This is a genomic window from Kitasatospora sp. NPDC036934 (assembly GCF_055608425.1).
In genome coordinates this window covers 1-57,671 of sequence record NZ_JBVJQR010000018.1, presented here as the reverse complement: position 1 = coordinate 57,671, position 57,671 = coordinate 1, and the positions used below count along the sequence as shown (strand labels likewise).

The 57,671-nt window shown below is 73.6% G+C and carries 44 protein-coding genes, 1 rRNA gene and 4 pseudogenes (1 of these 49 running past the window's edge); 24 read left to right on the top strand and 25 right to left on the bottom strand.

The features are described from left to right. The 4 genes from ACZ7BZ_RS26235 to ACZ7BZ_RS26220 form a co-directional block, all read right to left on the bottom strand. Positions 1-688: the 5' end (the start) of a beta-ketoacyl synthase N-terminal-like domain-containing protein gene (locus ACZ7BZ_RS26235; RefSeq protein WP_470360434.1), read on the bottom strand. Its footprint begins 5,558 nt before the window's first position; 688 of the gene's 6,246 nt are visible here — the first part of the coding sequence; the start codon lies at positions 686-688; its stop codon lies off the left edge, out of view. Between the two features lie 241 nt (positions 689-929). Further along, positions 930-1,895, bottom strand: a complete 966-nt coding sequence (locus tag ACZ7BZ_RS26230; RefSeq protein ID WP_470360433.1) for a zinc metalloprotease — start codon at positions 1,893-1,895, stop codon at positions 930-932. Positions 1,896-1,987: 92 nt separating this feature from the next. Next, on the bottom strand, positions 1,988-2,566 hold the full coding sequence (locus tag ACZ7BZ_RS26225) for an AAA family ATPase (protein ID WP_470360432.1): 579 nt from the start codon (positions 2,564-2,566) through the stop codon (positions 1,988-1,990). Between the two features lie 246 nt (positions 2,567-2,812). After that, positions 2,813-3,739 carry an LLM class F420-dependent oxidoreductase gene (locus ACZ7BZ_RS26220; protein WP_470360431.1) on the bottom strand — a complete coding sequence of 309 codons (927 nt, stop codon included), beginning with the start codon at positions 3,737-3,739 and terminating at the stop codon, positions 2,813-2,815. 142 nt (positions 3,740-3,881) lie between these two features. Here ACZ7BZ_RS26220 and ACZ7BZ_RS26215 point away from each other — a divergent pair, with 142 nt between their 5' ends. Continuing rightward, the gene (locus ACZ7BZ_RS26215; RefSeq protein ID WP_380453055.1) at positions 3,882-4,235 is read left to right on the top strand and encodes a DUF6401 family natural product biosynthesis protein; all 354 of its coding nucleotides are present in this window, start codon (positions 3,882-3,884) and stop codon (positions 4,233-4,235) included. A gap of 15 nt (positions 4,236-4,250) precedes the next feature. On the opposite strand, the gene ACZ7BZ_RS26210 is transcribed toward ACZ7BZ_RS26215, so the two are convergent. Beyond that, entirely contained in the window at positions 4,251-5,051 is an 801-nt protein-coding gene (locus tag ACZ7BZ_RS26210) for a mechanosensitive ion channel family protein (protein ID WP_470360430.1), read from the bottom strand. Positions 5,052-5,230: 179 nt separating this feature from the next. Between ACZ7BZ_RS26210 and ACZ7BZ_RS26205 the strand changes: the two genes are divergently transcribed. After that, positions 5,231-6,007 (top strand): alpha/beta fold hydrolase, encoded by a 777-nt coding sequence (locus ACZ7BZ_RS26205; protein ID WP_470360429.1) that lies wholly within the window; start codon positions 5,231-5,233, stop codon positions 6,005-6,007. Between the two features lie 58 nt (positions 6,008-6,065). Next, positions 6,066-6,179 (top strand): annotated as a pseudogene (locus ACZ7BZ_RS26200) (IS630 family transposase); the annotation flags it as partial. 1 nt (position 6,180) lies between these two features. Here the strand turns inward: ACZ7BZ_RS26200 and ACZ7BZ_RS26195 are convergent. From ACZ7BZ_RS26195 to ACZ7BZ_RS26185, 3 genes and pseudogenes are all read right to left on the bottom strand, one after another. Further along, positions 6,181-6,680 (bottom strand): annotated as a pseudogene (locus ACZ7BZ_RS26195) (helix-turn-helix domain-containing protein); the annotation flags it as partial. A gap of 209 nt (positions 6,681-6,889) precedes the next feature. Next, positions 6,890-7,885: a MarR family transcriptional regulator gene (locus ACZ7BZ_RS26190; RefSeq protein WP_470360428.1), complete on the bottom strand. Its 996-nt coding sequence runs from the start codon at positions 7,883-7,885 to the stop codon at positions 6,890-6,892. Positions 7,886-8,089: 204 nt separating this feature from the next. Continuing rightward, the gene (locus ACZ7BZ_RS26185) at positions 8,090-8,680 is read right to left on the bottom strand and encodes an isochorismatase family protein (protein ID WP_470360427.1); all 591 of its coding nucleotides are present in this window, start codon (positions 8,678-8,680) and stop codon (positions 8,090-8,092) included. 215 nt (positions 8,681-8,895) lie between these two features. On the opposite strand from ACZ7BZ_RS26185, the gene ACZ7BZ_RS26180 reads away from it, so the two are divergent. Continuing rightward, complete coding sequence (locus tag ACZ7BZ_RS26180; RefSeq protein ID WP_470360426.1) at positions 8,896-9,930, top strand: GlxA family transcriptional regulator; 1,035 nt, start codon at positions 8,896-8,898, stop codon at positions 9,928-9,930. Here ACZ7BZ_RS26180 and ACZ7BZ_RS26175 read toward each other — a convergent pair. Beyond that, on the bottom strand, positions 9,905-11,398 hold the full coding sequence (locus ACZ7BZ_RS26175) for a sensor histidine kinase (protein ID WP_470360425.1): 1,494 nt from the start codon (positions 11,396-11,398) through the stop codon (positions 9,905-9,907). The genes ACZ7BZ_RS26180 and ACZ7BZ_RS26175 overlap by 26 nt on opposite strands. Beyond that, positions 11,395-12,159, bottom strand: coding sequence for a response regulator transcription factor (locus ACZ7BZ_RS26170; protein WP_470360424.1), 765 nt, complete (start codon positions 12,157-12,159; stop codon positions 11,395-11,397). The genes ACZ7BZ_RS26175 and ACZ7BZ_RS26170 overlap by 4 nt, the downstream gene beginning before the upstream one ends. Before the next feature lie 232 nt (positions 12,160-12,391). Between ACZ7BZ_RS26170 and ACZ7BZ_RS26165 the strand changes: the two genes are divergently transcribed. The 6 genes and pseudogenes from ACZ7BZ_RS26165 to ACZ7BZ_RS26140 all read left to right on the top strand — a co-directional run bounded on the left by ACZ7BZ_RS26165 (position 12,392) and on the right by ACZ7BZ_RS26140 (position 17,355). Then, positions 12,392-13,759: a ferredoxin reductase family protein gene (locus tag ACZ7BZ_RS26165; RefSeq protein WP_470360423.1), complete on the top strand. Its 1,368-nt coding sequence runs from the start codon at positions 12,392-12,394 to the stop codon at positions 13,757-13,759. A gap of 85 nt (positions 13,760-13,844) precedes the next feature. Then, a complete protein-coding gene (locus tag ACZ7BZ_RS26160) occupies positions 13,845-14,351 on the top strand; it encodes an FMN-binding protein (RefSeq protein ID WP_470360422.1) in 507 nt (168 codons plus the stop codon). 30 nt (positions 14,352-14,381) lie between these two features. Next, positions 14,382-15,137 (top strand): FAD:protein FMN transferase, encoded by a 756-nt coding sequence (locus ACZ7BZ_RS26155; protein WP_470360503.1) that lies wholly within the window; start codon positions 14,382-14,384, stop codon positions 15,135-15,137. A 225-nt stretch (positions 15,138-15,362) separates the two neighbouring features. Continuing rightward, positions 15,363-15,782: pseudogene (locus ACZ7BZ_RS26150) on the top strand (isocitrate/isopropylmalate family dehydrogenase); the annotation flags it as partial. Continuing rightward, positions 15,779-16,441: a cysteine hydrolase family protein gene (locus ACZ7BZ_RS26145; RefSeq protein WP_470360421.1), complete on the top strand. Its 663-nt coding sequence runs from the start codon at positions 15,779-15,781 to the stop codon at positions 16,439-16,441. The pseudogene ACZ7BZ_RS26150 and the gene ACZ7BZ_RS26145, both read left to right, overlap by 4 nt. Continuing rightward, positions 16,438-17,355, top strand: a complete 918-nt coding sequence (locus ACZ7BZ_RS26140) for an SAM-dependent methyltransferase (protein WP_470360420.1) — start codon at positions 16,438-16,440, stop codon at positions 17,353-17,355. The genes ACZ7BZ_RS26145 and ACZ7BZ_RS26140 overlap by 4 nt, the downstream gene beginning before the upstream one ends. 113 nt (positions 17,356-17,468) lie before the next feature. Here the strand turns inward: ACZ7BZ_RS26140 and ACZ7BZ_RS26135 are convergent, their stop codons facing one another. Then, positions 17,469-18,251: an SDR family NAD(P)-dependent oxidoreductase gene (locus ACZ7BZ_RS26135; protein WP_470360419.1), complete on the bottom strand. Its 783-nt coding sequence runs from the start codon at positions 18,249-18,251 to the stop codon at positions 17,469-17,471. Positions 18,252-18,337: 86 nt separating this feature from the next. On the opposite strand from ACZ7BZ_RS26135, the gene ACZ7BZ_RS26130 reads away from it, so the two are divergent. Then, positions 18,338-19,195, top strand: a complete 858-nt coding sequence (locus ACZ7BZ_RS26130; RefSeq protein ID WP_470360418.1) for a helix-turn-helix transcriptional regulator — start codon at positions 18,338-18,340, stop codon at positions 19,193-19,195. 252 nt (positions 19,196-19,447) lie between these two features. On the opposite strand, the gene ACZ7BZ_RS26125 is transcribed toward ACZ7BZ_RS26130, so the two are convergent. From ACZ7BZ_RS26125 to ACZ7BZ_RS26085, 9 genes are all read right to left on the bottom strand, one after another. Next, positions 19,448-25,369, bottom strand: coding sequence for an SAV_2336 N-terminal domain-related protein (locus ACZ7BZ_RS26125; RefSeq protein WP_470360417.1), 5,922 nt, complete (start codon positions 25,367-25,369; stop codon positions 19,448-19,450). Positions 25,370-25,381: 12 nt separating this feature from the next. After that, on the bottom strand, positions 25,382-26,413 hold the full coding sequence (locus ACZ7BZ_RS26120) for an AAA family ATPase (RefSeq protein ID WP_470360416.1): 1,032 nt from the start codon (positions 26,411-26,413) through the stop codon (positions 25,382-25,384). Positions 26,414-26,471: 58 nt separating this feature from the next. Continuing rightward, positions 26,472-28,001 carry a VMAP-C domain-containing protein gene (locus tag ACZ7BZ_RS26115; protein ID WP_470360415.1) on the bottom strand — a complete coding sequence of 510 codons (1,530 nt, stop codon included), beginning with the start codon at positions 27,999-28,001 and terminating at the stop codon, positions 26,472-26,474. 4 nt (positions 28,002-28,005) lie between these two features. Further along, positions 28,006-29,007 (bottom strand): trypsin-like peptidase domain-containing protein, encoded by a 1,002-nt coding sequence (locus ACZ7BZ_RS26110; RefSeq protein WP_470360414.1) that lies wholly within the window; start codon positions 29,005-29,007, stop codon positions 28,006-28,008. Next, on the bottom strand, positions 29,004-29,501 hold the full coding sequence (locus tag ACZ7BZ_RS26105; RefSeq protein WP_470360413.1) for a CU044_2847 family protein: 498 nt from the start codon (positions 29,499-29,501) through the stop codon (positions 29,004-29,006). The genes ACZ7BZ_RS26110 and ACZ7BZ_RS26105 overlap by 4 nt, the downstream gene beginning before the upstream one ends. A 264-nt stretch (positions 29,502-29,765) precedes the next feature. Continuing rightward, positions 29,766-30,056: a DUF7701 domain-containing protein gene (locus tag ACZ7BZ_RS26100; protein WP_380453017.1), complete on the bottom strand. Its 291-nt coding sequence runs from the start codon at positions 30,054-30,056 to the stop codon at positions 29,766-29,768. Beyond that, on the bottom strand, positions 30,053-30,535 hold the full coding sequence (locus ACZ7BZ_RS26095) for a RipA family octameric membrane protein (RefSeq protein ID WP_470360412.1): 483 nt from the start codon (positions 30,533-30,535) through the stop codon (positions 30,053-30,055). Before ACZ7BZ_RS26095 ends, ACZ7BZ_RS26100 begins: the two co-directional genes overlap by 4 nt. Then, entirely contained in the window at positions 30,532-31,239 is a 708-nt protein-coding gene (locus ACZ7BZ_RS26090; RefSeq protein WP_470360411.1) for a DUF4328 domain-containing protein, read from the bottom strand. Before ACZ7BZ_RS26090 ends, ACZ7BZ_RS26095 begins: the two co-directional genes overlap by 4 nt. A gap of 78 nt (positions 31,240-31,317) precedes the next feature. Next, the gene (locus ACZ7BZ_RS26085) at positions 31,318-32,808 is read right to left on the bottom strand and encodes a transferase (RefSeq protein WP_470360410.1); all 1,491 of its coding nucleotides are present in this window, start codon (positions 32,806-32,808) and stop codon (positions 31,318-31,320) included. Between the two features lie 353 nt (positions 32,809-33,161). Here ACZ7BZ_RS26085 and ACZ7BZ_RS26080 point away from each other — a divergent pair, with 353 nt between their 5' ends. The 12 genes and pseudogenes from ACZ7BZ_RS26080 (at position 33,162) to ACZ7BZ_RS26025 (ending at position 50,027) form a co-directional block, all read left to right on the top strand. Further along, positions 33,162-34,439 (top strand): extracellular solute-binding protein, encoded by a 1,278-nt coding sequence (locus ACZ7BZ_RS26080; RefSeq protein WP_470360409.1) that lies wholly within the window; start codon positions 33,162-33,164, stop codon positions 34,437-34,439. A gap of 37 nt (positions 34,440-34,476) precedes the next feature. Continuing rightward, positions 34,477-35,367, top strand: a complete 891-nt coding sequence (locus ACZ7BZ_RS26075; protein WP_470360408.1) for a carbohydrate ABC transporter permease — start codon at positions 34,477-34,479, stop codon at positions 35,365-35,367. Beyond that, positions 35,364-36,209, top strand: coding sequence for a carbohydrate ABC transporter permease (locus tag ACZ7BZ_RS26070; RefSeq protein WP_470360407.1), 846 nt, complete (start codon positions 35,364-35,366; stop codon positions 36,207-36,209). Before ACZ7BZ_RS26075 ends, ACZ7BZ_RS26070 begins: the two co-directional genes overlap by 4 nt. Before the next feature lie 95 nt (positions 36,210-36,304). Then, the gene (locus ACZ7BZ_RS26065; protein ID WP_470360406.1) at positions 36,305-38,956 is read left to right on the top strand and encodes a glycoside hydrolase family 31 protein; all 2,652 of its coding nucleotides are present in this window, start codon (positions 36,305-36,307) and stop codon (positions 38,954-38,956) included. A 228-nt stretch (positions 38,957-39,184) separates the two neighbouring features. After that, positions 39,185-39,394 (top strand): annotated as a pseudogene (locus ACZ7BZ_RS26060) (alpha/beta fold hydrolase); the annotation flags it as partial. 167 nt (positions 39,395-39,561) lie between these two features. Then, positions 39,562-40,026, top strand: a complete 465-nt coding sequence (locus ACZ7BZ_RS26055; RefSeq protein ID WP_470360405.1) for a hypothetical protein — start codon at positions 39,562-39,564, stop codon at positions 40,024-40,026. Positions 40,027-40,056: 30 nt separating this feature from the next. After that, positions 40,057-44,703, top strand: coding sequence for an HAD-IC family P-type ATPase (locus ACZ7BZ_RS26050; protein WP_470360404.1), 4,647 nt, complete (start codon positions 40,057-40,059; stop codon positions 44,701-44,703). A 493-nt stretch (positions 44,704-45,196) separates the two neighbouring features. Next, complete coding sequence (locus ACZ7BZ_RS26045) at positions 45,197-45,550, top strand: hypothetical protein (RefSeq protein ID WP_470360403.1); 354 nt, start codon at positions 45,197-45,199, stop codon at positions 45,548-45,550. Positions 45,551-45,646: 96 nt separating this feature from the next. After that, positions 45,647-46,984 (top strand): DUF2252 domain-containing protein, encoded by a 1,338-nt coding sequence (locus ACZ7BZ_RS26040; RefSeq protein WP_470360502.1) that lies wholly within the window; start codon positions 45,647-45,649, stop codon positions 46,982-46,984. Positions 46,985-47,033: 49 nt separating this feature from the next. Then, complete coding sequence (locus ACZ7BZ_RS26035) at positions 47,034-48,602, top strand: MFS transporter (protein ID WP_470360402.1); 1,569 nt, start codon at positions 47,034-47,036, stop codon at positions 48,600-48,602. Between the two features lie 172 nt (positions 48,603-48,774). Continuing rightward, entirely contained in the window at positions 48,775-49,473 is a 699-nt protein-coding gene (locus tag ACZ7BZ_RS26030; RefSeq protein ID WP_380463875.1) for a response regulator, read from the top strand. A gap of 119 nt (positions 49,474-49,592) precedes the next feature. Then, positions 49,593-50,027 carry a pyridoxamine 5'-phosphate oxidase family protein gene (locus ACZ7BZ_RS26025; protein ID WP_470360401.1) on the top strand — a complete coding sequence of 145 codons (435 nt, stop codon included), beginning with the start codon at positions 49,593-49,595 and terminating at the stop codon, positions 50,025-50,027. Positions 50,028-50,046: 19 nt separating this feature from the next. Here the strand turns inward: ACZ7BZ_RS26025 and ACZ7BZ_RS26020 are convergent, their stop codons facing one another. The 3 genes from ACZ7BZ_RS26020 to ACZ7BZ_RS26010 form a co-directional block, all read right to left on the bottom strand. Next, positions 50,047-51,741 carry a sensor histidine kinase gene (locus ACZ7BZ_RS26020; protein ID WP_470360501.1) on the bottom strand — a complete coding sequence of 565 codons (1,695 nt, stop codon included), beginning with the start codon at positions 51,739-51,741 and terminating at the stop codon, positions 50,047-50,049. A 504-nt stretch (positions 51,742-52,245) separates the two neighbouring features. After that, the gene (locus ACZ7BZ_RS26015; RefSeq protein ID WP_470360400.1) at positions 52,246-52,842 is read right to left on the bottom strand and encodes a hypothetical protein; all 597 of its coding nucleotides are present in this window, start codon (positions 52,840-52,842) and stop codon (positions 52,246-52,248) included. Positions 52,843-53,018: 176 nt separating this feature from the next. Further along, the gene (locus ACZ7BZ_RS26010; protein ID WP_470360399.1) at positions 53,019-54,104 is read right to left on the bottom strand and encodes a C40 family peptidase; all 1,086 of its coding nucleotides are present in this window, start codon (positions 54,102-54,104) and stop codon (positions 53,019-53,021) included. 444 nt (positions 54,105-54,548) lie between these two features. Here ACZ7BZ_RS26010 and ACZ7BZ_RS26005 point away from each other — a divergent pair, with 444 nt between their 5' ends. Next, positions 54,549-55,193: a hypothetical protein gene (locus ACZ7BZ_RS26005; RefSeq protein WP_470360398.1), complete on the top strand. Its 645-nt coding sequence runs from the start codon at positions 54,549-54,551 to the stop codon at positions 55,191-55,193. A 70-nt stretch (positions 55,194-55,263) separates the two neighbouring features. On the opposite strand, the gene ACZ7BZ_RS26000 is transcribed toward ACZ7BZ_RS26005, so the two are convergent. Continuing rightward, positions 55,264-57,372 (bottom strand): phosphocholine-specific phospholipase C, encoded by a 2,109-nt coding sequence (locus ACZ7BZ_RS26000; RefSeq protein WP_470360397.1) that lies wholly within the window; start codon positions 57,370-57,372, stop codon positions 55,264-55,266. Positions 57,373-57,591: 219 nt separating this feature from the next. Beyond that, a 5S ribosomal RNA gene (gene rrf / locus ACZ7BZ_RS25995) occupies positions 57,592-57,671 on the bottom strand; the annotation flags it as partial.

Genomic DNA, 57,671 nt, shown 5'->3' with positions numbered 1-57,671 from the left:
GTGCCGTGAACGGTGTCCGGCGGAGGAGCTCGGCCGCCGCCTCCGGCGTGAAGCGGTCCATCACGTGGGCGCTCGCGCCCAGGGCCAGCACGCCCACCACGCACATCGAGTGCCCGAAGGCGTGGAACAGCGGCAGCGGCCACAGCAGGTGGTCCTCGGCGGACATGCCCAGCAGTCCCCGGTAGGCGTGGTCGGCCGACCGGAGCCAGGCAGCCTGCGTCGACAGCACGCCCTTCGGGTCCCCGCTGGTCCCCGAGGTGTAGTGCAGCCAGGCGGGCGCGTCCGGTTCGAGGTCGTCCCGGGCCGGCGTACGGGTGGGGGCGAGCAGGTCGTCCACCGTCACCACCCGGACACCGGACATCCGTCGGGCCCGCGCCAGGTGGGCGCGGTCGGTGATCACCAGGTCGGCTCCGCCGTCGGCCAGACGGAACCGGAGGTCGTCGTCACCGATCCGCGGGTCGAGCGGAACGCCGACCGCGGCGGCGCGGGCGACGCCGAGGGTCGCGGTGATCGCGGGCACCCCGCCGGCCAGGTACAGCGCCACCCGGCTGCCGCGCTCGACCCGGAGGTTGCCCGCCACCAGGGCCGTGTGGCGGGCGAGGTCGCCGTAGCTCAGCGCGCCGCGGGCGTCGGCGAAGGCGGTCTTGTCCGGATGCTCCGATGCGCGACGGAGGATCAGCTCGTGCATCTGGCACCCCTGCATTCCGCGGTGTGGTGAACGGGTTGTCGCAACGGTCACGCGTGGCGTGATCGTTCGTCAAATCCGCTCCGCCTCCGCGCGGCGGCACCACGGCCCTTCTCCTGGATTCCGCGGACCCGCGCCCCGCCGGGTCCGAGTCGGCAGCGGATGGCCCTCCGCCCCGGAGAGATGCCGGGAGATGCCGGAGCGGAGCCCTGACGCCGTTCTCGGGTGAGTCTCCTCTCTCACCTCAACTGCGGTAGGCTGACCAGGAGTTCGACATCCGCTCGGCCTGCCCCGGGGTGAACTGGGTCATGCAGGAGTCGTAGCTGTAGTCCATGAAGTTGTGGATCGGGTCGAGTGTGCCGCCGGGGCAGCTGTGCCGGCCCTCCGGGCAGCCGTAGGCGGCGCTGCGCTCGGGCGGGGTGTCGTCCACGTAGTCGCCCGGGGTCAGGCAGCCGCCCTGGAAGGTGTGGAAGAGGCCCAGCCAGTGGCCGGTCTCGTGGGTGGCGGTGTTGCCCTCGTTGTAGTGGGTGGCGGGGCCGCCGGGCAGCGAGTCGTCCAGGACCACCACGCCGTCGTCGGCCGGGTTGGAGCGGTAGGCGTTGGGGAAGGTCGACCAGCCGAGCAGGGACTGCCCGAGGTGGGCGGTGTAGAGGTTGAGGACGCCCTGGTCGCCCTTGCGCAGGGCACTCTTCATCGCCCGCTCGGCGCCGGAGCCGGGTGTCATGCCGGAGTACCAGCCGGCGTTGTCGGTCCAGTCGGTGCCGGCCAGTTCGAAGTGGAACCGGGTGGGGGTGTTGCCCGCACCCTGGCCGCCGTAGGTGGCGTTGAGGTGGTCGATCTGGGCGGCGACGACGCTCCCGTCCAACCGGCCGGCGTCCCCGGAGTGGATCACGTGGACGTACACCGGGACGGTGGTCGGTGCGGCGGCCAGCTGGACGTGCGCCGGGCCGAGCTCGGCGAGCCGGTGGTCCAGGTCCGCCTGCATCGCCCGGGCCTCGCCGGCGCTCACGGCGTTCGGGTCCCGGCCCGCCTGGCTGTCGGCCGGCTTGCGGGCGGCGGCGTCCGCGTCGGCGGTGCCGTCGCAGACGGCCGCCACCGCGCGGTGCGGGGCCGGGGCGGCGACTTGACCCAGACCGGCCGCCGCGATCAGCGCGGCGGCACAGGGGAACAGGCGGGGTGCACGCGAGCGCACCCGGGCAGTACGGCGCATCAGCGCTCCTGACGGGGGAGTTGACGGGGGGGGTGCGACCGCGCCCCGGGCCCGCCCACCGGCGACCGGCGCCCGGCGCGGACCCGCCGAGACTACGACGCGGGGAAGTCGATCTCCCGCAGGGCGCGCGCGGCGCCCCGGTCGAGTACCACTGCCGACGCACACCCCGTCGGCGGCCGCCCCGCCCCCAGCAGCAGTCCGCGCAGCCTGGCCGCCGCGCCCCGGTGCCGGGCGAAGGCGTAGCGCGAGACCCGCCGCCCGCGCCGCCGCTGCCCTGCCCGGGCCTCGGCCGGGTCCGCGTCCAGCAGCAGCAGGTGCACCCGGCGCCCCTGCCGGGCGGCGGCCCGGACCAGCCAGCTCCGGACGAAGGGCAGCGTGCCGCAGTCGTGCACCGCCAGCGGGCCGCCGTCCAGCACCGCCCGGCGCAGCCGCCGGTAGTGGGCGAGCCGGGCGAGCGGCCGGTACAGCGCGTACGGGAGGCGGCCGGGCAGCCGGGCCGCGTACTCCTCGCGGACCAGCTGGGAGTCGACCAGCGCGGCCCGGACGCAGCGGCGCATCAAGGTGCTCTTGCCGCTGCCGGGAAGTCCGGTGACCACCAGCACGTCACCGGCGGGGTAGTGCAGGGCGGCCGGGCCGGGGCCGCGCAGCTCGTGCACGCCGGTGCGGACCACCCTGGCGGGCCGGTCCCCGACCTGGCGGCCCGCCGTGGCGCGGTCCGTGGCGGCACGGTCCGCAGTGGCGCGGTTCTCCGCAACGCGGGGCGGCGGCACCGGTGGTGCCGCCGCCCGCGGTATTCGTGTTCCCGTCACCGGCCCTCCGCTCCCGCCGCCGTTCCCTCCCCGTAGCATGGCGGATTCCCAAAAACGAGTAAAGAGACGTGGTCAGGGCGGGTGTGGAGGGCCGGTGCCGGAGTTCCCTCAGCCCAGCTGCGGGGCGACCCGGGCGGCGACCAGCTCCAGGTGGTCGAGGTCGGCCAGGTCGAGCACCTGGAGGTAGACCCGCTCGCTGCCGACCGCCGCGTACCGGCCGAGCTTCTCCACCACCTCGTCCGGGGTGCCGGCCAGGCCGTTCTCCTTCAGCTCGGCCACCTCCCGGCCGATCGCGGCGGCCCGGCGGGCCACCTCGGCGTCGTCCCGGCCGACGCACAGCACCAGGGCGTTGGAGTACACCAGCTCGTCGGCCGAGCGGCCGGCCTGCTCGACCGCGGCCCGGACCCGGCCGAACTGGGCCGCGGTGTCCTCCACGGAGGCGAACGGCAGGTTGAACTCGTCGGCGAAACGGGCCGCCAGCGCCGGGGTGCGCTTCGGCCCGTTGCCGCCGACCAGCACCGGGATCCGCTCCTGGACGGGCTTGGGCAGCGCGGGCGAGTCGGCGAGGGTGTAGTACTCGCCGGCGAAGTCGAAGGTGTCGCCGAGCTTGGTCCGCCACAGGCCGGTGATGATCTCCAGCTGCTCCTCCAGCCGCCCGAACTTCTCCTTCGGGAACGGGATGCCGTAGGCGGTGTGCTCGGCCTCGTACCAGCCGGCCCCGAGACCGAACTCGACCCGGCCGCCGCTCATCGCGTCGACCTGGGCGACCTGGATGGCGGTGACGCCCGGCAGCCGGAAGGTGCCGGCCGTCATCAGGGTGCCGAGGCGGATGGTGCTGGTGTCGCGGGCGAGGCCGGCCAGGGTGATCCAGGCGTCGGTGGGGCCGGGCAGGCCGTCGACGTCGCCCATCTTCAGGTAGTGGTCGGAACGGAAGAAGGCGCTGAAGGCACCGAGCTGCTCGGCGGTGCGGGCGACCGTGAGGAGGGTGTCGTAGCTCGCGCCCTGCTGGGGCTCGGTGAAGATGCGGAGATCCATGCGGGCCATTCTGGTACGGACCGCCGGTTCGGGAACGCACGGAACCGGCCATGCCACGGAAAGTCCCGAAGGTGGCCAAGGTCTCAGCACGGAACCGTCACGGCCCGGCTCGCCCCCTCGGCGGCTCGCCTACCGTGGACGGATGTTCGCGACCCCCGACGAGTCCTTCCGGCGCTCCCCCGACGAACCGGCCGGCTGCCCGCTGCCCGGCATCGTGGCCGCCTTCACGCCCCGGCTGGCCGAGTTCGCCTTCGAGCCCGGCTTCGTCGCCGCCGTCGACCAGCACGCGGCGATGCTGCGCGAGCTGCTGTACGCCCAGGGGCCGGAGCTGGCGCCCCGGCCCCTGGACCGTGAGGAACTGTCGGACTACGCGCTGGGCTTCCTCGACGCGCTCACCGAGATCGGCTGGCGCGAGCCGGTGGGCTACGACTACGCCGTCACCCGGCTGACCGCGATCTGCTGGCTGGTGCGCGACCAGGGCCTGCTGGAGGCCTGAGCAGCCGTAGCAGCCCTACCGCGGCTGGTCGCCCTCGATCCCCGGCGGGTTGCCCGGGCCGGCCTGGGTGGTCGGCCTGACCGGCTGGTTCGTCAGCGCGTCCGAACGGCCCGCCTGGTACGCGGTGCCGCGCAGCCGGGCGGTCTCCTGCTCGGCGTTGTCCAGCCACCGCTCCCAGCGCTGGCGCATCGGCATGATCAGACCGCCGCCGACACCGACCACCAGCACACCGGTGATGGTGGCGAGCGCGGCGATCAGCACCGGGCCGGTGATCGCGGTCGCGATCCCGGCCTGGCCGAGCGCCGCGATCACCCCCAGCGCCACGATGAACGCCCAGGCCACGGTGGAGACGGTACGGCCGTACGAGGCGCCGGAGAGCGCGTTGCCGACGATGTCGCGCACCCCGTTGGCGATGGCCATCGCCACCACCACGATCGCCACCGCGACGATGCCCCGGGGCAGCCAGGCGACGATGCTGTGGATCATCACGCTGATCGGGTTCGGGCCGAAGACGCCGAACGCCAGCTGCAGCGCCATCAGCAGGATCGCGTAGTAGACGATCTTGCAGATGATTCCGGTCATGTCGTACTTCGAGCCGCTCAGGTAGCGGGCCATCCCGGCCCGCTCGGCGACCTTCTCCGAGCCGACCCGGCGCAGCACGCGGTCCAGGACGCGGGCGATCGCCTTGGCCACGATCCAGCCGATGGCCAGGATCACCAGGAAGGCGATGAACTGCGGGATGAAGCTGGCGATCTTGCCCCAGGCCTGGGTGAAACCCGACCCGAAGTCCACGGAGAGTGCGAGCTGCTGAGCCACGAAGTCCTCCACTCGGTGACACGGCGCCACGAGCGGCGCGGCGACCCCCACCCTTCGTGGATAGCAGCACCCCGCCCCGCCCGCGCGCGCCCGGATGTCCGGGATGGTCCCGTCGGGTGAACACCCCCGCCCTCCGCACGCGTACAGTGGCGGTCCAGACCGAGAGGTGAGGGGTCGCGGTGACGGAGCCGGACGGTGCGCAGGTGATCGGGGACAGCACGGACACGGCCGCGCACCGGGCGCTGCGGTGGCGGGTGCGGCCCGCCGCTCCCCGGGCCGCCGTCCTCGTCCTCCACGGCGGCGAGGAGCACAACCTCGCCCGCCCCCGGCGCCTCAACCTCCCGCTGCTGCGCATGCACGGCTTCCTACGCGCGCTCAGCAGGGAGACCGCGGCCGAGGCGATCGCCATCGGCACCGTCCGCTACCGCCACCGCGGCTGGAACGGCGCCCGCGCCGACGCGGCCCGGGACGCGCTCGCCGCCCTCGACGAACTCACCGGGACGCTCGGCCCGGTGCCGACCGTCCTAATCGGCCACTCCATGGGTGGCCGCGCCGCCCTCCGCGCCGCCGGCCACCCCGCCGTCACCGGCCTGGTCGCCCTCGCCCCCTGGTGCCCCGCCGAAGACCCCTGCGACCACCTCGCCGGCCGCGACGTCCTGCTCCTGCACGGCGACCGCGACACCGTCACCGCACCCGCCGACACCCGCGCCTTCGCCGCCCGCAGCCGCGCCGCCGGCGCCCGGGTCTGCGGCTACACCGTCACCGGCAGCGGCCACGCCATGCTCCAGCGCATCCCGGACTGGCACCGCGCCACCACCCGCCTCACCACCGCCCTCCTCGGCCTCCACCCCCTCCCCGCCGAGACCGCCTCCGCCCTCGCCCTCCCACCCACCTCCCCCGAAGCCCTCGCCCTCCCCCTCCCCCACCAACCCCGCACCGGCCCCGCCCGCGCCTGAGCTCGCCCAAGGGTCGGCCGCGCGGTGCCAGTAGTACTTCTAGTGCCGCCGCATCAGCCGCTACCTGCGCTCGCTTCACCCCATCGACGTGCGCATCGCGATCGTGGTCGACGACTACTCGCCGCACCTGACCACGAAGCGGTGCCAGCGGGTCGGGACCCGGGCGACGGCGGGCGGGTGTAGGCCGCCCGTCGGCGGGGGCGAGGCTCCCGGTCTGGATCCTTGGCTTCCCGCCGCGTTCGACCCACTGCCAGCCGGGGTGGGGCTGGAGGTTGAGCGGCCGAGACGCCCTCCTCGCGGAGCATGATGCGCAGGCCCTCGTGGCTGATGTCCAGGTCGAGAGCGGCAGGCCGTGCTCGGCCGGCTCGGACTTGGCGATCTTCTTGATCTCACGGCGCTCCGGCAGCGTGGAGGTCCTGGGCCGGCCGCGCTCGTACTTCGGGCAGAGCGCCTCGAAGCCGTCGGCGTCGAAGTTGTGGATCACGTCCCGGACCCGGTCGCTGCTGGTGAACGTGACCTCTGCGATCTTCGCCACCGGAATGCCCTGCGCGGGCAGCAGCACAATCTGGGCCCGCCGCCAGGTCACCACCGGCCCGGTGCCCCTGCGGACGATCCGCAGCAACCGCCTGCCCTCGTCGTCATCGATCTCCCGGACCCGCACACGTTCAGCCACGCGATCATTCCGGTCGTCCGGTGCCGCCCGGCAAGGCGCTTACGCACGTGCCCTGGCGCCGCTCGGCCCGTCCATCCGGCGCCAGGCCGGGAAGATCAGCGGGCATAGCGTGATCAGGAGGCAGGCCCCTCCGAGAAGCACGAGGGCTGTTGTCAGCCCGGCCCGGTCCACCAGGTAGCCGCAGGCAATGCTGCCGAGCGGCGTCGCCATTAGACCCCGTCGGGGTCGGGGGCCGGGGTGGGGAGGTGGCCGGTGAGGAGGGCGTGGCCGAGGGGGGTGGGGCGGTGGGTGACGGTGCGGCCGGTGCGGTCCTTGGTGGTGAGGCCGGAGTCGGCGAGGACGGTGGCGTGTTCGCTGGCGGAAGCGGTGGAGATGCCGAGGTGGGCGGCCAGGTCCTTGGTGGAGCACGGGCCGTGGGCGGCGATGGCCTCCAGGGCGGCGGCACGGGTCTGGCCGAGCAGCGCGGTGAGGGTGCGGCTGGGGGTGGGTTCGGACTCGGGCTGCAAGGGACCGCCGATCCTCGCCGGGTAGAGGAGGACCGGCTGCTGCCGCGGGTCCTCGAAGCGGGCGATGACCGGCCGGCGGGGGCCGAACACGCAGGGCTGGAGCAGGAGTCCGCGGCCGTCCAGCCGTAGGTCGTGCCGACAGCCGCCGGCCAGCGGGAAGCTGAGCACCGGGCGGCGCCAGGACAGTGCCGGGTGCAGCGAGCCGAGCACCTCATCCGGCCCGGTGGTCCGGCGGCGCCGGCCGTGCTCGGTGGTGACGATGGTCTCGATCTGCCGCCGGTAGGGGTCGATCGCGCGGGTCTGGTAGTCGGCGGTGACGTTGCCGAGCAGTCTCCTGGCCCGCCGGTCGCCCGCCGCCACGCCGCGTGCGAAGGCGCTCAACTGCCGCTCCCCGCCCACCGATCGCAGGTGACCGCGGAGCGGCTCCTCGGGTGCCTCGGCGGTGGCGCTCTCGGTCGCGCCGGGGTCGCGGCGGACGGTGAGGAACTCGGGGATCGCCGTGGAGGTGTAGAGGTCGAAGAGCAGCGAGGTGCGCGGGTTCCAGGAGGCCCGCAGGCGGTTGCGCCAGGCCTGGAACCGCGGGTCGCACCGGCCGCTGATCAGGGCGTGCACGCTGAGGGACAGTTCCATCGACATGTCCGGGCGCTCGGCCACCCGGGTGCGTTCGAGGTCGTCCGTACCGAAGAAGATTCGCAGCACGGACAGGATCGTCACCCCGTCGGCGGCCGGACCGCAACACCGTTCGGCGAGAACCGAATCCATTGCCCCGCGCCCGCGGCCCGGGCAGGCTCGGTGGGGCCGGCCGGTCCCCCGGGTGACGGACCGGGGCACCTCGCCGGGGAGCGGGCCCGGGGCCCCGCGCCCCGGGCCCGGGGCCTGACAGTGGCGGATGGTGGCAGGCCGTCAGCCCAGCTCGGCCGCGGACTCCACGACGACCCCGTAGAGGTCCCCGATGGTGGCGAGCGCGCCCCGGTGGATCTGCTCGGCGGTGAGCTCCGCGGTGCCGGTGCCCAGCGGGCGGGTGGCGCAGGCCTCGGCGACGACGGTGGGGCGGTTGCCGCGCAGGAAGGCTCCGGCGGTGGTGAAGGCGACGCACATGTGGGTCATGAACCCAGCGATCACCACCTCCTGGTGGCCGGTCGCGTCCAGAAGTTCGCCCAGCCCGGTGCCGACGAAGGCGTCCGGGACCTGCTTGACCACCACCCGCTCGCCCTCGGCCGGGGCCACGCGCGGGTGGATCTGTCCGATCTCGGCGCGGACGTCGTACGGGGTGCCCTCGCCACCGTCGTTGATCACGTGGATGACGGTGGTACCGGCCGCTCGGGCCCGGGCGAGCAGGTCGGCGGCCGCGTCCAGGGCCTCGCGCCAGCCGGTCAGCTCCATCACGCCGCGGGTGTAGGTGTTCTGGTAGTCGATCAGGACGAGGGTGGCCGCGGCGAGCGGGGCGGGCGCGTCGTCGAGGCCGTTGAGGGTGCGCAGGGTGGTGCTGGGCATGGCTGTGCCGCCTTCGTCGTTCCGGGGGTGTCCGGGTTCGAGGGTTCGAGGATTCGAGGAGTGTCCTGGCAGGTCACGCGTGGTGCGGCCTGCCTCTGGAACGCTACGGGCGTGCCCGCCATGGCGGCAATGCCGTCTAACATGCAGATTCCGACATCGGGGTTCGGCGCGGAGAACGCCCGGCACAGAGCAGGCCCGGCACAGAGGGAGAGCCCGTGGAGAGCCCGCAGCGGCTGATCGTCATCGTCCTGTTCGAGGGTGTCGACCTGTTGGACGTCACCGGCCCGCCGGAAGTGTTCTCGCTGGTCCGGCGGGAGAGCGAGGAGGCCGCCGGCTACCGGGTGGTGCTGGCCGCCGAGACCACCGGACCGGTCACCACCGCCGCCGGGGTGCGGATCCTGCCCGACCTCACCTTCGACCAGGCCGCCGCCGCGGGCGGCATCGACACCCTGCTGGTGCCCGGGGCCGTGGAGGTCGACGAGGCCCGCAGGGTCCGGGCGCTCACCGACCCGGCCGTGGTCGAGCACGTCCGCACGCTGGCCGCCCGCTCGCGCCGGGTCGCCTCGGTCTGCGTCGGCGCCCACCTGCTGGCGGCGGCCGGACTGCTGGAGGGCAAGCGGGCCACCACCCACTGGTCGACCGCGGGCCAGCTGGCCGCCGAGTACCCGGGGGTCGAGGTCGACGCCGACCCGATCTTCATCCGCGCGGGCGAGGTGTGGACGGGCGCCGGCATCAGTGCCTGCCTGGACCTCTCGCTCGCCCTGGTCGCCGAGGACTTCGGCGAGGAACTAGCCCTGCGGGTCGCCCGGCAGCTGGTGATGTACCTCAAACGCCCCAGCGGCCAGAGCCAGTTCAGCGTCCCGCTGGAGCCGGTCTCCACCACCCGGCGGATCGAGGAGCTGCGCCACCACATCCTGCGCAACCTCTCCGGCCGGCTCACCGTGCCCGCGCTCGCCGCCCACGCGCACCTCAGCGAAAGGCAGTTGGTCCGAATCTTCAAGACCGAACTGGACACCACCCCGAGCGCCTACATCGAGTCGGCGCGGGTCGAACTAGCCCGCCACCGGCTGGAGTCGGGCGACGACACGCTCGAACGCATCGCCACCGCCTGCGGGTTCGGCACCACGGACACCCTGGTACGGGCCTTCCGCCGCCGGCTGGACACCACGCCGACCGACTACCGGCAGCGCTTCCGTACGGCCACCGGCCTGGGCGCGGCCCCGGTCACACCGCCGGCAGCCGCACCGTGAAAGCCGTCCGGCCGGGCCGGCTGACCGCCTCGACCGTACCGCCGTGCGCCTGGACCACGGCCCGGACGATGGACAGGCCCAGCCCGGTCGAGCCGGTGGCCCGGGAGCGGGCGCGGTCGCCCCGGACGAACCGCTCGAAGACCCGCCCGAGCAGCTCCGGCGGGATCCCAGGGCCGTCGTCGACGACGCTCAACTCCACGTGATCGCCGACGAGTTCGAGACTCAGCTCGACCGCCGTACCGGCCGGGGTGTGGGTGCGGGCGTTGGCCAGCAGATTGGCCGCCACCTGGCTCAGCCGGTGCTCGTCCCCGCGCACCAGCACCGGCTCCTCCGGCAGCACCAGCCGCCAGTGGTGGTCGGGGCCGGCCGCCCGGGCGTCGGCCACGGCGTTGAGCGCGATCCGGGTGAGGTCCACCTCGTCCCCGGCCAGTGGGCGGCCCGCGTCCAGCCGGGCGAGCAGCAGCAGGTCCTCGACGATCGCACCCATCCGCAGCGCCTCGGCGTCGATCCGCTCCAGCGAGTGCCGCACCTCGCCGGGCACCTCCCCGGGGTGCCTCAGCGCCAGCTCGGCGTGGCCGCGGACGGCCGCCACCGGGGTACGCAGCTCGTGGCTGGCGTCGGCGGCGAAGGCGCGCAGCCGCTCCTCCACCGCGTGCCGGCGGGCCAGCGCGTCGCCGACGTGGCCGAGCATCCGGTTGAGCGCCGCGCCGACCCGGCCGACCTCGGTGCGCGGATCGTCGTCCGGAACCCGCTCGGCCAGCTGCACCTCGCCGCTGGCCAGCGGCAGCGTACTCACCCGCTCGGCCATCCCCACCACCCGGCGCAGCGGGCGCAGCGACCAGCCGACCCAGATCGCTCCGGCGGCGCCGGCCGCGGTGACGGCGATCGCGAAGACGGTCAGTTCGAGGGTCTCCAGGCGCTCCACGGTCTCCTCGGCCGGGCGCAGCGGCAGCCCGCTGACCAGCACGTCGCCGTCCCGCCCGGCCACCGCCCGGACCCGGTAGTGGCGCAGGGTGCCGCCGAGGTCCAGGGTGCGGGCCGGGCCGCCGACCGGCAGGGCGGCCAGCCGGTTCTGCTCGTCGGGCGTGAAGGAGATCTGGTCGTCCGCGTCGTCGGGGTTGTCGACGTCGTCGGCGTCCCCGTCCACCACCCCGGCGGCGGTGACCTTGCCGCCGAGCAGCCGTACGCCCAGGGTGCCGGGGGTCTGGGCCCGGGTGTCCGGGCCGGCACCGGCGCCGGTGTGCTCCAGGCTGGCGGCGTAGCGGCCGCCGGCCTCGGCGAGCTGCTGGTCGAGCCGGTCCACCAGGAAGTGGCGCAGCGCGGCGGCGGTGGCGAAGCCGACGGCCGCGCAGGTGACCACCAGCAGCACCAGCAGGCCGGCGATCAGCCGGGCGCGCAGGGTGCGGGGCAGCAGCCGGCGCAGCGCCGTGGCGGCTCGGGTCGCCGCGCGACGCACGGCGCGGCTCACGGCGCGGCCTTGATCAGGTAGCCCGCGCCGCGCACGGTGTGGATCATCGGGCTGCGGCCGGCATCCAGCTTCTTGCGCAGGTAGCTGATGTACAGCTCCACGATGTGCGCCTGCCCGCCGAAGTCGTACGACCAGACCGCGTCCAGGATCTGCGCCTTGCTGAGCACCTGCCGGGGGTGGCGCATCAGGTAGGCGAGCAGCGCGTACTCGGTCGGGCTGAGCTCGATGGTCTCGCCGTCGCGGGTCACCTCGCGGGCCCGGTCGTCCAGGACGAGGTCGCCGAGCACCAGGGCGTGCGCGGGCGGACGGCCCGGCCCCTCCGTCGGGGCGGCCCGGCGCAGCAGCCCGCGCAGCCGGACCACCACCTCGGCCAGGCTGAACGGCTTGGTCACGTAGTCGTCGCCACCCGCCGCGATGCCCGCGATCCGCTCCTCGACGGCGTCCCGGGCGGTGAGGAACAGCACCCGCACCTCGGGCTGCCCGGCGTGCAGCCGGCGCAGCACCTCCAGGCCGTCGAGGTCGGGCAGCATCATGTCGAGCACCACCGCGTGCGGCCGCCACCGCTCCGCCTCCCGGACGGCCTCCAGACCGGTGGTGACGCCGCGCGCCTGCCAGCCCTCGTAGCGGACGGCGCCGCAGACCACCTCCACCAGGTCCGGCTCGTCGTCGACGACCAGGACCCGCCAGTCCGGACGGTCGCCCAGGCGGTCCTCCGCGCGCTCACCCGGGCGGTCCTCCCGGTGGTCGGCGCTGTCGTCCATGGTGCTCCTTCGGTTCGGCGGCGGACGGCGTTCATTGTGGCCCGTCGCGATGAGAAACCCGTGAGATCACCGAGACTGGTTCGTATACCTGAACACACCTTCTGAGCTGCGACGATTATGGTCCTGACAGGTGCCGGACCGAGCTTCCTCATAGGTGACTCAGAGCTTGCGCTGCCATCGTGGACCATCCCGGCGGGGCCGTGCCGCCGCCGGGAGTCAAGGAGGATCCGCGATGAGCACTGCCACCGTACCGAAGTCCCGGCAGGCGCCCGCCGGCCCGCGTCACCGGGCCGCCGCCCGCCCGCCGCTCGCCCTGCCGCCGGGCGCCGCGCTCGGCCTGATCGCCGCCGGCGCGCTCGGCGTGCTCGGGCTGTGGTGGGTGAACACCGCCGCAGTGGTCAGCCCGGCCGGCTGGCTGACCGGCGCCGGGCGGATCGCCGGGCTGCTCGCCGGGTACGCCGCGCCGGTGCTGCTCCTGCTGATGGCCCGGCTGCCGCCGGTGGAGCGCGGGGTCGGCGCCGACCGGCTGGCCCGCTGGCACGCCTACGGCGGCCGCTGGCTGGTCGGCCTGGTCACCGTGCACGTGCTGACCATCATCTGGGGCTACGCACTCACCGACGGGCGCGGGCCGGTCGGCGAGGGCGTCGAGATCGTCTTCCACTACCCCGACATGCTCAAGGCCACCGCCGGCACCCTGCTGATGCTCGGCACCGGAGCGGTCTCCGCCCGGGCGGCCCGCCGCCGGCTCTCCTACGAGACCTGGTACTACCTCCACCTGGCCACCTACCTCGCGGTCGCGCTCGCCTTCGCCCACCAGCTGACCACCGGCGCCGACCTCGGCGGCGGCCCCGGCCGGGCCGCCTGGTACGCGCTCTACTTCGGGACGGCGGCGCTGCTCGGCTGGTACCGGCTGCTGTGGCCCTGGCTGCTCGACCGGCGGCACGGGCTGAAGGTGGCCGAGGTGCGCCCGGAGGGCCCCGGCGTGGTGTCGCTGTTCCTGTCCGGCCGGCGGCTGGACGAACTCCGCGCCGAACCCGGCCAGTTCTTCCGCCTCCAGTTCCAGGCCCCCGGACTGCGCTGGGCCGCCAATCCGTACTCGCTGTCCGCACCGGCCCGGCCCGACTTCCTCCGGTTCACCGTCAAGGACCTCGGCGGGCACAGTGCGGCCGTCGCCCGGCTGCGGCCGGGCACCAAGGTACGGGCCGAGGGCCCGTACGGGGCCTTCACCGGACGGCAGCAGCGGCAGCGCAAGGTACTGCTGCTCGGGGTCGGCGTCGGGATCACCCCGCTGCGGGCACTGTTCGAGACCCTGCCGGGCGACCTCACCCTGGTGCAGCGGGCCCGGCGCGCAGAGGACGTCCTGTTCCGGGACGAGCTGGCCGAGGTCGCCCGCCGGCGCGGCGCGGTGGTGCACGAGCTGCTCGGCTCGCGGGAGCAGGTCGGGGACCTCGGTACGGCGCTCGCCCGGCTGGTGCCGGGGCTGGCCGAGCACGAGGTGTACCTGTGCGGGCCCGAGGCCGTCACCGCGGAGGCCGTGCGCGGGCTGCGGGCGGCCGGGGTGCGGGCGGGGCGGATCCACCACGAGTCCTTCGCCTTCTGAGCCCGTACGCCCGAGCGCGCCGAGGCCCCCCGCCAGAGCCCGCCGTCTGTCCGTAGTCCGAACTTCCGAAGGAGTTGTCCTGCCGATGCGCCGAGCCGTCGTCACCAGTGCCGCCACCGCCGCCGGGGTGGTGCTGCTGCTCTCCCTCAAACCGCACCAGGCCACCGGGTCCGCGCCGGTGATCAGCTCGGGGGCGGGATCGTCCTCGGGCTCTTCCTCGGGCTCTTCGTCCGGTTCCTCGTCCGGTTCCGGGACCAGCGGTACCGCCGACACCTCCGCCTCCCCCACGCCCGCACCCGCGTCCGGCGGCGGTGCCACCCGGAAGATCAGCGGGGACACCGTGAACACCCGGTACGGGCCGGTGCAGGTGCAGGTCACCCTCAGCGGGAGCCGGCTCACCGGCGTCGACGTGGTCAAGTACCCCACCCAGGACCGCCGGGACCGCGAGATCAACACCGACGCCCTGCCCACCCTCAACCAGGAGGCGATCTCCGCGCAGAGCGCCCAGATCGACGCCGTCAGCGGCGCCACCTACACCAGCGACGGCTACATCCGCTCGCTGCAGAGCGCCCTCGACCGGGCGAAGGGCTGATCGCCGGTGCTGCGGCACGCCGAGCCCGTGATGGGCACCGTCTTCTCCATCGCCGTCCGGGACCCCGGGCCCGCCCTGCCCGACGCACTGCGGCGGATCGCCGAACGGCTGCACCGGATCGACGCGGTGTTCTCCACCTACCGGCCGGACAGCGACATCAGTCGGCTCGACCGGGGCGAACTGGACCTCGCCGACTGCGATCCCGAGGTCCGTACGGTGCTCGATGCCTGCCGCGAGGTCGCCGCCGAGACCGACGGCTACTTCACCGAACGGCCCGGCGGCCGGCTCGACCCCAGCGGCTGGGTCAAGGGCTGGGCCGTCGAGGAGACCGCCCGGCTGCTGCGGGCCGCCGGCGCCCGGCAGTTCTGCGTCAACGGCGGCGGGGACGTCCAGACCTCCGGCGGGCCGTGGCGGATCGGCATCGCCCACCCCCGGCGGCCCGGCGACCTCGCCGCCGTGCTCGGCGGCCACGACCTCGCCATCGCCACCTCCGGCACCGCCGAGCGCGGCGCCCACATCCTCGACCCGCACACCGGCCGCCGCGCCGACGGCCTCGCCTCGCTCACCCTGGTCGGCGCCCCCGGCACCGGCATCGCCCGCACCGACGCCTGGGCGACCGCCGCCTTCGCCATGGGCCCGGACCGCGCACTGACCTGGGCCGCCCGACGCCCCGGGGTGGAGGCGCTCGCCGTCCTGCCCGACGGCACGAAGCGCTGGACCCCCGGACTGCCCGGCCACCTGCCGCCCTCCGGCCCCGCCGACTGGCAGCCCGCCGCGGCTCACTGAGCCCTCGCGGCAACTCGGCCTCCGCCACGCCGAGTTCACTCCATTAGGTGAACCCGACGATCATGTCCCGCTCGCACCGGCCCGGTCCGTCGATAGTGGGGGAACCACCGGGCGCCGAGGCGCCCCGCTCCCCGACGCACCACCCACCAGGAGCCGTTCATGCCGACCGAGGCCGCCCAGCCGGTCGAACTGGTCTTCACCCTCTTCGACGCCAACCGCAACGGCGTGATCGTGGCCGGCAACGAGTGGGCGGACATCATGCACGTCGTCCTGCTCGACCGGTACGGCCCCGAGCGGCAGGAGAACCGCTGCACCGAGAACGTCCATCTCCGCCTGGAGCCGGCCGAGTTGGTGGAGCACCAGACGGTGCACGGCTCCGCCGACGACCTCGCCGGCAAGGACACCGTCAACCCGGTCGCCACCCTACGAGCCGCCGCCGTGATCTCCGAGCGGCACGCGGGCCGCCCGGGCGCGGTCGCCGCCCCGGAGGCCGCCCTCGCCACCGTCGGTCGGCAGGGCATCAGCACGCCCGACCTCGGCGGGCGGCACTCCACCACCGAGGTCGCGGTCGGCGTCGCGCCTGGCACCGCCGTCGGCACCGCGGCCGACGCCACCGTCGGCGCCCACCCCGGACCGGCCGCGTGAACGCGCCGCCGCCCGGCCAGGTGAACGCGCCCCGGCCCGGCCGCACCGCCCTGGTCGTCGTCGACCTGCAGAACGACTTCTGCGCCGGACCGGTGGCCGCCGCCCGCTACCCCGGCGACCCGGCCCGGCTCGCCACCGTCGCCGCCAACACCGCCGACGCCGTCGAGACGGCCCGCGCGCACGGCATCGAGGTGGTGTTCGTCCGCTTCCTCGGCGATCCGGCACACCAGGGCGCGAGTTGGCGCCACCGGGACGCCGTGCTCGGCAAGCGGCCCAAGTGCCTCGACGGCAGCTGGGGAGCCGAGTTCACCGGCGTGGCCCCGCAGGACGGCGAGGCGGTGTTCACCAAGCACGCCTGCTTCGACGCCTTCCTCAGCCCGGGCTTCGAACGGCACCTGGTGGACGGCGGCGTCCGGCACCTCGCCCTGGTCGGCGTGTTCGCCGACGTCTGCGTCGACAGCACCGCGCGCACCGCCTTCCAGAAGGGCTTCCACATCACGGTGCTCGCCGACTGCACCGCGGCACTGCACCTGCCCGACGACGCCGTCCTCGCCTTCATGCGCCGGGTGTACGGCGCCCGCGTCACCACCCGCGACCAACCCGCCGTCTGGACCAGCCACCCCGAGCCCCCCGTCCCCGCACAGCAGGAGCGCGCATGAGTGTCGGTGCCGCCGAAACCCGCACCCCGTCCGGAACCCCCGGCACCCCCGGCCCGACCGAAGGCGCGGGACTCACCGCCCTGCTGGTCGCCGCCGCCCGGGCCGTCGAGACCCACCGCCCCGACGCCCTCGCCCGGGACCCGTACGCGGAACACTTCGTCCGCGCCGACCCCGCCACCGCCCACTGGCCCCGCCACCCCCGGGACGTCCCGGACGGCGAGGCCGACCCGCTCTGGGGCCGCCTGGGCCGCTACTTCGCGCTGCGCACCAGGGCGTTGGACGACCAGCTGCTCCGGGCCGTCCAACTCGGCGCCCGGCAGGTCGTGCTGCTCGGAGCCGGGCTCGACACCCGGGCCTACCGGCTGGACTGGCCCGCCGACTGCGCCCTCTACGAGATCGACCGGCCCGAGGTGCTCGCCTTCAAGCAGCGCGTCCTGGACGGCCTCGGCGCACAGCCCACCGCCCGACGCCACACCGTCGCGACCGACCTCCGCACCGACTGGGCCGCCGCCCTCACCGCCGCCGGGTTCCGCCCGGACCAGCCCACCGCCTGGCTCGCCGAAGGCCTGCTGCTCTACCTGCCCGGCATGGTGGAACGCGACCTCTTCGCCGTCGTCGACCGGCTCAGCGCCCCCGGCTCCACCCTCGCCTACGAAGCCAAGCTCGGCGTCGAGTCGGCGGCCGTCCGCGGCAACCCCGTCTACACCGCCACCCGCGAGCGGACCGGCATCGACCTGCTCGCCCTCTTCGACGCCGAACCCCGCCCCGACACCCCCGCCGACCTCACCGCCCGCGGCTGGTCCACCACCGCCCACACCCCCTTCGAGTTCACCCGCCACTACGGCCGCGGCCCCCTCCCGGAACCGGACGACGCCCTCGCCGCCAACCGCTGGGTCTTCGCCGTCCGGCCGTGATCCCGCTGCCGACCGAAGGCCACGCACCCCCCTGATCCCGCTGCGGCCGCCAGACGTCGGACGGTAGCCGTCCGTCGTAGCGGAGTTGCGGCATTGCCCGGGCTCCGTCTTGCTCAGGCGCCGGCGCCGCCGTCCACCGGCACGATCGCGCCGGTCACCATGGAGGCCCGGTCGCTGAGCAGCCAAGCGGCCGCCTCGGCGACCTCTCGGGGCTCGGCCATCCGGCCGAGCGGGGTGGCCGCGTTGATCGCTTCGACGATGCCGGGGGACGCCGCCTCCCATGCCTCGATCATCTCCGTGGCAGTGCCGCCGGGGGTGATGCCATTGACCCTGATCCCCTGCCGCCCCCAGGTCACGGCGGCGCTCTCGGTGATGCTGTTGAGCGCGCGCTTCATCGCGCCGTAGGCGGGCAGGGCCTGGTTCGCGCGGCGGCTGCCGATGCTGGATGTGTTCACGATCGCCCCGCCACCGTTCCGTCGCATGAGCGCGGCTTCGGCCGTCATGGCACTCCAGTGCGCCCGGAAGTTGACCGCGAACTGCTCCTCGATGTCCTCGTCGCTGGTCGTCTCCAGCGGGCCGGGCCGCTGGATCGCCGCGCCGTTGTTGAACGCGCCGTCGAGCCGCCCGTGCAGATCCTCGACGCGGTCGAGCGCCGCACGGATGCTCGCCCGGTCGGCGAGGTCCACCGTCACGGCATCCGCGACGCCGCCGTCGGCGCGGATCTCGGTGACGATCCGCTGGAGGGCGTCGGCGCCGCGGGCGGCGAGCACGACGGCGGCGCCCTCGCGGGCGAAGAGCCGGGCCGCAGCCGCCCCGATGCCGCGGCTGGCGCCGGTGATGAATACGACCTTGCCGGTGAGCAGGCCGCTGGGCGTGATGTCAGTGGTGTTCGTCATGCCGACAGTGTCGGATCGGCCTCCCCGCCGGATACAGGCACAGGCGGTACCAGGATCCGCCGACGCACGGCGTGCAGACTCGGGGTATGGACAAACAGGAGCTCGGAGCGTTCCTTCGCAGCCGTCGCGAGCGGCTCCGCCCGCAGGACCTCGGCCTACCCAGCGGACCGCGACGCCGGACACCGGGTCTTCGCCGCGAGGAGGTCGCGGTCCTCGCACACATCTCCACGGAGTACTACGTCCGGCTCGAACAGGGCCGGGCACCGCGCCCGTCGAGCGAGGTCCTCGCCGGGATCGCCGGGGCGCTCCGGCTCACGGACAGCGAGTCCGATCACCTCCACGTCCTCGCCGGCACCGCGCCGAACCGCCATCGACTGCACCGGCGCGACGTCCGCCCGAGCATCCTCGCGCTCCTCGAACGGCTGCCGCACACGGCCGCCTTCGTGATGTCCGCCGCGTTCGAGGTACTCGCGTGGAACCACCTGGCGGGCGCGCTCATGGGGGACTTCACCGAACTCGCCCCACCGGACCGCAATCTCGCGCGGCGGGCATTCCTCGGCCCGACCCGGCCTGGCACGACGCGGTACGGAATCTCCGACGTCGCCGAGTTCCGCCGCCACGTCGCCACGGGGCTGCGATCCGCCCTCGCCCGCTACCCGTCCGACCCGGCGGTGACCGACCTGGTCGACGAACTGCGCAACGCCAGCCCGGAGTTCGCCCGGCTCTGGGAGCAGCGCGACGTCCAAGCGGCGCCGGTGCTCACGAAGACCTTCCGTCATCCGGCCGTCGGGGAGATCACCGTCGACTGCGACTCGCTCACGCTCGCCGACCGCGACCAGCACCTCGTGCTCTACAGCGCGCCGCCGGACACTCCTGACGCCGAGGCGCTGGCCTTCCTGAACGTGCTCGGAGCCGCGAGCCTTGACCCGGGCGGATCGCTCTGACGGAGCCGGACACGGCGTGCTCGTCGGACCGGTCGGGTATCGAGGTGTCGGGGCGCCGGGCCCAGCCGTCGCGGGCCGGGCGCCGCGGCGAGGCTGAGGACGAGCAGGAAGAGCCGGGGCCGGGCCGCGCCGCGGCTCGGCCGGGCGCGTCGCCGTGTCCGCCGCTCCCCCGCAGGAACGGACCCGCGTCAGTCCCGGCCATCAGCCCGTCCCGGACGTCAGCCGGTGCCGGACGTCAGCCGGTGCCGGACGTCAGCCGGTGCCGGTCGGCATCCAGCCGACCTGGATCAGGGTTCCGGACGGGTTCTCCGGCGTCACCTGGATCCCCTCGCCCGGGCGGAGCGGCTGGGGGGCGACGGCGCCGAGCAGGGGACCCTCCTGTTCCTGGCCGGGAAGTACCACACCGTGGGGGCCCAGGTCGCAGACGGTGCGCAGGAACGGCTGGGAGGCGCGGGCTCTGCCGGCGCCCTCGCAGCGGCGGGCGATGATCACGCGCAGGCCCAGTTCGCCTGCCTGGGGCAGGAATTCGACCAGCAGGTTCAGCGGGTCCTCCTCCTCCGCGGCGAGGTCGGCGGCGATCAGCTCGTGGTCGTCCACGATCAGGAAGACGTCCTTGTGCCGCCGATTGCCCGGTGTACGGCTGTTCGCGGCGACCCGCAGGGTCCGGACCAGGGTCTCCAACTCCGGGACGCTCGAGGCGTGGAGGACCAGGTAGTCGGGCGGCAGCGCGTCGAGCAGCGCGTGGCGGCGGTCGAAGACCAGGAAGCCCGCCTGGTCCGGGGTGTAGCGCTCGGTGAGCTGCTTGACCAGGAAGCGGAGCAGGGCGGTCTTCCCGGAGCCGGCGTCGCCGAACACCGCGAACAGCGGGTCGGTCTCGAAGTCCACGAAGACCGGCGCCTGTTCGGCGACACCCAGCCCGATCGCCACGCCCTGCGGGGCGTCGCCGCGCGGGAGCCGGCCGGCGTCCACCCCGGCGGGCGCGGTCGTTCCGCCCTGCGGCACCACGAGCGCCTCGGCCCGGCCCGGGCGGTGGAGCTCGCGGTCGTCCTCCTGGATCATCCGGTGCAGCCTGGTCACCACCGGTCCCGGCTCGACGGCGAACTCCTGCCCCAACCGCGCCCGCAGCCGCCCGAAGGCCTCCAGGGCCTCGGCCTTCCGCCCGCACCGGTAGAGGGCGAGCATCAGCAGGGCGCCCAGCCTCTCGCGCAACGGGTGCGCGGCGACGAGCAGTTCGATCTCCGCGACGAACTCCTCGTGCCGCCCGAGTGCCAGCCCGGTGGCGTACAGGTCCTCGGTGGCGGCCATCCGGCGCTCGGTCAGCCGGGTCCGCTCCCAGGAGGCGTACGGACCGGGGACGCCGTCCAGCGCGGAGCCCTGCCAGAGGTCGAGCGCCGAGCGCAGCAGCTCGTGGCCTGCGGCCAGGTTGCCGGCCTGCTCCGCCCGCGCGGCCGCGGCCAGCCGCTCGGTGAAGACGGCCGCGTCGAGCGAGCCCCGGTCGACGGTCAGCCGGTAGCCGTCACTCACCGACTGGAGGAGATCGGCCGCACCGCGCGACCCGGTGCGGTCGCCCAGGGCGTTGCGCAGCCGGGACACATGGCTGCGCACCACCGCCCTGGCATCGGGCGGTGGCTGGTCGCCCCAGACCGCGTTGATCAGGCTGGCGATCGGCACGGCCACCGGGGCGTGCAGGAGGAGGGCGGTGAGGACGGCCTCCTGATGCGGTGAGCCGACGCGCACCGGCTGCTCGCCGCGCCGGACGCGCAGCGGGCCGAGCAGGGAGTAGGTGAGGCGGCCGTCCGGGCGCGCGGTCGGTGGCGCGGTTTCGAGGGTCAACTCCACCGCGCGTCGGTGCAGTTCGTTGAGGCGGGTCCGCTCCGGCTCCACCGAAGGCCCGGACAGGCCCGGCAGCGGTGTTCCCCGCCAGAGGTCGAGGGCCTCCTCGGCGTGGCGTCGGGCCGAGCCCGGGGCGCCGTCCGCGAGGGCGGCCTCGGCGCGTTCCAGGGCCCGTTCGAAGAGGACGACGTCGATCTGTTCGGCGGCGACGTTCAGGACCCAGGTGTGGCCGTCCGCCAGCTCCTCCAGCACGGCTCGCGGAGCCGAGGGCGAGTTGAGAAGTCTCTCCAACTCCTGGACATGGACCCACACTTCGTCGATCTCCTGGGCGGACGAGGTGTGCTGGGGCCGGACCGCGTCGAGCAGGACCTCGGCCCGGACGGGACGGCCCCGGTACCTCAGCAGGGCGGCGAGCACCGCCCCCCGCTCCTGCGGCCCGAGGTCGATCGGCTCGTCCCCGCGCCAGACCCGCACCTCCCCGAGCAGGGTGAACCTGAGCGGGGGCTCCGGTGTGCGGTCGGGCCGGCGCAGGGCGCCCGAGGCGTCGATCCGCCGGGCGGCCTCGGCGGCGGACGGCCGGCGGCGCGGGTCCGGGTGCAGCAGTTCGAGGACGAGTCCTTGCAGGGCCTGGGGGACGCCGGTCTGCTGGAGGAGGTTGCCGAGGGCGTGGAGGTCGTCCGCCCGGTCCGCCGGGCCGGCCCCCGCGAGGTCGATCCCGTAGTCACAGAGGACCGGGCGGCCGTCCGGGCGGATGAGGATGTTGGCGGGCTCGATCCTGCCGTGGGTGATCCCGCGACCGTGCAGGTAGTCCAGCGCCTCGGCGACACCGTGGGCGATCGCCGCTGCCTCGTACGGGGGCAGCGGCTCCCCGTCGAGCATCGTGCTCAGGTCGGGGCCATCGATGAACTCGAGTACCAGGTAGAGGCGTTCGGGGTCGATGCCGGCGGTCCGGCAGGCGACGATGCCGGGGTGGTCGAGGTCCGCGAGCCTCCCGGTCTGGTCCAGGAAGGGGTCCGCCCCCAGGGCGGCGGGCAGGCGCTCGCGGTCGAAGGACTTCACCGCGACGGTCGTGCCGTCCCGTTCGTCCCGGGCCCGCCATATCTCGCTCTGCCGGCCCTGGGCGATCCGCTCGATGAGGCGGAAGCGGCTGGCGAGTAGCGGCTGTTCGGTCTCCCCCCGCTGGTCGGCACGCCAGTGGCCCTCGAATTCCCAGATGTGGACGTGGGTGTCCCGGTCGCCGATCGAGGCGATCACGCAGCGGTTCTCGTCGCCGGTGATCCCGACGATGGTGCGCGCCCGGCCGGGGTCGATGACGGCGGCGGCGAAGGACTCGACGGTCGAGGGGTCATCGGGCCGCCAGCGGTGGAGGCGGCCGGTCGGGTCGACGCCGATCAGGAGCGAGGGACCGTCGGGCTGGGGCAGCGTGGTCATCGCCCAGGAGCGGTGGCCACCGGCGAGGCTCGGCAACTCCGCGACCAATGCGGTGCCTTGCGGGCGCCACAGGCGCATTCGGCCGTCGAGATTCGCCGTCCAGAGGTACCGCTGTCCGTCCGCGTGGTCGAAGGGCGCCATGGCCGTCGGCGGCTCGACCAGGGCGCGCCAGTTCGTCACGAAGGAGCCGTCGCCGATCTCCCAGTAGCGGAGACCACCGGCGGGATCCGCCGTCATCAGGACGAATGGCGCGTTGTCGGCCTCGGCCATGGCGACGATCTCCGAGATCTGCTCCTCCAGGGCCAACGGGGGCCGCGCCTCCTGCCCGGTCGTCATGTCGATGTAGCGGATCAGGCGGTCCGCCCCGCACACGGCGAGGCAGCCTGGGGGGTGCGACACCGCGGCCATCGCCAGCGCCGGACTAGGCAGCCGGAAGCTCCGGACGTTGGAGGAGGAGTCCCCCGCCCCGGCCCGGCCGACCAGGGCGGCCAGTTGCTCGTCCAGGTGCCAGGTGGCCAGTTCGTCCGGGCGCCGGGGCATCCGGTCCAGCAGGTGCTGGAACTCCTGGGCGTGCTCGATCCGTTGGTAGGCGTCGCCGAGGCGGTGGCGGATCTCCTCGCGCAGTTCGGCCTCGGTGAGGAAGCCGAGGGTGATGGTCGTCGCGGACTGGAGGAACGGCTTCTTCTGGCGCGTGTCGGTGGTGACGATCAAGCGGCCCGCATCGGAGTCGATCAGCTGGGCGAGTTCGCGCGGGTACAGGGCGCCCGATCCCAGGTCGTCGACGACGACCAGCCAGTTCGGGTGGTCCTTGACGGTCTCGCCGAGGGGCTCGGTACGGTCCGCGGCGAGAGCGGCCCGCAGCCGCTCGAATCCGTTCCCCACCGTGCGGGCCGTCCGACCGTCGATCCAGTGGACGAAGGCGTGCCGGCCGCCGTGGCGCTGGGCGTACTCCTGGACGAGACGGCGCCGGCCCATGCCGGGGGCGGCCTCGATCACCACCATCCGGGTCCGGGTGCCCCCGGGCTCGCAGGCCTCGGCGAGCACGCGGAGTTCGTGGTCCCGCCCGATCATCCGCGGTGGGTCCGGCGGGCTGACGATCGGCGGCGGCGGGGTGAGCAGCGCCCGGATCGCCCGGCCGGCCATCGCGCTGCCCAAATTCCTCGCGATCGCCGCGTGTTGGCCGCCGGCTCCGGCCAGCACCGTCGCCGCGACCTCGGCGAAGGGGCGGCTGCGCTCGGGCAGCCGGTGGCGGCCCTCCCCCGCGCTCGCCGCCAGGGCGCGGAAGTCGAGCGTCCCGCCGAAGGTGGCCGCGACCCGCCCCGAGACCTTGGCGAGCACGTGGTCCAGCACCCGTACCGACTCGGTGCGGGTCAGCTCGCCCAGCAGTTCCTCCCGGACGCCGTCGACGAAGTCGTACACCACCTCGTCCGGGTCGGCGGCCTTCTCCCGCACCTCGATCAGCCCGGACAGGAACAGCTCGGCCAGTTCCCGCTGCCCCGACTCCGGCACCGTGGCCCGCTGGACCAGCCGCATCACCGGCAGGCTGAGCGGTGCCGCCGCCAGGTGGCAGGCCAGGCGGTAGGCGTTCGGGGAACTGCCGGCCCGGAACGCGGCGACCCGGTCGGCGGCCGGGCGCGGGGCGGTGTCCCCGGCGCGGGGGCGGCGTGGCCGGGGCACTCCGCTGAGGGGTGCGGCGAGCATGGGCGTCCAGCCGGTGGTGCGGCCGGCGGTGAGGTCGGCCCAGGGGGCGAGCCAGTCGGCGTCGATCTCCAGCAGCGGGAGCCAGCCCACTGCCGCGCGCGCGGCTTCGCCGGCCCTGCCGCGCGGGATGCCGGGCAGGGTGGTGTCGGTGCGCAGGACGGGCACGGGGCGGCCATGGGTGGCGGCCCGGGCCTCGACGGGGGCGGGGCGCAGCGCGGTCCGGTGCCAGAGGCGGCGGGGCAGTACCTGGAGGGCGGCAGCCGGGCCGGTGGCGGCGGTGCGGGCGAGGAAGGGCACCAGCTCGGCGCCGTACCAGGCGGGGCCGACGCCGTCGGTGAGGACGAACAGGATGCGGCGCCGGTGCGGGTCGACGAGTGGGCGGGCCCAGTTGCGGTCGCGCCCGGCGGGCTGAGGTACGGCGGGCTGAGGCACAGCTGTGCGGCGGCGCCGGAAGGGGGTGAGGTGCGGGGTGTCCCGGTCGGTGTCGAGGGACCAGGTGCGCACCTCGTCGAAGGCGCCGTGGCGTTCCAGCAGGCTGGCGAGTTCGCCGGCCAGGTCGTGCCAGACGGCCATGGTGGCGCCGGTGTCGACCAGCAGGTCGACGGAGTACCGGGGCCGGGCCCGCCGCCAGACCGGCAGCAGGACGCCGGCCTCGGCGGTGGCCGCCGCCGTGGCCTCCTCGTCGAGGTGCAACGGCCGTCGGCCGCCGGGGCGTTGGGTGAGCGGTCGGCGCAGCGGGCGCAGGGCGCGGGCGATCGCCAGGGCGCCGGGCAGGGCGGTGGGCCGGGTGACCTGGACGACTTCGGCCGCGGGGGCGACGGCCTCCGGCCGGCCGGGGCCGGTGGGGGCGCTGCGGGGGTGGAGCCGGACCTTGGGGTCGGGCTGGGGGGTAATGGGCGCGGGCGGTTCGGGTTCGGTCGGCCGATCGGGCCCGGGGTCGGGGTCGGGCCCGGGGTCGGTCCGCTGCGGGGTGCCGGGCGGCGGGGTGACGGCCGTCGGTGGCGGGGGCCGGTCGGCGGGCTGCTCCGGGTCGCCGTCGGGCAGCGGACCCAGGCCGGCGAGGCGGGAGATCCACAGCACGTCGGCCAGGTCCTGCGGCTCCGCCTGCCCGCCGTCGGGGGCGACCAGCGCGGCCAGCGCCTGCCGCAGCACGGACCGCGCCGTGGACTCCCCGGCCGTACCAGGGCCCGTGCCGAAGTCGCTACTCACCCGACCGCCGCCTCAGCCCTCGTTGAGCGGGCGCAGCAGGACGTCGCGGATGACGTCGCGCCCCGGTCCGCTGCCCCACAGGCCGCGCTCGGCCATCAGCAGGGCGTTGAGCAGTTGGTCGTTGGCGAGGTCGGCGCCGTCCTCGCGCTGGCGGCGGAGGAACTCGCTGATCAGCGCGGCGCGTTGGGCGCCGTCGGCCGAACGGTCAGCGCCGAGGTGGGCGGCGACCATGGCGGCCAGCCGGTCCTCGGTGGGCGGCTGGATCTCCAGGCGGACGCAGCGGCGCAGCAGTGCCGAGGGGAACTCCCGTTCGCCGTTGCTGGTGAGGACGACCAGCGGGAAGTGGGCGCAGCGCACGTGGCCGCCGCGGACGGTCGCCCGCCGGCCCGGGTCGGCGGTGGCGACCTCCTGCGGGACCGGGCCGAGGCGCTGGAGTTCGGGGATCTCGAACTCGCCCTCCTCGAAGACGTTCAGGAGGTCGTTGGGCAGGTCGATGTCGCTCTTGTCGATCTCGTCGACGAGAACGACGCGCGGGGTCCGCCAGGGCAGCAGCGCAGTGCCGAGCGGGCCGAGGCGCAGGAACTGGCCGATGGCGGGCGGCTGTCGGTCCGGGCCCTCGGGGGTGCGCAGGCCCGCCTCGTGGAGCCGTCCGATGGCGTCGTAGGTGTAGAGGCCGTCACGCAGGGTGGAGCGGCTGCTGATGGGCCAGCGCAGCACCGGACCGAGGCCCAGCTCGTGGGCGACGGCATAGGCGAGGGTGGACTTGCCGACGCCGGGCTTGCCGGTGATCAGCAGCGGGCGGCGCAGGTGGAGGGCCAGGTTGACGAGGTGGATCTCGCGGTCGTCGGCCTGGTAGGCGATGGCCTGCTGGATGCGGCCGAGCCGGCGGGCGGTCGGGCCGGCGGCGTCGGCCGGGGGCGGGGGCAGTTCGTCCTCGCTCTCGACCCAGTCGCCGAAGGAGCGCCAGGCGGGGGCGGGCGGGAGCGCGGCGATGCCGCCGTGGGGCACGCCGGTGCCCCGGTAGATCCACCAGTTCTCGGGCATCGTTACCGCCTCGTCCTCGTCGTGCTCATCGTGTGCCGCTCCGTCGTTGCCGTCCGCATCACACCATCCCCGGAAAGCCGGCGTCCTGATCCGGGTCCATGCAGTTGGGGTCGTCCCAGAACAGCGTGACGCCGTCCTGGGCCGGTGCCGCCCTGGTGACCTTGCGGTGCCGGTGGACGGCCTCCGGCAGGTGGGCCAGGGAGCGTGGGCGGTCGCGGCGCAGGGCGTCGACCACGTCGGTCGGGGCGCCGGGCACCCGGCGCCACAACATGGCCGGGACGCCGTCGAGTTCGACGGCGTCGAGCACGGCCGCGCGCACCCGGGGGTCGAGCTCGTCGTACGGGGTGTCGAGGCCGAGGCAGGCCACGGTGGGCCGGCCGTCGAGCCAGCCGGGCAGGTCGGCGGCGCGTTCGGGGTGCAGCGGCGGCCAGCCGATCCGGTCGACGGCCTCGCAGTCGGGCGTGTCGGCGAGCAGGTGCTCCGAGCGCTCGTACCAGGCCGGGATCTGTAGCCAGGGGTTGGTGTAGCGGTCGAGGTAGCGGACCACCACAGGGTGCAGCAGTCCGATCCGGTGGCCCGCGGGGGTCGGGGACCACAGGTCGGCGCTGTGGCCGAGCAGGGCCCTGGGCAGCAGGAACTCGATCCGGACCGGGCTGCGCCGGTTCCTGGCCAGCTCGGTGAAGAGCGCCTGCCAGCCGGCCAGGCGGGCGCTGCCCTCGGAGACCAGGTCTTCCAGGGCGAGCGAGTCGGCGGCGACCAGGTCGTGGAGGCGCTCGATCGGCCCGCCGGCCGCCGGCTGGCGGTAGCAGGACGCCCGGAGGTGGTAGCGGGCCGCCTCGATGTGCTCCGGGGTCTCCGCTTCCAGCCGGATCTGCACGATCAACCGGCCGGGCGCCTCCTGTCGCGGCGCCGGGCGGGCGGCCGTGACGCTGCTCAACAACCGTGACAAGGTGCCGAGTTGTGGATGGCGAAGGGTCAGCTCACGGTCCCGCGCCAGCCCGTCGAGGAAGGACAGCGCATGCCCGGCGTCGGGCCCGCCGAAGCGGTCCAGCAGCCGGCCCAGGATCTCCGGCAGCGTCGTCCGTTCGTCGATCCGGTGGCGGCCGGGGGCCTGCGGGGGAACGTGGCCGATCAGTTGGTGGGGGCCGGGCGGGGGCGTCAGCGCGCGCAGCAGGGCGATGACGCGCAGCAGCAGCTCGGGAGCCAGGCCGGTGTCGGCGGTCAGTGCCAGCACCACCAGCTCCAGCCAGGGCAACGCACCGTCGTAGGGTTCGTGGGCCCTGAGCGCCTCGCCGAGCGAGCCGAGCACGGCCCGGGGGTCGGGGGCGCGGCGGATGCTCCGCAGGATCTCCCGGACGTGCTCGCGGGCGGTGTCGGCCTCCTTGACGTCCAGGTGGAACATCCGGGAGGACGGGGAGCGGCCCATCGTCTCCAGGACGCCCTGCCGGAACTCCCGCCGGGAGATCCCCTGGAACTCGAAGAGGATCTCGGTCAGCAGGCCCTCGGCCGCCTCGATCGGCGGCGCGGTGCGGCACCCCGGCTCGACGGCGGCCTGCGGCGACCAGTCGCCGTACGCCCCTGCGGTCATCGCTCTACCTGCTCCCCGGGCCGCCGGCCGCCGCCCGTTCCACCAGGGCCCGGAGCCGCTCCAACGCGCCGTCGTACGGGGCGAGTTCCTCCAGTGCCGTGGACAGCGCGCGAAGCGCCGCCGGGACGTCGCGATGGTGGCGGCAGCGGCGGACGATCCGGAACAGGTGGTCGCGGCGGTCGGCACGCTCCTCGACCTCGAACGAGTGCGGCAGGCCGAGGTGTTCGCCCATCCGCTCCAGCAGGTCGAACCGCCCGTCGGCGCGCGCCGTGTACGGGACGGCCATCAGGGCCGCCACCAACTCGGCGTCGGTGGGCAGTGGTTCGGACGGCTCCGGCGTGACCGATACGACCGGCGTGATTGACATGACCGGCGTGACCGGCGTGACCGGCCGGACCGCCGGGCCGAGGAAGGCGAGCAGCGCCGCCAGCGGGACGTACCAGCCGCCCAGGTCCTGCTTGTCCGAGCGGGTGCCCTTGAGCACTCCGCGCACCAGGCCGTCCGGCCCGGCCAGCATGCTGCCGCTGAAGCCGGGCTGGACGAAGCCGGTGACGCCGACGAACTCCCCGGAGCGGCCGACGACCCGGAGCGCCGCGGTGTCGGCGCTGGCGCCGGGTGTGGGGGTCTTCGTGGAGTAGCCCAGGGCGGTCAGCCAGGTGCCCGGCTCGGCCTCGCCGTCAGCCAGCGACGCCACCGGGTGGCCGGTTCCGGCCAGCGTCGGGACGTCGAGCAGCGCGAGGTCGGGGAACGGTTCGAACGAGCCGCCGCCCATGGTGTCGGGCTCGGCCCGCACCGCCCCGGGCTCCACCGGGTGGGCGCCCGAACCGTGCCGGACGGCCAGCCCCTCGGCCGCCCCGGAGCGGTCCAGCACGACATGGGCACAGGTGAGCACCAGGCCGGGGGCGACCAGGAAGCCACTGCCCCGGAAGCCCTTCAACGCCTCGATCCTGACGGCACAGCGGTGCAGCGCCTCGGCCCGGGCGCGGTCGAGGTGCGGGCCGGTCACTCCGCGGCGGCGGGGGTGGTGGCCTCGGCACCCTCGGCACCGCCTACGGCCGTCGCACCGCCCGCCGGGCCGCCGCCCACCGCGCCACTGCCCGCCGAGCCGCCGTTCGCCCGCTCGCGCCGCGCCGCGAGGTCCCAGGAGAGCTTGACGGTCAGCCCCGCCTCGCTCCCGGCCTCCGCGATGATCCCGAGCAACTGCCCGGACTTCACCGCCAACTTGAGCCCGAACTCGACCTCGAAGGAATCCGGCGCCCCGGACCCGCCCTGGGCGATGGTCTCCGCCGCCCAGCGCCCGATGCCCTGCACCGTGCCGCGCACCTGGTCCAATGAGAGCGCCACCGCCGAGCCGACCCGGGCGGCCCGGTCCCGCAGCGCCACGTCGCCGAAGCCGTCCTCGTCCCCGGCCGCAGCGAAGCCCACCTCGCCGATCACCTCGGCCCGCACCGTGGTGCCGTCCCCCAGGTCGATCGTCTCCACCGTCACGTCCCCGGCCACGCTGCTCCCCTCCCGAACGTCCGAACCACGCGTCGGAGCCACCGGCCGGGCCGCACGCCCGAACCGCCGCCCCGGCCCGCAGCCTCCCCGACTGCGCGCGCCACAATACCGCGACCGCGCGGCCTGCTCGATCATCTTCTACCGGTCCGGGGCCTCCTGCTCCTGGTAGGTGACGGGTGCCCATACCCGGATTCGGGCGGAGCCCTCACGGGGTGCGGTCCCTCGCCTCAGCGGCAGCACTGCCGGGCTCGGGGCACCTGCCGGTCACCGTCCGACCTTGCGGGCCGCCGCCCGGATCGCCTCCGTGTACGGGGTGTCGAACGCCCGGGTCTCCGGAGGGAGGTCCTGGAAGGGGACCAGGGCGCGATGGGTGGCGTTCACCGACTGCATCCAGGCCGACCAGGCGTCGTGGACGTCTTCGTCCGTGACCAGCTCCCCCTTCGCTCGGAGCAGGACGGCATAGCTGCGGAAGAGGGCGTCGGAGTCGGCCGGGGGCACGGCGGTGGGCGGCAGGCACGAGCGGATGAGATCGGCGAGATCGTCAAGATAGGTCATTCGAGCAGTGTGCCCGTGAGGATGACCAGATAGACCGCGGCGAACACCCAGGGAACGAGCCGTTCGGAGATGCCGAGTTCCGCGTACCGCTTGTAGCCCGGGCGCGGGGTCTGTTTGAGGTGGCTCCACTCGTCGGTGAAGACCTTGGCCGGCAGGTTGTTCTCGATCGCGTTGATGACTTTGAACTTCGCGGTGTTGAGGTCCCGGTAGCTGCGCAGCTGGAGCCACCACGCGACGGACAGCGTGAGGCCCGCCGCGGTGACGGCGACCACCGCCCACCACGCCGTCTCCCGCAGCTGGGGAATCCCGAGGCCGACGACGGTGACCAGGGCGGTCTGCACGGAGAGGAAGAAGGCGTTGGCGGCGCCGCGGCGGGCGGACACCCGGTCGGCCATCTCCACCGCGAGCTTGTACAGCTCCAGGAGTTCCGGCGGCTGACCCGGCGGCTCCTCGGGGGGACGTGCGGATACCGTGCTCACCGCCCACCGCCCGCGGTCCCCGGCGCCTCGGTCTGCCAGGCGGTGACCTGCCTGATGACGGGGATGACCAGCACACCGGCCGCCAGCACCAACGCCGCGAGCAGGGTGGTCACGTACGCGCTGGACAGCACGTCCTGCTCGCTCTCCCAGTGCCCGGGGGAAGCCATGCGCCACTGGATCGGCTTGACGAGTTGGGCCAGGAGGTAGCACGCCCACCAGGCCTTGACCAAGGTGGCGGAGGCTCGCCGCCGAGGAGCGCTGGCCTGCCAGATGTCCGAGACGACCTGGTAGGGGTACCAGAGGTTGGCCACCGGGGACGTCCATGCCCCGACCACCCACAACCGGGCCCGGCGCTGCGAGTCGCGGCCCCCGATCGCCTCGGCGTTGACCCGCGCCCGCCACAGCCAGACGAGGAACGGCACCCCGGCCGCGATCCAGACCACGAACATCGCCGCCACCGACGACACCACCGTCGTGAGCACGTCCGCGTCGGCGGCCTCCAGATCCGCCTCCGTGGCCGCCCCGTTGAGGTAGTCGTGGATGAGCAGGTAGTCGCGCCAGCTGCTCACCGCGAGCAACACCTCCCGCAGGACGGCGACCGCGATCAGCACCGCCGCGGCGGCGGCCCAGCCGGCCAGCGGCCTGCGTCGATCCGTGCGGGCGTCGCTCGTGCGACCGGTGCCGCCGTACTGTGCGTCGTTCATGGTTTCCCTCCGTTGACGTCGCTGTCCTCGAAGTCACGCCGGACTCCCCCGCCCGGCGCCGGTTCCGGCTCGGCGCTCTCAGGGACCGGCGAGTTCGAGCAGCCGGAGCAGCAGGGCCAGGACGGCGATCGCCACCGCGCCCTTGCCCAAGGTGACGAGCATGTTGCTGTCGCTGCGCATCACGACCATCCGGCCGCGGACTCCCACCGCTGCCAGTGCGGCCTTCATCGCGCGGCCCGTACGACGCCCCGGTGAGGGTTCCCCGATCGTCTCCAGGCCCGTTCTGAGGCGACGCAGGAGCCCACCGCGAGGGGCCTCCGGGTCGGGAACCGGCTGGACCGCCCTCACCTGCGGTGTCCAGTCCGGGCCGAAGGTGACGGCGGCCGAGATCCAGGACGTGTCCGTTGCCACCCCCTCCAGCGGCAGCGGCACCGGCAGTCGGCCGTCCAGGCTGTCGATCGCCTCCCTCACCCGGCCCGGTGTCAGCAGGAGCAGCTTGCGGGCGGGTTGGGTGGCGATGACCTGCTCGATCTCCCACCGCAGTCCCTCGCCGACGCCCACCCGCAGCACGATGAGTTGAGCCAGGTCCATCAGCCGCAGGATCGTCGGTTGCCAGTCGTCCAGCGGCAGGTAGAACCGTGCGGCGCCGAGGAGCGGCAGGGGCTCGCCCGGTCTGCCCACCGCGATCACGGGGCCGAAGGCCCGCAGCGCGGCGGCGAGTTGTTCCTCACGAGAGTGGATGTTGAGCTCCTGTCCGTCGTCGATCTGTGCCGCGGTGCGGTCGTCGGCGAAGCTGCGGAGGTAGAGCACGGGCTGGCGGCCGTCGGCCCGCAGGGCCGCGATCGCGTTCCGGGTCGAACGGGGGCGGGTGTACCGCAGGACCAGGAAGCCCACGCCGAGCGCGACCAACCCCCCTGACAGCATCAGGAGTTCGACGGCCACGGGTGGAGCGTCCAAGCCCGTTCGCCGGGCCCCGCCGACGAGGAACATCCCGCCGACGAACAGGGTGTAGCCGAGGCCGCTCGCGATCAGGAACAGCGGCCGGCGCCACGGTGGATGCCGTTCGGCGAACCGGCCGACCGTACGAACGGCTTCCGCGCTCGCCGCCCTGCGCCGGCGGCGCAGCCGGAGCGAGGGCCCGGCGAGCGCCAGGGCGACCGCCGCGAGCCACAGCGTGGCCTGGGTCTGGGTACGGAGGTCCTGGTCGAGAGTCGCCCGGTCCCGCTCGACGTCCGCCGCGAGCGCGCCGGCCCGCTCCCGGGCGGCGGCCCCTTGGCGATGGCCCACGAGATCGGTGGCGGCGGCGACCGTGGCCCGGGCCCGGCCGGGCGGTGCGTTCTCCTCGAACCACGTCCGCGCCGCGCCGACTTCGGCACGGGCGGTCGGGTCGCCGCTCGCGTAGCGGTTTACCAGGGCGGTGAACGCGGTGGCGCGGGCAGGGCCGTCGTGGAAGCGGTCGTGGTCCTGCCGGGTCTCAACTGCGGTGATCGCCAGGTGGAGCGCGACGTAGGCGGCGAGGAGCGCGGTCCCGGTGATCACCCGGGCCAGCGTCCGCAAGCCGGAGGACATCCAGAGCCCCTGCGCCGAGCGCCCCCTCGTGCTCATCACTGCCCCCGGAAGAAGAGGTGGTGCACGTCCCGGACGCTTCCATGATGTGGCACAACTCACCAAGAGCTGAAGAGATTTGAGCGACATATGAGCCACGGGGCGACTCCCCCGACCCGCCGGGGCGACGGTTTGAGCGATTCTGCGCAGAGCGCCTTCGGCCTGCCCCGATCCGGGCGGCGGCATGCTCAGAACTGCGCCCAGGATTGACATGAACCACCCGAAGCAGCAAGCTGCTCTTTCGAAACTGCTCAAAACCTGTGTTCTTCAAGCATCTTGGATCATCCGATCAAGCACGCACGAAGGCGGTAACTGCGGTGGACAAACGTGTACTGGTCCTCGTCTCGGCGTGTGCCCTCGGTGCGCTCGCCCTCACGTCCTGCGGCAGCGGCGGCGGTGGGGGCGGCGGAACCGACGCCGACGGGAAGGTGACGCTGAAGCTGGTGGCCGCCGACTACGGCGACAAGGAGTCCAACAGCTCGAAGAACTACTGGAACAAGGTCGCCGCCGACTTCACCACGGCCAACCCCGGTATCAAGGTGGACGTCCAGGTGGTGAACTGGAACGACATCGACAAGCAGGTCAAGACGATGATCCAGAGCGGCAACGTGCCGGACGTCCTGCAGACCGGCGGCTACGCGGACAAGGTCGCCGACGACCTGCTGTACAAGGCGGAGGACGTGCTGTCGCCCGCCTCCCGGGCCGATCTGATCGACAGCTTCGCCACCGCCGGACAGGTCAAGGGCGTGCAGTACGGCATCCCGTTCGTCTCCTCGGCCCGGGCGCTGTTCTACAACAAGACGGTCTTCCAGAAGGCCGGCATCACCCAACCACCCACCAGCTGGGAGGAGTTGCGCAAGGACGCCGAGCTGCTGAAGGCGAAGGCGCCCGGGGTCACGCCGTACGCGCTGCCGCTCGGCCCGGAGGAGGCCCAGGGCGAGAGCATGATCTGGGAGCTCGGCGCCGGCGGCGGTCCGACCGGCAAGGACGGCGGGTACACCCTGAACAGCCAGGCGAACATCGACACCTTCCGCTGGCTCAGGACCAACCTGGTCGATCCGGGGCTGACCTACGCCAACCCGGCCACCACCGATCGCAAGACCGCGTTCGCGGACTTCGCGGCCGGCAAGGCGGCCATGCTGAACGGGCACCCGTCGCTGATCCAGATGGCACAGGCGGGCAAGGTCGACTACGGGGTCGCGCCCATCCCCGGCAAGGACGGCCCGCTGAGCTCCACCCTCGGGGTGGCGGACTGGACGATGGCCTTCAAGAAGAACGGGCACGGCGACCAGATCCGCAAGTTCCTGGACTTCGTGTACGCCAAGGACAACCAGCTCGCCTTCGACGAGACGTACAACCTGATGCCGGTCACCAAGAGCGCGCTGCAGGACCTCACCACCGGCGGCAAGCACCCGGACCTCGCACCGTTCTTCGCCCTGCTGCCGAACGCCGCGTTCTACCCGCTCGGCGACACCACCTGGGACGCGGTCTCCGCCGAGATCAAGAAGTCGATCGGCAGCGCCGTCTCGGGCGACCCGGCCAAGGTGCTGGGCGACCTGCAGAAGAAGGCCCAGGCCGCGGTCGCCGACAAGTGACGGCACCGGACGGACGACGCCCGTGAAAGGCGACCCCGTGACTCCCTCCCCCCCTGCCCGCAGCCGCCGTCGACCGGGCCCGCTGCCGTGGATCGCCCCGGCCGTGCTGCTGATCGCGACCGTGGTGCTGTGGCCGGTGTACGAGATGGTCCGCACCTCGTTCCTGCGGGTCAGCACCAGTGGTTTCGTCCGCGGCTCGGCCGGGCTGGACAAGTACCGCAAGCTGTTCGGCGAGGCCGACCTCGGCCATGTGCTGCTCGCCACGGTGGTCTGGACGCTCGCCGTGGTCGGCCTGACCATGCTGCTCTCGCTCGCCCTGGCCCAGCTGTTCGACCAGCGCTTCCCCGGCCGGCGGTACGCCCGTTGGGCGCTGATCGCGCCGTGGGCGGCGTCCGTGCTGATGACCGCGATCGGCTTCCGCTGGATGCTCGACCGGACGGCGGGCGTGCTGAACACCGCACTGACCGACCTCGGGCTGATCGACGGACCGCGGGACTGGCTGGGCGATCCGTCGACGGCCTGGCCGTGGATGGTGTTCGTCGCGGTGTTCGTCTCCCTGCCGTTCACCACCTACACCCTGCTGGCCGGCCTGCAGACCATCCCCGGCGAGCTGTACGAGGCGGCCCGGGTGGACGGCGCCTCGCGAGCGCAGGCCTACCGGCGGATCACCCTGCCGCTGCTGCGCCCGGCCTTCCTGGTCGGCGTGGTGATCAACCTGATCAACGTCTTCAACTCGTTCCCGGTGATCTGGGGCATGACCCAGGGCGGCCCGAGCAGTGACACGGCCACCAGCACGGTGTTCATGTACCAGCTGAAGGACACCGACATCGGGGAGTCTGCGGCGATGTCAGTGGTCAACTTCGCGCTCGTGGTGCTGCTCGTGCTGGCCTTCCTGAAGGTCAGCCGCTGGAACCAGGAGGAGAGTTGACGTCCAGTCGGATATCCCGAAAGCGGCGGCTCGGCCCGCGCACCCTGGCGCTCGCGGGGGCGGCCTGGCTGCTGGCGGCGCTCTTCCTGCTCCCCTACCTGGAGATGGTCGTCACCGCGCTGCGCCCGGCGGACGAACTGCGCGACGCGACCTACCTGCCACGGCACTTCGCCTGGTCCAACTTCCTCGGCGTCTGGCGCGACTCCACCCTCGGCGGCAATCTGCGGGTCACCCTGCTGGTGGCCGGCGGCTCCACCGTGCTGGCACTGCTGGTCGCGCTGCCCGCCGCCTACTACACCGCCCGGGTGCGCTACCGGGGGCGCAGGCTGTTCCTGCTGCTGGTGCTGGTCACCCAGATGTTCCAGCCGACCTCCCTGCTGGTGGGCCTCTACCGGGAGTTCTACCAGCTGGACATGCTCAACTCGGTCTGGACGCTGATCCTCTGCAACGCCGCCTTCAACCTGGCCTTCGCGGTCTGGATCCTCACCGCGTACATCTCCTCGATCCCGGTGGAACTGGAGGAGGCCGCCCTGCTGGACGGCCTGGGCCGGCTCGGGGCGCTGCGCCGGGTGGTGCTGCCGCTGTCCCTGCCGGGCGTGGTCACGGCGCTGATCTTCACCTTCATCTCCGCCTGGAACGAGTTCGTGATGGGCCTGACGCTGTCCACCGCCCCGACCGCCCAGCCGCTCACCGTCGGCATCAACAGCTTCATCGGCAACTACACAGTCCAGTGGAACTACCTGTTCGCCGGTTCGGTCGTGGCGATCGTGCCGGTCGTGGTGCTGTTCGCCGTGATCGAGCGGCACGTGGTCTCCGGGCTCACCGCCGGATCGGTCAAGTAGCCCGTCGGCGAAGTAACCCGCCGGTCAAGCACGTCATCAGTCATGTAGCCCGCAGAGAAAGACGATCGAGCCACCGAGTCGACAGGAGAACCCCCGTGCGCCTGCTCCGACCCCACCTCCGGCGGGCCGCCCTCGCGGCGGCCCTCACCAGCATCGCCGCCGTGGCCGGCCCCGTCCTGCCGGCCCGCGCCGCCGCCCCCGCCGCGGCCGTGCTGGACGGCGGCCACCAGAACGTCAGTTGGCAGAGCCCCGTCTACGCCAAGGGCACCATGGGCGGGGCGGGTTCCTGCCCGGCCGCCGCCCAGGACCCGGACGGCACGGTCTGCGGCCGCTTCGACCTCACGGTGAACGTCCCCGACGGCTACTGGAACGACAACCCGGAGGGGGGCGTGCCGATCTCCGTCCAGTGGCAGAACCCCACCGACGACTTCGACCTCTACATCTACGACGCCAACGGCAAGGAGGTCGCCGAGAGCGCCGGCACCGCCGACCCCGAGGCCACGGTGATCCCCAAGGCCTCCGGCACCTACCACGTGCTGGTCGTCCCGTACGACGTCCACGGCGGCTCCTTCACCGGCCGCGCCTACCTGCCGCAGACCGCCGACGCGGGCGCCCTCACCTCCTTCAGCGGCGGCCACGGCAGCTACGACATCACCGCGGGCGCCCTCAAGGCCAAGGTCGACTTCCTCGCCGACGACCAACTGCGGCTGCGCGCCGCCCCGGACGGCACCATCACCGACCCGGCCGACCTCACGATGATCCGCAAACAGCCCGAACTCCAGCCCGACACCTCCTCGTTCGACGCCGGCGACTACTACGGCATCCGCTCCGGCCACGTCGTCCTGCGGGTCTACAAGCACCCCCTGCGGTTCGGCCTCTACCAGGCCGACAACCGCACCGCGATCTGGCAGGAGGACGCCCCGCTGCGCTGGTCCACCAGCGGACTGCGGCAGAGCCTGGCCCGCGGCGCCGACGAGCAGTTCTTCGGCGGCGGCGAACAGAACGGCAGCTTCTCGCACCGCGACCAGACCGTCCACGTCTCCAACAGCACCAACTGGAACGAGGGCGGCTACAACAACTCCCAGCCGTTCTACGTCTCCACCGCCGGCTACGGCGTCTTCCGCAACACCTTCGCCCCCGGGATCTACGACTTCGGCTCGCCGGTGCGCACCGGGCAGCAGGAACGGCGGCTGGACGCCTACTACTTCACCGGCGACGTCAAGTCCGTCATCGGCCAGTACACCTCCCTGGTCGGCAAGCCCTTCATGCCGCCGGTCTACGGCCTGGAACCCGGCGACTCCGACTGCTACCTGCACAACGCCAACCGCGGCGAACGCCACACCACCGACGCCCTCAAGGTCGCCGACGGCTACGTGCAGAACCAGATGCCGCTCGGCTGGATGCTCGTCAACGACGGCTACGGCTGCGGCTACGAGAACCTCCCGCAGACCGGCGAGGGACTGCGCAAGGACCACGCCCAGCTCGGCCTGTGGACCCAGAACGGCCTGCCCAACCAGGCCGAGGAGGTCAAGGCAGGGGTCCGGGTGCGCAAGCTCGACGTCGCCTGGGTCGGCAACGGCTACGGCTTCGCCCTCAACGCCTGCGACCAGGCCAAGGCCGGCATCGAGGACAACAGCGACGCCCGCGGCTTCGTCTGGCTACCGGTCTCCTGGGCCGGCGCCCAGCGCTGCGGCGTGCTGTGGAGCGGCGACCAGAGCCTGTCCTGGGACTACATCCGCTGGCAGATCCCCACCTACGCAGGCGCCACCATGTCCGGCATCGCCTACGACACCGGCGACGTCGGCTCGATCTTCCGCCGCGACCCCGAGATGTACACCCGCGACCTGCAGTGGAAGGCCTTCCTGCCGACCATCATGACCATGGACGGCTGGGCCAGGGACATGACCGGCAAGGAGCAGCGTGACCAGCAGCCCTGGCTGGACGGCGAGCCCTACACCTCGATCAACCGCAAGTACCTGCAGCTGAAGGAACGGCTGCTGCCGTACATGTACACCCTGTCCGCCGAGGCCACCCGCACCGGCATCGGCGCGGTCCGCCCGCTCGCCCTGGAGTACCCGCACGACCCGGGGGCCCTCGGGCCGAACGCCAAGTACGAGTTCCTCGCCGGGCCGGACTTCCTGGTCGCCCCGGTCTACTCCGACACCTCGGTGCGCGACGGCATCTACCTGCCCGAGGGCACCTGGACCGACTACTGGACCGGACGCACCTACCAGGGCCCCACCACGATCAACGGCTACTCCGCCCCGCTCGACACCCTGCCGCTGTTCGTCAAGGGCGGCTCGATCGTCCCGATGTGGCCCCAGGGCACGCTGTCCTGGCAGAACCGCGACCGCACCGAACTCGACTACGACCTCTACCCCCAGGGCGACTCCAGCTACACCCTCTACGAGGACGACGGCGTCACCCGCCAGTACGGCGCGGGCTCCTCCGCCACCCAGCGCGTCGACGTCCACGCCGATGGACCGGTCACCACCGTCGAGGTCGGCGCCAGCGAGGGCGGTTACACCGGCAAGCCGGACGCCCGCTCGTACCGCTTCACCGTCCACGGCCAGTCCGCCCCGCACCTGGTCGTCACCCGCGGCGGCCCGCTGCCCCACCTCGACTCGGCCGCCGCCCTCGACTCCGCCCCCTCCGGCTGGTACCACGACGAGGCCACCGGCGTGACCCAGGTCAAGACCCCCTCCCTCTCCACCGCCGAGGCGTTCACCCTCCACCTGATCCACTGATCCGCAGATGCATGGACCCGTAGATCCGTAGATCCGTAGATCCGTAGATCCAAACCGACCACCTGACCGCCCCCACCTGTCCCGGGGCCACCCCCACGTGGCTCCGGGACGGGCGTCCGGCCTTCCCGGACGACACGCGGTGCGCGCAGCGCCGACCGTCCGGGCACGATCGTCCCAGCTTGTCGTCCACTGCAGCCGCTTCCCGCTCGACGGGCACTCCCGAGCGGCTTCCGCGCCGACATCCCCCGCATCGACGTGCCGGCCCTGATCGTGCACGGCACCGCCGACCGCATCCTGCCCGTCGACAGCACCGGCCGGCCCTTCCACCGCGCGCTGCCCTCCGCCGAGTACGTGGGGATCGAGGGCGCACCGCACGGCCTGCTGTGGACCCACGCCGAGGCGGTCAACGCGGCACTGCCGGCCCTCCTCGCCGAGTGACCGCGGGCCCGCCCCGCCCCTGAGCCCCGGCCTCCCCACGCCCTGCCCGGACGGAAGGACACCGGGGCTCAGACCGTCCGGAAGTCCGCCAGGGCGCACTGACCGGGCAGGAGCTGATTTCCGTCCCGGAATGCCGGGTATGCGACGAAGAGGAGGTGAGACGGCCCATGGTCACGAACAAGCGCACACCTTCAACGTCCGCCTCGGCCGCGGAGAAGCTGCTTCGTCCGATCGACACGGTCATGACGGCAGCGAGCCGTGTGCCCGGTGCCGACAGGGTCAAAGGGGCATTCGACGGCGTCCTGGACGCGGTCGGCGTCGTGTCACCCCGCTCGCGCCGGATCGCGGCCTATGCAGGTGTCGGCCTGCTGGGCGCGGCAGGTGTGGTCGAGTGGCCGGTGGCGGCCGCGGGTGCCGCGGTGGTGTGGCTGACCCAGTCGGGCCCGAAGGGCGCAGCCGACGCCGGCGCCTCGGAGGCCAGGACGGGCACGGCGCCCGCTCCGCGTGCCGAGGCGGCGCCGTCGGCCAAGCGCAAGGCGACGACGAAGCCGCGTACGGCGAAGACGACCACGACCAAGGCCTCCCGGAGCCGGACCGCAGCCGGATCACCGGCCCCGACGGCCGGCCGCTAGGGGCGTCGGTCCGGTCCCGTGAGGTGAGAGATGCTCCTGCACCTGGTCGCACGGCTGCCCGCAGCGGGTTTGGACCTCGCACTGGGGGCACCCGTCCGGGGAGCCCGTCGGATTCTCCCGGCGGTAGGGGCTGCCGTGCAGGGGGCGGTCGAGACTGCTGAGGCCGGCGTGCGCACCTCCGCGCGCGGGGCGGCGGCGGTGTCATCCGCGGCGGTGCGGGTGGGCCGGGTCGGCGTCAACGCGGTGACGCCCGGGCGCGGGTACTGGCTCGCCGGATCCCGGGTACAGCTTCCGCTGCGTCCCGGCCCGGGTGCCACCGCCCGGACCGTGGAAGCGGCGGCGAAGCGGGTGGCGGCCGGGCTGACCAAGCGGCCGGACGTGCTCGCCGCCTACTGGGACGGCGGGCTGGCCCGGCTGGTCGTGCAGATGACCCAGGACGCGGTCACCGACCGGGTGGTGGACCGGGCGACCGAGTTGGCCGCCGCACAGAAGCTGGAACGTCCCGACGAGGACGTCCTGGAACCGGCGCACCCCGGCCACACCGGGGGCATCCGGTCCGGGGCGCTCGCCGTGGCCTGCGACGCGGTCGGCATCGCCACGGCGGTCGCCGCGCGGACGGTCCGCCTGAAGAGCGCGCCGCACCTCGTCACCGCCGGTGTCACGCTGCTGCGCGAGGACCCTCACGTCCGGACGGTCATGCGGCGCCGGCTGGGCCGCTCGGCCACCGATCTGGTCCTGGCCGGCGTCAACGCCGCCGCCCACGGCATCGGGCAGTCGCCAACCGCCCTCGCGCTGGACGCCGCGCTGCGGCTGGGCCAGTTGACCGAGTCCATCGCCAGGGCGGCAGCCTTCGACGCCGCCCACGACACGGTCTGCGCGCCGGAGCGGCTGAGCCTGGGCGGCAGTCGGGTCGCCCGCCCGCCGATCCACCGCTACCCGGGCGAGGAGTACCGGGACCAGGCGGTCACCGGAACGCTGCTCGGCGCGGCCGGAGCGCTGCTGTTCACGCGTGACGTGCACGAGGCGGCCGAGGCGCTGCTGGCCGGGAACCCGAAGGCCGCCCGCTACGGCCCGGCCGCCTTCGCCGCGGCCCTGGGCACGGAGCTGGCCCGCGAAGGCGTCCTGGTGCGCAACCTCGACCGGCTGCGGCAGCTGGAACTCGTGGACACCGTGGTGCTGCACCCGCAGGCGCTGCGCAGCACCCGGCGTACCGTCCTGGACGTCAATCCGAACGTGAGCGACTGGGACCACGACCGGCTGTGGCAGGCCGCGACGGCGGCCCTGGAGTCGGACGCCCAACAGCCGGGCGCCGAACAGTCGGGCGCCAAACAGTCGGGCGCCCAACAGCCGGGTGGCCAGGTGTCGGGTGGCCAACGGTCCGGCGGGGAACCACCGGGCGGGGAAGTGGAGTTGGACCTGCGCCCGGTGCCGGACCAGGGCGAATCGGACACCGGACTGATGATCGCCTCGTCGGGCGGTGAGGACGTCGGCACCGTCCTGGTCGGCTGGGAGGTCGACCCGCTGGCCGAGGCGGCCCTGGATGCGGCCCGCCGGGCCGGCCTCCACGTCGTCGTCCAGGACGACGGAACACTGGGCGACTTCGCCGCGCTCGCGGACGAACTCGTGGGCGCGGAAGAGCCGTTGGCCGAGGTGGTCCGAGGGCTCCAGCGCGACGGCCGGGTGGTCCTGACGGTGGCTCACGTCCCGGGCGGTGACGCCGCGACGGAAGAGGAGCTGGGCCAGGCCGGCCGAGAGGTGCTGGCCGGGCTGCTGCGCAGCGACATCGCCGTCTCGCTCACCGACGAGCGCAGTGCGGTCGTCTGGGGCGCGGACGTCCTGCTGCTGCACGGACTGACCGGGGCGTGGCGGCTGCTGGCGGCGATCCCGGCCGCACGCGCGGTCGGGGAGCACTCCAAGGTCTTCGCCGAGGCGGGTGCGGCGCTCGCCGGGCTGATGGTGGTGACGAGGGGTGCGCGTTCCAAGCTCCTCACCTTCCCGCTCGGCTTCCGGGTCAGCCCGGTCAATGCCGCCGCTGCCGCCGCGCTCGTCTCCGGCTGGCGGGCCGCCCTCGGCGTGAGCGTCGATCGCGCGCCGCACCCGCCGCCCCGGGTGCCCTGGCACGCCCTGCTGCCGCAGGAGGCGTTGACCCGGCTGCGCGCCGGCGCCGAGGCGCGCGAGCCGACCGTACCGGCGGGCCTGCGGACGATGGCGGGCAGGGCCGCGCGGCTTCCCGCGTTCACCCCGGCGCGCCTGACGGTCCGTCTTCTGGTGGCCGTGCGTGCCGAACTGCGCGATCCACTGACCCCGCTGCTCCTGGTCGGGGCGGTGGCCTCGGCGCTGCTGGGGTCCACCGTGGACGCGCTGCTGGTGGTCGGCGCGATGGCCGTGAACGCGCTGGTCGGCGGCGTACAGCGGTTGCGCGCCGAGCGCGCGCTCGCCGGCCTGAAGCTGGGTGAGCGTCAAAAGGCCCGTAAGGTCGTCGACTTGGCGGCCGGGAAGACCAGGACGGTGGAGGCCGGGCGGCTGACGCCGGGTGAGGTGATCGAGCTGTACACCGGTGACGTGGTGCCGGCTGATGCCCGGCTGCTGGAAGCCGAGGATCTCGAGGTCGACGAGTCCTCACTGACCGGTGAATCGCTGCCGACCGGCAAACAGGTGGACGCCACGCCACAGGCTCCCGTGGCCGAGCGCCACTGCATGGTCTTCGAGGGCACCACGGTGGTCGCGGGACACGGCCGCGCCGTGGTGGCCGGTACGGGTGACCAGACCGAGGCCGGCCGAGCGGCGCAGCTGGCCTCGCGCGCCCAGCAGGCCCCCGGCGTACAGGCCCGGCTGCACGAACTGACCAGCGAGATGTTGCCGTTCACCCTGCTGGGCGGCGCCGCCGTGACCGGCCTTTCGCTGCTGCGCGGCCGGCCGGTGCGACAGGCGGTCCGCGGCGGACTGGCGGTTGCCGTCGCCGCCGTCCCCGAGGGTCTGCCTCTGGTGGCGACCGTCGCGCAGCTGGCCGCGACACGCCGGCTCAGCCGGATCGGCATCCTGGTCCGCACCCCGCGCGCGCTGGAGGCGCTCGGCCGGATGGACACCGTCTGCTTCGACAAGACCGGCACCCTGACCGCGAACCGGTTGCACGTGGACCGGGTCGCCACCGCGGACGGTGCCGAACACCCGGCGGACGCCGCCGATGCGGCGCCGGTGCTCCAGGCCGCCGCACTGACCTGCCGAACCCCCGAGGCCGAGGCGGGCGTCCACGCGCACTCCACCGATGAGGCGATCCTCGTCGCGGCGCCGCCCGGGTCGCCGTGGACACCCGGCGCGGTGCAGCCGTTCGAGGCCAGCCGCGGCTACGCGGCCGCCGTGGGGACCGGCGCGGACGGTGCGGAGTTCCTGCTGGTGAAGGGCGCACCCGAGGTCGTCCTGCCGGCCTGCGAGAACGCCCGCGGGGACGCCGCCGCACAGTCCCTGGCCGCCGACGGCCTGCGGGTGCTGGCGGTCGCCAGTGCCCGACTCGGGCCCGACGACGAAGCCTCCGAGGCGCTGGCGCGGCCCCCGGCGGGCATGGAACTGCTCGGGTTCGTCGGGCTGGCCGACACCCCTCGTCCCAGCTCCGCGCCGCTGGTGGCCGACCTGCGCGAGGCCGGCGTGCGGCCCGTCATGCTCACCGGCGACCACCCGCGGACCGCCCGAGCCGTCGCCGTCCAGCTCGGCTGGCCGGACGACGTCGTGGTGGTCACGGGTGACGAGCTGGCCGCCCGGGACCGGGCCGGGCGGACCCGCCTGTTGCGCGAGGCCGGAGTGGTGGCCCGGGTCGCGCCCGAACAGAAGTTGCACGTGGTGGAGGCGCTCCAGGAAGCCGGGCAGGTGGTGGCCATGGTCGGGGACGGTGCGAACGACGCCGCCGCCATCCGTGCCGCCGACGTCGGTATCGGCATCGCCGCGCGCGGCTCGGCGGCGGCCCGCAACGCGGCCGACCTGGTGATCACCAGCGATGACCTGTCGATGCTGGTCGCCGCCGTCGCCGAAGGCCGTGCGCTGTGGCGCAGCGTCGCGGACGCGATCAGCGTGCTGATCGGCGGCAACGCCGGCGAGATCGGCTTCTCGGTGCTCGGCACACTGCTCTCCGGCTCGTCGCCGCTGTCGACCCGGCAGATCCTGCTGGTCAACCTGCTCACCGACATGTTTCCCGCCATGGCCGTCTCGGTCACTCCCCGGGACGAGACCCTCGACGAGCGGCCGGACGGCGGGTCGGCCCTGGGGGACAGTGCCCCCGTCGGCCTCGCGGCGCTCGGCGACCCGCTGACCCGGCAGATCCGCCACCGGGGCATCGTCACCACACTCGGCGCGAGCACGGCCTGGCTGATCGGCACGATCACCCCGGGCTCCGCGCGGCGGACCAGCACGATGGCGCTGTGCGGAGTGGTCGGCGCCCAACTCGCCCAGACCCTGGCCGGCCGGCGCCACAGTCCGCTGGTGCTGGTGACCGTCCTCGGATCGGCCGCCGTACTGGTCGGCCTGATCGAGACGCCTCTGGTCAGCCGGTTCTTCGGCTGCACACCCCTCGGCCCGGTCGCCTGGGCCGGAGTCGCCACCGCGATCGCCGTCGCCGCCTGGGCACCGCGCGTGATGCCGACGCTCGACCGGCGACTGTCGGCGCTCGGGGCGCGGCTGGGCGCGTGAGCCTGCGAGGGGGACTCCCGTGCTTCCGGCAGCGGGGGCGGGTCCACCCGATCGGATGCACCGTGTCAGCCGTGCGGCAGGGCCCCGCAGGATCCGCTCAGCGGCCGGCCGCCGCGGCCACGGGCGCGGGCTGATCGGTGGCCCAGTGGCAGGTGGGCCAGCCCACCAGGCCGGGCCGTTCGGTGACCCGGGAACTCGAGCCAGCACCCGGCGTCCAGCATGATGATCGACTCGACGGCGGTGAGGACTCCCTCGCGAACGGCCCTCCCCGCCAGCACCGGCGTCATCGGAGCCCGCCCCGTCGACCGGTCGCGGCAGGACACCCCCGGCTCGCTTGGGACGACGGCGTGAAGTGGGTTCCGGCGGACGACCGGCCCCCGTGCATGGGCCGGACGACTCATGGCACGCCGGCCGAACTCTGCGAACCTCGGGAGGGAGAGGGAGGGACCACCCCTTCCACCTCGGCAAGAACTCGGCAAAGGAGGCGAGACGCATGCCCGGCATCCACCACCAGGTATCACGTCCGGCCACGACGCCCGCTCCGGAGCAGATCGGACGGCTCGGCTGGGTCGTGCTCGGAACCTCGGTGGTCGCCGCCGACGCGATCAAGCACGCGCTGTCCGGTGTCGTCGCGATCGCCAAGACGATGACGCACCCCGCCCCGCCGGACTCACCCGTGGCGGAGCGGCCCGCCCCGGCTGTCGGCGCCGGCGTCGACGAGAGGGACGGATGGATCTTCATCACTGCCGTGTTCCTCCTGGCCGGTGCCATGGCCCGCGGCCTCGCCCACATCAAGGGCAGTGTCAGGGAGGCCACGCACCCGGGACACCAGCAGGTACGGGCGTGACGCCCACAGCACCCGGAGCGAGCGGCGGCGGCATCCGAACAGCCGCCTGAGGGAGCCGGTCCATCGGGGGGCGGCGACACTGGCCGAGTGGAAGCCATGACCTCCGACTCCATCGGCGCGGGAAGACGAGCCCGTGAGCGCGTGCCGCGCTCGGCCCACGGGAACTGGATCTCCGCGCCGGACCGGCCCGACCCCGTCGACGTCCTCGAACGCCAGGCCGCCTGCCGTGTTCCGGAGCTGGTACCGATCCGGTACGGCCGAATGGCGGGCTCCCGCTTCGCCTTCCTGCGCGGTGCGCCCGCGATCATGGTCGCGGACCTCGCCGCCACCGCGAACACCGGCCTGGACGTCCAGCTCTGCGGGGACGCGCACCTGTGCAACTTCGGCCTCTTCGCCTCGCCCGAGCGCGCCCTGCTGTTCGATCTCAACGACTTCGACGAGACCCTGCCCGGCCCCTTCGAATGGGACGTCAAACGCCTCGCCGCCAGTGTCGCCGTCGCCGCGTTCGAGAACCGGGGGTCCGACTCGTCCGCGCGGGCCGCTGCACGGGCCTCCGTCCGCGCGTACCGGCTCGCCATGCGACGGCTCGCCGGCCTCGGCGAACTCGACGTCTGGTACGAGCGGGTGGACACCGCCGACCTGCTGCCGCGGATCCGGAAACCGAAGTACCGAGCGCGCGTCGAGGCCACCCTGAAGAAGGCCCGCAGGCGCACCAGTCTGCACGCCCTGGCCAAGCTCACCGAGCCGGGCCCGGGCGGCCGACCCCGCATCATCCACGATCCACCGCTGCTGGAGCCGGTGGCCCCGGAGGAGCTGCCCCTCCTCCGGCAGGTCCTCCAGGACTACCGCGACACCCTGCCGGAGGAACGCGCAGCGCTCCTCGACCGCTTCGAGCTGGTCGACGCGGCCCGCAAGGTGGTCGGCGTGGGCAGCGTAGGCACTCGTTGCTACATCGGCCTGTTCCGTGGGCGCAACACCGGTGAGCCGCTCGTCCTCCAGGTGAAGGAAGCCGAGCGGTCGGTGCTGGAACCGCATCTCGCGCCCAGCCCTCACCGGCACCAGGGCCAGCGGGTGGTCGTCGGGCAGCGCGCGCTCCAGGCCGCCGGCGACATCTTCCTGGGCTGGGCCACCGGCCCGGCGGGCCGCGACTTCTACTGGCGGCAGCTGCGCGACATGAAGGGCGCCGCCGTCGTCGAGGGCATGCCGCGGCTCCTGCTGGAGCAGTACGCCGACCTGTGCGGCCGCACCCTCGCCCGCGGGCACGCGCGCACCGGGGACCGGGTCGCGATCGCCGCGTACCTCGGCTCCGGTGACGGCTTCGACCGCGCCGTCGCCGACTTCGCCCTTGCGTACGCGGAACGAACCCGCGCCGACCACGCCGCGCTCCTCACCGCGATCAGCGACGGCCGGATCAACGCGCGAGTCGGCGTGTGAAACCCTTGGAGGCCCAGTGAGTCGGTGGAAGGTCCTGATCATCCTCGGGATGGCACAGTTCCTCATGGTGTTGGACGCCTCGGTGATGAACGTGTCGATCAGCCAGCTGGTGATCGACTTCGACACCGAGGTGACGGCGATCCAGGCGGTCATCACTCTCTACACGCTGGTCATGGCCGCCTTCATGATCACCGGCGGGAAGCTCGGCGACATGTTCGGACGCCGCCGGATCTTCGTCATCGGACTCGTCGTCTACGCGGTCGGCTCCACCCTCACCGCCGTCGCGCCCACCCTGGTGGTACTGGCGCTCGGCTGGTCCGTCATCGAGGGTTTCGGGGCCGCGCTGGTGCTGCCGGCCCTCGCCGCCCTGGTGGCGGGCACGTACCGGGGCCGCGACCGCTCGACCGCCTACGGGGTCATCGGCGGACTGGCCGGGGCGGGGATCGCGGTGGGACCGCTGCTCGGAGGATGGGTGACCACGTACCTGACCTGGCGCCTGGTGTTCGCCGGTGAGGCCGTGCTCGTGGTCGTCATCCTCCTCTTCATGCGCTGGATCCCGCCACAGCCGGCGCCCGAGCACCGCCCACGGCTCGACGTGGGCGGTGTGGTGCTGTCGGTCGCCGGACTGACCCTCGTGGTGCTGGCCGTCCTGCAGAGCAGTTCCTGGGGATGGCTCCGTCCGCGCAATGCCCCTTTCACGGTCCTCGGGTTCGCCCCGACGGTCTTCGTCATCGCGCTCGGCCTCGCCCTCCTCTACCTCTTCCGCCTCTGGGAGGCTCGCCGGACGGACCCGCTGGTGCGGTTCACGCTGTTCGGCATCCCCAGCCTGCGCTCCGGTCTGCTGATGCTGTTCAGCCAGAACGTCGTCCTGCTCGGCCTGTTCTTCGCGATTCCGCTCTACCTCCAGGTCGTGCAGGGGCTGGACGCCTTCCAGACCGGGCTGAGGCTGCTGCCCGTCTCGATCACGATGCTGGCGGCCGCGATGAGCGGTCCGGTGCTGGGCCGGTTCGCGTCTCCCCGGACCGTCGTCCGGGTCGGCCTGCTGGTGCTGTTCGCCGCGGCCCTGTGGTTGCTCGGCACCATCAAGCCCGACCTCGACGACCTGTCCTTCGCCCTGGCGATGGCGCTGCTCGGGCTGGGGATGGGGCTGCTCGCCTCCCAGCTGGGCAACGTCGTGCAGTCGAGCGTCGGAGAATCCGAACGCAGCGAGGTCGGCGGCCTGCAGTACACGGCCCAGAACCTCGGCTCGTCCCTCGGTACCGCACTGATCGGCGCCATTCTGATCGGCGCCTTGGCGAGTGCCTTCACCAGTGCGCTGGCGAAGGACCCGGCGGTCTCGGACGCCGTCCGCCAACAGGCCGGGATCCAGGTCGAGTCCGGGCTCAACTTCGTACCGGCCGACCAGGCCGCCGCCGCCCTCGCGACGACCTCGATCCCGCCGTCGGAGGCGGACGCCGTGATCACCGCGTACCGGACCGCCCAGCTCGACGGCCTGAAGGCCGGCATCCTGGCCGCCGCCGGGATCACCTTGGCCGGCTTCCCCTTCACCCGCCGGCTGCCCGCCACCCGGCCACCTCGCGGCGAGAGCGGTGGTCCGGCGAAGCTCCGCGGCACCTGACCGCCGCCGAAGGGTCGTGGCACGGCGACACCACATCATCACGGCTCCCGCCGGCCGCTGCCTCGCCGGGGACAGGGTCTTCCGGCCCTACCGGTGCGCTCGCGCACGCGGCAGACTCCTCGCAGGTTGCGTCCGCACCATCCGGTGCCGGGCCCCGAAGTACGGAGAAGCGATGGCCGACCACGCGGCAGAGCAGTCGATCACCCCCGTCAAGGTGTTCCTCCTCGACGACCACGAGGTCGTTCGCCGGGGTGTCCACGACCTGCTGGACGCGGAGCCCGGACTGACCGTGATCGGCGAGGCCGCCACCGCCGAGCAGGCGATCACCCGCGTGCCGGCCCTGCGTCCCGACGTCGCCATCCTGGACATGCGGCTGCCGGACGGCGACGGCGTGACCGTGTGCCGCGAACTCCGCTCACGCATGCCCGAACTCGCCTGCCTGATGCTCACCTCCTTCGACGACGAGGAGGCCCTGCTCGACTCCATCATGGCCGGCGCCGCCGGCTACGTCCTGAAGCAGATCAGCGGCACCGATCTCGTCTCCGCCGTACGGACCGTCGCCGCCGGTCAGTCCATGCTCGACCCCGGCGCCACCACCCGCCTGATGGCCCGGCTGCGGGGCGACGCTCCCGCTCCGACCCAGGCCTTCCCCGAACTCACCGACCGGGAACGGGAGATCCTCGCCCTCGTCGGCGAAGGGCTGACCAACCGCCAGATCGGCCAGCGACTCTACCTCGCCGAGAAGACCGTCAAGAACCACGTCTCCCGGCTGCTCGCCAAACTCGGCGTGGAGCGCCGGGTCCAGGCCGCCATCATCGCCACGGAGACCCTCGCCGTCCAGAAGCAGGGCACCGGGCGACCCACCCGCTGAACCCGTCTCCGCTGCCCACCGGAAAGCCGCCCGGCCCGCCCGGAACCGGGCCCGCCGGCCGCCGCCCGGGGACCAATGGCCCCTCCCCCACCGGAGGGCGCAGCGCGAGCATCGATGCCATGACACCCGATACCACGCCGTCGCTGGACGAGCGGCAGTGCCTGCGGCTCCTGGCCACGGCCTCGATCGGCCGCGTCGTCTACACCGTGGGCGCCCTGCCGGCCGTCCTCCCCACCCGGTACCTCCTCGACGGTGACGCGGGGGTGCTGCTGAGCGCCGCCGCCGACTCCGAGCTGATCCGGGCCGTCTCGGGAGCTCTCGTCGCCTTCGAGGTCAGCGAGGTGGACGAGACCGACGGCAGCGGCTGGAGCGTGACCGTGCTCGGCCGGGCCGTCGTGAGCGAGGAGCCTCCCCCGGCCGAGATCGCCCCGGCAGCCCGACCCGCCGGCCGGGTGACCGTCCGGATCCGGCCCGAACTGCTGAAGGGCCGAATCCTACCCGCCTCGCTACCGCGTCAGTCCAGGCCGGCGGGCGAACGCCGACCCGCGACATGAGTGCGGCACCCTGCCCGGGTCAGCCGAGCGGCACCGACCACACCAGGTCCGTCCCACCCTCCGGCGGGCTCGCGAGTTCCAGGGTGCCGCCGAGGCTCTCGGCCCGCTCGGCGAGATTGCGCAGGCCGCTGCGTCGTCCCTGCTCCGGGATCCCGGCGCCGTCATCCCGTACGGTCAGCACGACCCGTGCCCCGGCCGCCTGGAGCACCACCTCGACGCGGCGGGCCTTCGCGTGCCGGGCCGCGTTGCTCAGCGCCTCCCCCAGTACCGCCACCACGTGCTCGGCCACCTCCGCGGGAACGTCCGTGTCGAGCAGGCCTTCCATGCTCAGTCTCGGCGCGAAGCCCAGCGCCGCCTGGGCTTGCTCGACGACGCGCACCACCCGGGCGCGAAGGCCCTGGCCCGCGTTGTCGTCCCGGGCGCGGAGGCCGAAGATCGTCGAGCGGATGATCTTGATGGTCTCGTCCAGGTCACCGACCGCCCGCAGCACCCGGTCCGAGGCACCGGAGTGGTCGATCAAGCGGGCCGCGCTCTGCAGCGTCATCCCGGTCGCGAACAGCCGCTGGATCGCCAGGTCGTGCAGATCGCGGGCGATCCGGTCGCGGTCCTCCAGCATCGCCAGCTGCTCCGCGTCGCGGCGGCGCTCCGCCAGCTCCAGGGCCAGCGCCGCCTGGTCGGCGAACCCCAGCAGCGGGGTGATCTCCCGCTCCGTGAACGGCGTCTCTCCTGACCGCCTGGCCAGCAGCAGCACACCCTCGACCTGGCCTGCGCCCCGGCCGAGCGGCACCGCGACCGCCGGCCCCAGGCCGTCGAAGCGCCGCGGGCCCGCCGTCAACCTCGGGTCGCCCGCCAGATCGGCCGTCGCCGCCGGTGAGCCCTGAACACACGCCTCGCCCGACAACGAGCCTTCGAACGGCACCACCAGGCCCAACCGCTCGGCTTCGTCCCCACCCAGTGCGAGCTCCACCCGCACTGCCTCGGTGCCGGCGACGGGGACGGACACGTCGGCCAGCTCCGACCCGGTGATCTCCCGCGCGCGCTGGGCGATCAGCTCCAGCACCTGGGAGCGGGCACTGCCGGACAGCAGCCCGCGGGTGATCTCGGCGTTCGCGGCCAGCCAGCGGTGCTGGCGCTGCGACTCCTCGTACAGGCGGGCGTTGTCGATCGCCACCCCGGCCGCCACCGCAAGCGTCGAGATCACCGACTCGTCGTCGGCGTCGAATTCCTCCCCGCCCCGCTTGTCCGTGAGGTAGAGGTTGCCGAACACCTCGGCGCGCACCCGCACCGGCACACCGAGGAACGTGCGCATCGGCGGATGGTTCGCCGGGAACCCGTAGGACGCCCGGTGCCCGGACAGCTCCCCGAGCCGCAGCGCCTCGGGGTGGTGGATCAACTCTCCGAGGATGCCCCGGCCCGTCGGGTAGGGGCCGATCTTCGCGATCTCCTCCTCGGACAGACCGACAGTGAGGAACTCCGACAGCGTCTCCCCGTCCGGGCCGATCACTCCGAGCGCCGCGTACCGGGCGTCCACCAACACCGCGGCCGCCTCGACGATGCGCCGCAGCACCTGGGTCAGATCCAGCTCCCGGCCCACCGACAGCACCGCCTCCAGCAGGCTGTGCACCCGGTCCCGGGTCCCCCGAGCGGCGTCGATGCGCGCCTGGAGCTCCTCCAGCAGCTCGTCCAGCCGCAGTTGTGGAATCCGTGACCGCATCTCGTCCCCGCCCAAGGGAGACCTCCTCGCCTGTTCTGCCGACCGGTCGATTCTCGCAGAGCCGTGCCCCGGCCGAACAGGACCGGACCAGCAGCGCGGATCACCATCGGGGGCCGACCGTGGCCGCCAGCCTCCCGGTCACCCATCGTCTCCGAACGGCGGTCCTCCCCCGCGATGGTGACGTGTGACCGGGCGCCTCAGTCGGCGAGTTGCGCACCACGCTCGGAAGCCAGGGCCGGGAGCGGCAGCCAACTGACGGGAAGGTCGCGCATGACCGGAGCGCAGTCCGGGGTCGCACTCCCCGGCGGGAAGCGGTCCGGGCCGTCGAAGAACAAGTGGCGCCCCAGGGCGCAGCACGGAAGGGGCCGGCGTCTCAGTGGACACATGCGGCCGACCACTTCGGCTCGACCCGCCGACCCGACTGCTCACCCACCGCCTGAAGCGCTCGCGTCACACGGCACACGCCGTGGATCCGCACGAGGTGGAGCAGGACCCGGCGCGGTGTCAGACGCCCCGGCTCCGGTACGGCGAGGCGGGCCGGCCGGGGGTGGCGGTCGCGGGACCGGCAACATGGGCCGGGACGGCGGGAACAGCGGGGACGGCCGGGCTCGCGGAGGTGGTCGGGCGGGCGGTGGCGGCCGGGCGCCGGAAGTCCTGGTCCGCCGTGGAGGTGACCGTCCGCCGGCCCGGGGCCGCCCCCGTGGTCGGCGCCCCCGCCGTCGTGGTCCGGCGCGCGGCCGACGCCGCCGGGACGGCCCCGGGCGCGCCGCCGTCCGGCTCTACCCGCTCGATCCGCAGTGCCAGGTTGCGGTCCCGGCGGTCCCCCGCCCGGTCCCGGTTGCGGCTGTGCACCAGCTGGGTCAGCACGCCCCGGATCTCCTGCCAACGCCCCTGCACAGCACGGATGTTGGGGCACCACTCGGCCTCGAACCGGTGCTCCAGCGCCAGCTGCCAGCTCTCCGCCTCCACCAGGTGGACCGCGCCGACCGTCGCCGGGATCTCCACCGGCGCGGCTCCCCGGACGATCACCACCGCGCGCTGCGGCCAATCCCCTTCCACCGCCGTCACCGTGATCCGGCTCGGCCCCTGGTACCAGGCCATCGCTGCTGTCCTCCCGCGTCCGTCCTCGCCGGCTGTCACCCGGCCTCAACCGGTACCACGGACGACGGCCCCGACAGGGTTCGAGCCGAGCCGAACCGGGCGGCCCCGCGATCCGACGGCGCGTCGCGCGGGGGACGGCTGCCGTCCCCCGCGCGACGCCCGTACGGTCCGTGAGGTCAGGCCGTGACGTGGTACCAGTAGCCGCCGGTGCGCAGGCCGACGTAGTGGACGTTGGTGCCGGTCTCCTTGGCCTCGTACATCATGTCGGCGCCGGTAGCGGGGTCGGTGCCGGCGTAGAGCACGACGTGGACGGTGTTGTGGGCATCGGTGCCGAAGTACTCGACGTCGCCGGGGCGGCGCTGGGCCTCGGTGATCGGGGTGAGGTGCTTGTCCAGGGTCTGCTCGGTGGTGTCGCCGCCGTTGGCGAGGTCGATCCCGGCGCCGAACCAGAAGGCCGCCCGGACCAGGCCCGAACAGTCGAAGCCCACGGTGGTGTTGGCCGGGCAGGGCTGGATCGAGCCGGTGTAGCCGTCGCAGGTGCCGAGCGTCGGGCCGGCGCCCTCACCGCGCAGCGAGTGGCCACCGCCCCACACGTACGGGAGGCCCAGGTAGGACTTCGCCGCGTTCAGGACCTTGGTGGGGTCGATGGTGCCGCTGGGCAGCGGGGTGGGGGTGCTGGTGTAGAGGGCGTTCTTGACGGAGGTGCCGACGATGCCGTCGATGGCCAGCGAGTGCGCGGCCTGGAAGTTGCGCACGGCGGTGTCGGTGGCCGGCCCGAACTGCCCGTCCACGGTGAGGCGGCCGGCGTTGAAGGTGTTCAGCATCGTCTGCAGCGTCGAGGCGCACTGCCCGGAGGCACCGGTCTGCAGCGTCCCGCACTGGGTGCGCAGGTCCACGGTGCCGGTGGCGGCGGCGGCCGCCGCGTCGAGCTTCGCCTTGGTGGCCGGCCCCACGATGCCGTCGGCCGTCAGCGAGTGCGAGGACTGGAAGGTGCGCACGGCCGTGCCGGTGGCAGACCCGAACTGCCCGTCCACGGTGAGGGTCGCGCCGGTCAGGTTGAGCTCCGTCTGGAGCTGGGTGACGCAGCCGTCGGCCTCGCCCTGCGTCAGGTTGGCCGGGCAGGACGGGGAGGTGATCGGTATCGGGGCCGGCGCGGTGGCGGCGGAGGCGACCGAGGCGGTGTACGCGCCGACACCGGTCAACACGGACGCCAGGGCCAGGCCCAGCGACAACCGGCGCCGGGTGGGGAGGAGGGTACTCACAGGGTTCTCCGAATCCATGAGGGGTCGTCACAGGGAGCGACCCCGGGAGCCGGCTCGTGATCACCGGGTCGCAGCAGCACTCTGCCTCACTCCACCCTCCGTACGGGAGACGGCCGTTCGTCCCACCGGCCGCCGGGACGCGTCTCACGGCGCTGGCCTGCGCGGTGAGACGCGTCCCCATTTCTGGGTGCGACCCGTCCCTGTCCGAACGAGCCCGTCCCCGAGCCCGGGCCTGCGTCCCTACGGGGCCCGCTCGGCCTCCCGGCGACGGGTGTCGACCACGCCGACCGCGCCGGAGCCACCGCCGACCGCGCCGATCGCGCCGGAGCCACCGCCGAAAGGTGCTTCGTGTCGGAATCGATTTGTGACGTGGCCCTGCCTAGTTCGTTCCCGCCTCGCTGTGATGGGATGTGACCGACGAGTGACGAACGCAGGTGGGGGTGCGTGGTGCGGAGCGGACGGCTGCTGGGGCTGGACGGGGACGCGGCGAATCTGGTCGCGGTGGGGCTGGTGCGGCTGGGGGCCGAGGAGTGGGTGGGGTCCACGGGCGGGGCGCCCGCCTGGGTGGGCGGGCTGCGCGCGGCCTCCTTCGCGGACGCCTGGCTGTCCTTCGGCGACGCGCCGGCCCCCGGATTGCGGGTGGCGGCCTCGGCGGTGCTGCCCGCCGTCGTGGCGCAGGCGGCCGAGCTGCTGCTGCGCTCCTGCGCCGACGACGCGGCGACGGCCCTCGGATGGCTCGGGCAGCGCTCGGCGGAGGCCCGTGAGCAGGCCCACCGGGAGGAGGTGACCCACCCGGCCGAGCCCTGCGCGCTGACCCTGATCTGGCACGGGGTCCAGGCGCTGACCGCCGAGGACGGCCCGTCCCACCACCTCCGCGTGGCGGAACGGGTCGAGGCCTACGTCCGGGAGCGACACCGCCGCCAGGACACCCTGGCCCTGGTGCTGTGCTGCGCCCGGATCGCCGCCGCCGCGCTGGTCGAGCTGAGCGAGGGCGATCCGGCACGGGTGGAGGGCTGGCTGGAGCAGGACGCCGCGCGGGCCATGCCCCTGCTCGGCCCCGTCCCGCTGTGGGTGCCGGGCCGCCCCTGACGGCCCGCCGGCCCGGTCGCCCGCCCCACGTGTGCGAGGCGGGCGACCCGTTGCCTTCCCGGGCCCGGGGTCAGCGCGGCCCGGGGTCGCTGGTGCCGGGGCGACCGTTCTCCGCGTGTCCGGCCCAGCGGCGGCGGAACGCCGGTCCGTCCGTGCCCGTCACCGTGACGTCGTACCAGCGGCTGTCGGCGCGCAGTTCGAAGGTGAACCGGGCGTCGTCGCCGGGGCGCAGGGTACGGCCTTGCTTCGCGCCCTTGGTGTAGGCCTCCTCGGCGGTGACCGTGCGGGTGGTGTCCCCGTGGTTGGACACCGTGACCCGCACCCTGTTCTTCGCGGGCTCGAAGCGGGCGACCAGGCCGCCCACCGTCTTGCCCTCGAACTCCTGCACCGAACCGTTCGGCCCGTGGGCGACGAGGTGGTAGCCGCCGTCGGTCAGCGGCCAGTGGTCCTCGAAGCTGTCGCCGGCCGAGATGGTGTAGCGGCGGGGGGCCGCCGTCGGCGCCAGCCGGTCGTAGACGTAGAGCCAGGCACCCGCCGAGCCCCGGTTGTTCAGGTTGAGCTGGAACACCGTGGCGTCGTCGGTCTCGTCCTCGTTGACCCGCAGGTCGTACGGGAGCGCGCGGGCCGGGCGGGTGCCCGGCTCCTGGGTGGGCATCCGCTGGGGCATCGGCACCTGGTAGGGCTTGCCCTGCGAGGCGATCGGCGCCGGCACCGGGATCGAGACCGGCTTCGGGTCGGCGCCGGAGAAGTCGAGCGCCGAGGTGAGGTCACCGCAGACCGCGCGGCGCCAGGCGCTGATGTTGGGCTCCTCGATGCCGAACCGGGCCTCCAGGAACCTCAGCACCGAGGTGTGGTCGAAGGTCTCCGAGCAGACCCAACCGCCGCGCGACCACGGGGAGATGACGAGCAGCGGCACCCGCGGGCCGAGGCCGATCGGCTGCAGTCCGCCGCGGTCCGCGCCCGGCACCAGCGGGCTCATCTCGCCCGGGTACCTGCCGAGGTCGAGCAGTTCGTCACCGAGGCTGGCCTCCAGGTCCGTGGAGACCATGCCCTGGCCGCCCGGGCGACTGACGACCGGGGGCATCGGCGGGACGACGTGGTCGAACAGGCCGTCGTTCTCGTCGTAGTTGATGAGGAAGACGGTCCGGCCCCACACCTCGGGGTTGGACGTGAGCGCGTCCAGCACCAGGTTGATGTAGTACGCGCCGTCGGTTGGCGTCGCGGAGGGGTGCTCGCTGTACTTGTACGGCGGGACGATCCAGGAGACCTGCGGCAACCGGCCCTGCTCGACGTCGGCCCGGAACTCCTTGAGCGTGTGGTCCGTCGCCCCCTTCTCCACCAGCGGACCGGACGCGCCCTCGGCGACCTGGTACCGCTCGAAGAACATCAGCGAGTTGTCGGTGTAGTTGTCCGTCGGGGTGCCCGGCTCACCGGAACCGCCCTGGTACAGCTTCCAGCTGACCCCGGCGTCCTCCAGCCGCTCCGGGTACGTCGTCCAGGTGTAGCCGTTCTTGTTGTTGCGCTCCTCCAGGCCGGGCCCGTTGGGCTTGCGGCCGTACACGTTGCGCGGGTCGCTGGTGCCGGTCCAGAGGTAGATGCGGTTGGGGGCGGTGTCCGCGTGGACGGAGCAGAAGTACGAGTCGCAGACGGTGAACGCGTCGGCGAGGGCGAAGTGGTACTGGAGGTCCTGGCGCTTGAGGTGACCCATCGTCATGACGTCCTGCTTCTGGTTCACCCACTGGTCGTGGCGCCCTTCGTTCCAGGCGAGGTGGCCACTGCTCCAGCCGTGGTCCGTACCGGCCTGGTACTCGGTGGTGTTCCGGGGGTCGATGTACCAGGGCAGCACCTCCTTCTCGGAGGCCGGCAGACCACGGTCGTGGTACCGCCCGGTCTTCACCGCGGCGGCCGGCTGGTGCCAGTTGGGACGGCCGTCGGACAGCAGCGTGGGACGCGGGTCGGCGAAGCCGCGGACCCCTCGGAGGGTGCCGAAGTAATGGTCGAAGGAACGGTTCTCCTGCATCAGGATGACGACGTGTTCGACGTCCTTGATCGAGCGGTTCCTGCTGATCGCTGGCAGGGCCAGCGCCTTGCTGACCGCGGGCGGGAACGCCCCGAGGCCGGCGGCGGCCACGGACGCACCGCCCAACTGAAGAAATCGGCGCCTGTCGATGGAGGCCATGGGAGGTCCTTCCCAGTCGTGCACTGCACGGGTACGGAGAAGGCTCGAACATAGGCATCGCACACGGGCCGTACACAGTCCTCCAGCGAACGCCGCGTGAGCTTTCGGCCAACTGTTGTCCAGCCAACTCCCCCCGTGCATCGGCCGACCGGGCCGGCAGGCCCGGAAACGCGAAAAGCCCCCGCCCGGTTCACCCGGCGGGGGCTTTTCTGAAGAATTGTTCGGCGGCGTCCTACTCTCCCACAGGGTCCCCCCTGCAGTACCATCGGCGCTGTGAGGCTTAGCTTCCGGGTTCGGAA

Coding starts and splice junctions, on each gene's coding strand:
- ACZ7BZ_RS26185 (WP_470360427.1), bottom strand. CDS start 8,680: ATGCCCAGCACCACCCTGCGCACCCTCAACGGCCTCGACGACGCGCCC.
- ACZ7BZ_RS26025 (WP_470360401.1), top strand. CDS start 49,593: ATGACACCCGATACCACGCCGTCGCTGGACGAGCGGCAGTGCCTGCGG.
- ACZ7BZ_RS26220 (WP_470360431.1), bottom strand. CDS start 3,739: ATGGATCTCCGCATCTTCACCGAGCCCCAGCAGGGCGCGAGCTACGAC.
- ACZ7BZ_RS26155 (WP_470360503.1), top strand. CDS start 14,382: ATGGGCACCGTCTTCTCCATCGCCGTCCGGGACCCCGGGCCCGCCCTG.
- ACZ7BZ_RS26140 (WP_470360420.1), top strand. CDS start 16,438: ATGAGTGTCGGTGCCGCCGAAACCCGCACCCCGTCCGGAACCCCCGGC.
- ACZ7BZ_RS26015 (WP_470360400.1), bottom strand. CDS start 52,842: ATGGCCTGGTACCAGGGGCCGAGCCGGATCACGGTGACGGCGGTGGAA.
- ACZ7BZ_RS26055 (WP_470360405.1), top strand. CDS start 39,562: ATGGTCACGAACAAGCGCACACCTTCAACGTCCGCCTCGGCCGCGGAG.
- ACZ7BZ_RS26215 (WP_380453055.1), top strand. CDS start 3,882: ATGTTCGCGACCCCCGACGAGTCCTTCCGGCGCTCCCCCGACGAACCG.
- ACZ7BZ_RS26045 (WP_470360403.1), top strand. CDS start 45,197: ATGCCCGGCATCCACCACCAGGTATCACGTCCGGCCACGACGCCCGCT.
- ACZ7BZ_RS26130 (WP_470360418.1), top strand. CDS start 18,338: ATGGACAAACAGGAGCTCGGAGCGTTCCTTCGCAGCCGTCGCGAGCGG.
- ACZ7BZ_RS26115 (WP_470360415.1), bottom strand. CDS start 28,001: ATGACCGCAGGGGCGTACGGCGACTGGTCGCCGCAGGCCGCCGTCGAG.
- ACZ7BZ_RS26030 (WP_380463875.1), top strand. CDS start 48,775: ATGGCCGACCACGCGGCAGAGCAGTCGATCACCCCCGTCAAGGTGTTC.
- ACZ7BZ_RS26020 (WP_470360501.1), bottom strand. CDS start 51,741: ATGCGGTCACGGATTCCACAACTGCGGCTGGACGAGCTGCTGGAGGAG.
- ACZ7BZ_RS26090 (WP_470360411.1), bottom strand. CDS start 31,239: ATGAACGACGCACAGTACGGCGGCACCGGTCGCACGAGCGACGCCCGC.
- ACZ7BZ_RS26000 (WP_470360397.1), bottom strand. CDS start 57,372: ATGGCCTCCATCGACAGGCGCCGATTTCTTCAGTTGGGCGGTGCGTCC.
- ACZ7BZ_RS26135 (WP_470360419.1), bottom strand. CDS start 18,251: ATGACGAACACCACTGACATCACGCCCAGCGGCCTGCTCACCGGCAAG.
- ACZ7BZ_RS26160 (WP_470360422.1), top strand. CDS start 13,845: ATGCGCCGAGCCGTCGTCACCAGTGCCGCCACCGCCGCCGGGGTGGTG.
- ACZ7BZ_RS26085 (WP_470360410.1), bottom strand. CDS start 32,808: ATGTCCTCCGGCTTGCGGACGCTGGCCCGGGTGATCACCGGGACCGCG.
- ACZ7BZ_RS26035 (WP_470360402.1), top strand. CDS start 47,034: ATGGCACAGTTCCTCATGGTGTTGGACGCCTCGGTGATGAACGTGTCG.
- ACZ7BZ_RS26230 (WP_470360433.1), bottom strand. CDS start 1,895: ATGCGCCGTACTGCCCGGGTGCGCTCGCGTGCACCCCGCCTGTTCCCC.
- ACZ7BZ_RS26170 (WP_470360424.1), bottom strand. CDS start 12,159: ATGGACGACAGCGCCGACCACCGGGAGGACCGCCCGGGTGAGCGCGCG.
- ACZ7BZ_RS26050 (WP_470360404.1), top strand. CDS start 40,057: ATGCTCCTGCACCTGGTCGCACGGCTGCCCGCAGCGGGTTTGGACCTC.
- ACZ7BZ_RS26040 (WP_470360502.1), top strand. CDS start 45,647: ATGACCTCCGACTCCATCGGCGCGGGAAGACGAGCCCGTGAGCGCGTG.
- ACZ7BZ_RS26120 (WP_470360416.1), bottom strand. CDS start 26,413: ATGCCCGAGAACTGGTGGATCTACCGGGGCACCGGCGTGCCCCACGGC.
- ACZ7BZ_RS26165 (WP_470360423.1), top strand. CDS start 12,392: ATGAGCACTGCCACCGTACCGAAGTCCCGGCAGGCGCCCGCCGGCCCG.
- ACZ7BZ_RS26100 (WP_380453017.1), bottom strand. CDS start 30,056: ATGACCTATCTTGACGATCTCGCCGATCTCATCCGCTCGTGCCTGCCG.